The sequence below is a fragment of the Hominimerdicola alba 8 genome, from assembly GCF_000178155.2.
GTDB classification, from domain to species: domain Bacteria; phylum Bacillota; class Clostridia; order Oscillospirales; family Ruminococcaceae; genus Hominimerdicola; species Hominimerdicola alba_C.
The window spans coordinates 1-56,641 of sequence record NZ_ADKM02000069.1 but is presented as its reverse complement, the minus strand read 5'-3'; the positions used below and the strand labels follow the sequence as shown (position 1 = coordinate 56,641).

At 46.0% G+C, this 56,641-nt stretch carries 56 protein-coding genes; 25 read left to right on the top strand and 31 right to left on the bottom strand.

Translation table 11 applies throughout. The features are described from left to right. Positions 1-230 (bottom strand): HAD hydrolase family protein (locus tag CUS_RS07430; protein ID WP_002849002.1); only part of this gene is annotated, 230 nt, incomplete at its 3' end. 22 nt (positions 231-252) lie between these two features. Further along, positions 253-1,023, bottom strand: a complete 771-nt coding sequence (locus CUS_RS07425; RefSeq protein WP_002849008.1) for an APH(3') family aminoglycoside O-phosphotransferase — start codon at positions 1,021-1,023, stop codon at positions 253-255. Positions 1,024-1,344: 321 nt separating this feature from the next. Here CUS_RS07425 and CUS_RS07420 point away from each other — a divergent pair, with 321 nt between their 5' ends. Then, positions 1,345-1,674, top strand: a complete 330-nt coding sequence (locus tag CUS_RS07420; protein WP_002848997.1) for a dockerin type I repeat-containing protein — start codon at positions 1,345-1,347, stop codon at positions 1,672-1,674. Between the two features lie 138 nt (positions 1,675-1,812). On the opposite strand, the gene CUS_RS19770 is transcribed toward CUS_RS07420, so the two are convergent. From CUS_RS19770 to CUS_RS07380, 8 genes are all read right to left on the bottom strand, one after another. After that, positions 1,813-3,153 carry an ABC transporter permease gene (locus tag CUS_RS19770; RefSeq protein ID WP_002848926.1) on the bottom strand — a complete coding sequence of 447 codons (1,341 nt, stop codon included), beginning with the start codon at positions 3,151-3,153 and terminating at the stop codon, positions 1,813-1,815. Next, positions 3,150-3,866, bottom strand: coding sequence for an ABC transporter ATP-binding protein (locus CUS_RS07410; RefSeq protein ID WP_002848933.1), 717 nt, complete (start codon positions 3,864-3,866; stop codon positions 3,150-3,152). The genes CUS_RS19770 and CUS_RS07410 overlap by 4 nt, the downstream gene beginning before the upstream one ends. Further along, complete coding sequence (locus tag CUS_RS07405) at positions 3,850-5,241, bottom strand: efflux RND transporter periplasmic adaptor subunit (protein ID WP_002848989.1); 1,392 nt, start codon at positions 5,239-5,241, stop codon at positions 3,850-3,852. The genes CUS_RS07410 and CUS_RS07405 overlap by 17 nt, the downstream gene beginning before the upstream one ends. A gap of 180 nt (positions 5,242-5,421) precedes the next feature. Then, entirely contained in the window at positions 5,422-6,516 is a 1,095-nt protein-coding gene (gene ychF, locus CUS_RS07400) for a redox-regulated ATPase YchF (RefSeq protein ID WP_002848977.1), read from the bottom strand. 50 nt (positions 6,517-6,566) lie between these two features. Continuing rightward, entirely contained in the window at positions 6,567-6,785 is a 219-nt protein-coding gene (locus CUS_RS07395) for a hypothetical protein (RefSeq protein ID WP_002848913.1), read from the bottom strand. A gap of 178 nt (positions 6,786-6,963) precedes the next feature. Beyond that, positions 6,964-9,765, bottom strand: a complete 2,802-nt coding sequence (locus CUS_RS07390; protein ID WP_002848976.1) for an ABC transporter permease — start codon at positions 9,763-9,765, stop codon at positions 6,964-6,966. Between the two features lie 113 nt (positions 9,766-9,878). Further along, entirely contained in the window at positions 9,879-10,895 is a 1,017-nt protein-coding gene (gene trpS, locus CUS_RS07385) for a tryptophan--tRNA ligase (RefSeq protein WP_002848993.1), read from the bottom strand. A 39-nt stretch (positions 10,896-10,934) separates the two neighbouring features. Then, entirely contained in the window at positions 10,935-12,128 is a 1,194-nt protein-coding gene (locus tag CUS_RS07380; RefSeq protein WP_002848958.1) for a PLP-dependent aminotransferase family protein, read from the bottom strand. Between the two features lie 602 nt (positions 12,129-12,730). Here CUS_RS07380 and CUS_RS07375 point away from each other — a divergent pair. Genes CUS_RS07375 through CUS_RS07355 form a run of 5 tightly spaced genes read left to right on the top strand, consistent with a single transcriptional unit; the run spans position 12,731 to position 16,388 of the window. Next, entirely contained in the window at positions 12,731-13,150 is a 420-nt protein-coding gene (locus tag CUS_RS07375; protein WP_002848951.1) for a Fur family transcriptional regulator, read from the top strand. A 16-nt stretch (positions 13,151-13,166) separates the two neighbouring features. Beyond that, a complete protein-coding gene (locus CUS_RS07370) occupies positions 13,167-14,162 on the top strand; it encodes a metal ABC transporter substrate-binding protein (protein WP_002848980.1) in 996 nt (331 codons plus the stop codon). Positions 14,163-14,181: 19 nt separating this feature from the next. Next, positions 14,182-14,901: a metal ABC transporter ATP-binding protein gene (locus CUS_RS07365; RefSeq protein WP_002848946.1), complete on the top strand. Its 720-nt coding sequence runs from the start codon at positions 14,182-14,184 to the stop codon at positions 14,899-14,901. Then, a complete protein-coding gene (locus CUS_RS07360) occupies positions 14,894-15,796 on the top strand; it encodes a metal ABC transporter permease (protein ID WP_002848929.1) in 903 nt (300 codons plus the stop codon). The genes CUS_RS07365 and CUS_RS07360 overlap by 8 nt, the downstream gene beginning before the upstream one ends. 1 nt (position 15,797) lies before the next feature. Then, on the top strand, positions 15,798-16,388 hold the full coding sequence (locus CUS_RS07355) for a hypothetical protein (protein WP_002848982.1): 591 nt from the start codon (positions 15,798-15,800) through the stop codon (positions 16,386-16,388). 62 nt (positions 16,389-16,450) lie between these two features. On the opposite strand, the gene CUS_RS07350 is transcribed toward CUS_RS07355, so the two are convergent. The 6 genes from CUS_RS07350 to CUS_RS07325 form a co-directional block, all read right to left on the bottom strand. Beyond that, positions 16,451-17,542 carry a protein kinase domain-containing protein gene (locus CUS_RS07350; protein WP_002849010.1) on the bottom strand — a complete coding sequence of 364 codons (1,092 nt, stop codon included), beginning with the start codon at positions 17,540-17,542 and terminating at the stop codon, positions 16,451-16,453. A 36-nt stretch (positions 17,543-17,578) separates the two neighbouring features. Then, positions 17,579-17,929, bottom strand: a complete 351-nt coding sequence (locus CUS_RS07345) for a DUF1667 domain-containing protein (protein WP_002848961.1) — start codon at positions 17,927-17,929, stop codon at positions 17,579-17,581. Between the two features lie 3 nt (positions 17,930-17,932). Further along, positions 17,933-19,192 carry an NAD(P)/FAD-dependent oxidoreductase gene (locus CUS_RS07340; protein ID WP_002848949.1) on the bottom strand — a complete coding sequence of 420 codons (1,260 nt, stop codon included), beginning with the start codon at positions 19,190-19,192 and terminating at the stop codon, positions 17,933-17,935. Next, a complete protein-coding gene (locus CUS_RS07335; RefSeq protein ID WP_037276883.1) occupies positions 19,185-20,597 on the bottom strand; it encodes an NAD(P)/FAD-dependent oxidoreductase in 1,413 nt (470 codons plus the stop codon). Before CUS_RS07335 ends, CUS_RS07340 begins: the two co-directional genes overlap by 8 nt. 150 nt (positions 20,598-20,747) lie before the next feature. Beyond that, entirely contained in the window at positions 20,748-21,209 is a 462-nt protein-coding gene (locus CUS_RS07330) for a low molecular weight protein-tyrosine-phosphatase (RefSeq protein ID WP_002848984.1), read from the bottom strand. A 287-nt stretch (positions 21,210-21,496) separates the two neighbouring features. Then, positions 21,497-22,384 (bottom strand): recombinase zinc beta ribbon domain-containing protein, encoded by an 888-nt coding sequence (locus CUS_RS07325; protein ID WP_002849027.1) that lies wholly within the window; start codon positions 22,382-22,384, stop codon positions 21,497-21,499. A 54-nt stretch (positions 22,385-22,438) separates the two neighbouring features. On the opposite strand from CUS_RS07325, the gene CUS_RS20780 reads away from it, so the two are divergent. From CUS_RS20780 to CUS_RS07275, 11 genes are all read left to right on the top strand, one after another. Further along, positions 22,439-22,882, top strand: coding sequence for a transposase family protein (locus CUS_RS20780; protein ID WP_227945332.1), 444 nt, complete (start codon positions 22,439-22,441; stop codon positions 22,880-22,882). Then, positions 22,869-24,194 carry an ISL3 family transposase gene (locus CUS_RS07320; RefSeq protein ID WP_265335179.1) on the top strand — a complete coding sequence of 442 codons (1,326 nt, stop codon included), beginning with the start codon at positions 22,869-22,871 and terminating at the stop codon, positions 24,192-24,194. The genes CUS_RS20780 and CUS_RS07320 overlap by 14 nt, the downstream gene beginning before the upstream one ends. A 232-nt stretch (positions 24,195-24,426) precedes the next feature. Then, a complete protein-coding gene (locus CUS_RS07315) occupies positions 24,427-25,356 on the top strand; it encodes a LysR family transcriptional regulator (RefSeq protein WP_002849021.1) in 930 nt (309 codons plus the stop codon). Between the two features lie 163 nt (positions 25,357-25,519). Then, positions 25,520-26,122, top strand: coding sequence for a redox-sensing transcriptional repressor Rex (locus CUS_RS07310; protein WP_002848994.1), 603 nt, complete (start codon positions 25,520-25,522; stop codon positions 26,120-26,122). A 16-nt stretch (positions 26,123-26,138) separates the two neighbouring features. Further along, complete coding sequence (adhE, locus tag CUS_RS07305) at positions 26,139-28,856, top strand: bifunctional acetaldehyde-CoA/alcohol dehydrogenase (RefSeq protein ID WP_002848936.1); 2,718 nt, start codon at positions 26,139-26,141, stop codon at positions 28,854-28,856. Positions 28,857-28,871: 15 nt separating this feature from the next. Then, entirely contained in the window at positions 28,872-29,621 is a 750-nt protein-coding gene (locus CUS_RS07300; RefSeq protein ID WP_002848967.1) for a phosphotransferase family protein, read from the top strand. Positions 29,622-29,638: 17 nt separating this feature from the next. Then, on the top strand, positions 29,639-29,881 hold the full coding sequence (locus CUS_RS07295) for a (2Fe-2S) ferredoxin domain-containing protein (protein WP_002848998.1): 243 nt from the start codon (positions 29,639-29,641) through the stop codon (positions 29,879-29,881). Between the two features lie 3 nt (positions 29,882-29,884). Continuing rightward, complete coding sequence (locus tag CUS_RS07290) at positions 29,885-30,136, top strand: (2Fe-2S) ferredoxin domain-containing protein (protein ID WP_002848963.1); 252 nt, start codon at positions 29,885-29,887, stop codon at positions 30,134-30,136. A gap of 11 nt (positions 30,137-30,147) precedes the next feature. Then, entirely contained in the window at positions 30,148-31,824 is a 1,677-nt protein-coding gene (locus tag CUS_RS07285; protein WP_002849014.1) for a [Fe-Fe] hydrogenase large subunit C-terminal domain-containing protein, read from the top strand. Next, entirely contained in the window at positions 31,817-32,986 is a 1,170-nt protein-coding gene (locus CUS_RS07280) for a SpoIIE family protein phosphatase (protein ID WP_002848954.1), read from the top strand. The genes CUS_RS07285 and CUS_RS07280 overlap by 8 nt, the downstream gene beginning before the upstream one ends. Positions 32,987-33,002: 16 nt before the next feature. Then, on the top strand, positions 33,003-34,439 hold the full coding sequence (locus CUS_RS07275) for a 4Fe-4S dicluster domain-containing protein (protein ID WP_002848990.1): 1,437 nt from the start codon (positions 33,003-33,005) through the stop codon (positions 34,437-34,439). A gap of 1,118 nt (positions 34,440-35,557) precedes the next feature. Here the strand turns inward: CUS_RS07275 and CUS_RS19145 are convergent. From CUS_RS19145 to CUS_RS07250, 4 genes are all read right to left on the bottom strand, one after another. Beyond that, on the bottom strand, positions 35,558-36,793 hold the full coding sequence (locus tag CUS_RS19145; protein ID WP_002848942.1) for a nucleotidyltransferase family protein: 1,236 nt from the start codon (positions 36,791-36,793) through the stop codon (positions 35,558-35,560). Positions 36,794-36,945: 152 nt separating this feature from the next. After that, entirely contained in the window at positions 36,946-37,374 is a 429-nt protein-coding gene (locus CUS_RS07260; RefSeq protein ID WP_037276878.1) for a DEAD/DEAH box helicase family protein, read from the bottom strand. 96 nt (positions 37,375-37,470) lie between these two features. Further along, positions 37,471-37,938 (bottom strand): hypothetical protein, encoded by a 468-nt coding sequence (locus tag CUS_RS07255; protein WP_002848979.1) that lies wholly within the window; start codon positions 37,936-37,938, stop codon positions 37,471-37,473. Between the two features lie 150 nt (positions 37,939-38,088). Continuing rightward, positions 38,089-39,174 carry a tyrosine-type recombinase/integrase gene (locus CUS_RS07250; protein ID WP_002848956.1) on the bottom strand — a complete coding sequence of 362 codons (1,086 nt, stop codon included), beginning with the start codon at positions 39,172-39,174 and terminating at the stop codon, positions 38,089-38,091. A 1,233-nt stretch (positions 39,175-40,407) separates the two neighbouring features. Between CUS_RS07250 and CUS_RS07240 the strand changes: the two genes are divergently transcribed. Together CUS_RS07240 and CUS_RS07235 are read left to right on the top strand one after the other, a co-directional pair. Further along, entirely contained in the window at positions 40,408-40,815 is a 408-nt protein-coding gene (locus tag CUS_RS07240; RefSeq protein WP_002848986.1) for a plasmid mobilization protein, read from the top strand. Positions 40,816-40,949: 134 nt separating this feature from the next. Next, positions 40,950-41,162, top strand: coding sequence for a hypothetical protein (locus CUS_RS07235; protein WP_002848965.1), 213 nt, complete (start codon positions 40,950-40,952; stop codon positions 41,160-41,162). 297 nt (positions 41,163-41,459) lie between these two features. On the opposite strand, the gene CUS_RS07225 is transcribed toward CUS_RS07235, so the two are convergent. From CUS_RS07225 to CUS_RS07190, 8 genes are all read right to left on the bottom strand, one after another. Beyond that, the gene (locus CUS_RS07225; RefSeq protein WP_002848950.1) at positions 41,460-42,140 is read right to left on the bottom strand and encodes a B3/B4 domain-containing protein; all 681 of its coding nucleotides are present in this window, start codon (positions 42,138-42,140) and stop codon (positions 41,460-41,462) included. A gap of 19 nt (positions 42,141-42,159) precedes the next feature. After that, entirely contained in the window at positions 42,160-43,254 is a 1,095-nt protein-coding gene (locus tag CUS_RS07220; RefSeq protein ID WP_002848974.1) for a PLP-dependent aminotransferase family protein, read from the bottom strand. 41 nt (positions 43,255-43,295) lie between these two features. After that, entirely contained in the window at positions 43,296-43,862 is a 567-nt protein-coding gene (gene pdxT / locus CUS_RS07215; RefSeq protein ID WP_002848935.1) for a pyridoxal 5'-phosphate synthase glutaminase subunit PdxT, read from the bottom strand. Further along, positions 43,862-44,743 carry a pyridoxal 5'-phosphate synthase lyase subunit PdxS gene (gene pdxS, locus CUS_RS07210; protein WP_002848969.1) on the bottom strand — a complete coding sequence of 294 codons (882 nt, stop codon included), beginning with the start codon at positions 44,741-44,743 and terminating at the stop codon, positions 43,862-43,864. Before pdxS ends, pdxT begins: the two co-directional genes overlap by 1 nt. Positions 44,744-45,020: 277 nt before the next feature. Further along, positions 45,021-45,605: a LysE family transporter gene (locus CUS_RS07205; RefSeq protein ID WP_002848924.1), complete on the bottom strand. Its 585-nt coding sequence runs from the start codon at positions 45,603-45,605 to the stop codon at positions 45,021-45,023. An 89-nt stretch (positions 45,606-45,694) separates the two neighbouring features. Next, positions 45,695-46,597 carry a LysR family transcriptional regulator gene (locus tag CUS_RS07200; protein ID WP_002848911.1) on the bottom strand — a complete coding sequence of 301 codons (903 nt, stop codon included), beginning with the start codon at positions 46,595-46,597 and terminating at the stop codon, positions 45,695-45,697. Next, complete coding sequence (locus tag CUS_RS07195; RefSeq protein WP_002848922.1) at positions 46,594-47,154, bottom strand: flavodoxin family protein; 561 nt, start codon at positions 47,152-47,154, stop codon at positions 46,594-46,596. The genes CUS_RS07200 and CUS_RS07195 overlap by 4 nt, the downstream gene beginning before the upstream one ends. A 181-nt stretch (positions 47,155-47,335) precedes the next feature. Beyond that, positions 47,336-47,554, bottom strand: a complete 219-nt coding sequence (locus tag CUS_RS07190; protein ID WP_002848944.1) for a DUF6809 family protein — start codon at positions 47,552-47,554, stop codon at positions 47,336-47,338. A gap of 127 nt (positions 47,555-47,681) precedes the next feature. On the opposite strand from CUS_RS07190, the gene CUS_RS07185 reads away from it, so the two are divergent. Further along, complete coding sequence (locus CUS_RS07185) at positions 47,682-47,936, top strand: hypothetical protein (RefSeq protein WP_002848959.1); 255 nt, start codon at positions 47,682-47,684, stop codon at positions 47,934-47,936. A 230-nt stretch (positions 47,937-48,166) separates the two neighbouring features. On the opposite strand, the gene CUS_RS07180 is transcribed toward CUS_RS07185, so the two are convergent. From CUS_RS07180 to CUS_RS07170, 3 genes are all read right to left on the bottom strand, one after another. Next, on the bottom strand, positions 48,167-49,792 hold the full coding sequence (locus tag CUS_RS07180; protein ID WP_002848940.1) for a recombinase family protein: 1,626 nt from the start codon (positions 49,790-49,792) through the stop codon (positions 48,167-48,169). A 106-nt stretch (positions 49,793-49,898) separates the two neighbouring features. Next, positions 49,899-50,090 carry a hypothetical protein gene (locus CUS_RS07175; RefSeq protein WP_002848992.1) on the bottom strand — a complete coding sequence of 64 codons (192 nt, stop codon included), beginning with the start codon at positions 50,088-50,090 and terminating at the stop codon, positions 49,899-49,901. Positions 50,091-50,206: 116 nt separating this feature from the next. Next, positions 50,207-50,578 carry a hypothetical protein gene (locus CUS_RS07170; protein ID WP_002848995.1) on the bottom strand — a complete coding sequence of 124 codons (372 nt, stop codon included), beginning with the start codon at positions 50,576-50,578 and terminating at the stop codon, positions 50,207-50,209. A gap of 766 nt (positions 50,579-51,344) precedes the next feature. Here CUS_RS07170 and CUS_RS07165 point away from each other — a divergent pair. From CUS_RS07165 to CUS_RS07145, 5 genes are all read left to right on the top strand, one after another. Then, on the top strand, positions 51,345-52,709 hold the full coding sequence (locus CUS_RS07165) for a DUF6076 domain-containing protein (protein WP_002848978.1): 1,365 nt from the start codon (positions 51,345-51,347) through the stop codon (positions 52,707-52,709). An 83-nt stretch (positions 52,710-52,792) separates the two neighbouring features. Beyond that, positions 52,793-54,049 carry an RNA polymerase sigma factor gene (locus CUS_RS07160; RefSeq protein ID WP_002848953.1) on the top strand — a complete coding sequence of 419 codons (1,257 nt, stop codon included), beginning with the start codon at positions 52,793-52,795 and terminating at the stop codon, positions 54,047-54,049. 144 nt (positions 54,050-54,193) lie between these two features. After that, entirely contained in the window at positions 54,194-55,315 is a 1,122-nt protein-coding gene (locus tag CUS_RS07155) for a helix-turn-helix transcriptional regulator (protein WP_002848938.1), read from the top strand. Between the two features lie 135 nt (positions 55,316-55,450). Further along, positions 55,451-55,747, top strand: coding sequence for a sigma factor (locus CUS_RS20385; protein ID WP_037276871.1), 297 nt, complete (start codon positions 55,451-55,453; stop codon positions 55,745-55,747). Beyond that, positions 55,657-56,641 (top strand): sigma-70 family RNA polymerase sigma factor (locus CUS_RS07145; RefSeq protein ID WP_242831545.1); only part of this gene is annotated, 985 nt, incomplete at its 3' end. The genes CUS_RS20385 and CUS_RS07145, both read left to right, overlap by 91 nt.

The window sequence follows — 56,641 nt, the reverse complement described above, 5'->3', positions numbered from 1 at the left end:
TCCTTGCCGTCACATACCACCATAGTTCCGCATCCATAAACGAATCCGTTAAATCCCAGCGAAGTTATATCTTCGTTTACATTTACGTCAGGTCGCCCTGTGTTAACAAAAAGCAGATTACCCGCTTTTTTAGCCTTTTCAAGGGCTGTTATTGTGCTTTCCGGGACTTTAGCGCCCTTTTTTTCGGGGATAAGCGTCCCATCGATATCAAAAAACATTATCTTATTCATTTTACATTCCTTACGAAAATTTTTAGAAAAGCTCATCAAGCAGAAGATAGTATCTGAGCTTTTTCTCGTCCTTTTTTATACCCAATTCAATAAATAATCTGTCGGGATCAACGCCTTCATATCTGCCGTAAGTGCCGTCAACATTGTGTTTCAGGCTCCTGTAGCAGAGTGATATATCACGCCACTTGTCAGCAATTCCTGCATCGCCCAGATCAATATAGCCCGAAAAACTTTCGCCCGAAAGAAAAATATTTGGCAGACAGAAGTCGCCGTGACTCAGTACATACTCTTCCTGCGGACGATTTTCTATCAGCCATCTGAATAGTTCGTGTGGGCTTGAAAAGCCTTCTTTTCGCATAAACTGCGTTGTTTCAAGGATATCAAGTCTTGGTTCTATCTCTGATAGTTCAACATCAAGTGTGCGTTTTCTGGGACAGGTTGTTATGTCTGCCGACCATAAACGTTTAAGTGCATCAGCCAAAAGTGGTATGAGAAGTTCGGGGGCTGTCAGATAGATCGGGTCGCAAGCCATTCTGCCCTTGATCTTGGTCATCAGCAGATAGCTTTTGTTCGCTGAAACGCCGTGATACAGCACTTTTGGTACAGGCATACGACCGTCCAGCCATTTCAGCATTTTGACTTCCTCGCTGAAACATTCTGCCGATGGCTGTATTTTCAGCACCGCATTGTTGCTTTCCAGCACTTGACTGCCTGACATGCCTGTGCTGTTTATACAAAAATCCTGACCTTTTATCAGCAAAAGCAACTCTTTCGGGTAATTTTCTGTTTTCATTTTATCTTCTTTCTTAAATTATTTTCATTTTGTTTTTTCTCTATGATGATAGTATATCATATTATTTCGGTCTTTTCAAGGGCTTTGGCGGTTGACTTGTCTTAACAAGAAATGAAATTGTTCAGTTTGTCAATTGGTCAAAACAATTTACTTCGGTTTATGTAAATTGATACAAAGTGTAAACTAAACTGTTGACATTTGACTTGCTCTGTGTTATTATGAATATAGTAAATAAGATTTTATTTTAACAAAAATTTATGGGGGGATGCAGAATGAAGATCAACGAGAATTTCAAGAAATTATCCGCTTTTGCAGTTGTTTTTGCCGGTCTTTGCAGTTTTTTCCTTTTCTGCTTTTGCTGAACCCTTAGCGCCTGTGCTTGATGATGACGCTGTTACCGAGTGTGTGACCAGTGAAGAACCTCAGCCTGAGATACCTGATGATGCTGATAAGCAGATAAGCGCTCCTGTCTGGGCTGATGTTAATGGTGATGATAAGTTTAATGTTACTGATCTTTCTCTTGTTTGCGCACATGTAAAAGGCATCAAGTCCCTTGATGATCCCTCTGCTGCTGATGTCAGCGGTGATGGCAAAGTCAATGTCATTGATGTCGTAAAGATTGCTTTTGCTGTCAAAAGACAGATCATCTGATTTTACAAATTTTGCAAATTAGTCCCCGGAATACTGGGGGCTTTTTTATTTGCCAAAATTTCAAGCGCGATTATTGACTGTTTTATATACAACAAAAATTGCAGCCTGTGGAGATATTCCTCAGACTGCAATTGTTTTTTATTCGTATCTCAGTGCGTCTATCGGGTTCATGTTGCCTGCGCGTTTTGCGGGGTAGTAACCAAAGATAAGTCCTGTCAGCATCGAGAATGCCAGCGAAATTATTATCGCTGGTATTGACGGCTGAACCGTCAGGATTATGTACTCGGCATACTCTGCCGCAAATGTTTGCAGTGCCATAGATGCTATCTTGCTTATCAGCACGCCGTTTACTATGCCGATGATAACGCCTATCGTACCGCCTGTCAGACAGATTATTATTGCTTCGATGACGAACTGACTGCGTATATCCGTGTTCAGTGCGCCCAACGCCTTGCGCACACCGATCTCACGGGTACGTTCAAGTATGCTTACCAGCATGATGTTCATTACGCCGACACCGCCGACTATCAGCGAGATCGCAGCAATTATTGATATTGCGATGGTGACCACATTCAGCACCGTGTTTATCATTTTCAGATCATCTTCACTGTCATAAATTTCAATTCCCCACTGCTCGTTTTTCTCGTAAATAGGGTCAAAGTAGTCTTTTATATAAGCCTTAGCCTGTTCTTTGCTGCATTCATTTGTCCAGCCTATCTCAGCAGAATTAAGTATCGTTTCCTTAGCGGTCAGGCTCTTTTCTTTCAGCATGGTGTTGTAAGGCATAAATATGTATGTTTTGATGCTCAGTTTATCCTGCTCATTTCTTGCACGATTTATACCCAGCTCGTTTTTCTCAAGATCGGTGTATTCCATTACGCCGACTATGGTCAGTTTTAGGTTTCTGCCTGCATTGCTTCCTGAAAGAGTGTTGTACTTGATGGTCTTGCCGATGACATTTTCCGTTGTGCCGAAGTACTGTTCGCAGAAGAACTCAGATACCAGACAGGTGTTTTTCTGTTTCATCATGTCTTCCTTGCTGATCGCTCTGCCTTGTACTATCTGTTTTTTGAACTGGTCGAAATAGTCATCTGAAACGCCCAGCATCCCTGCTTGTACAGGGTCGCCGTTAAGGTTGACCGTTTCAACAGCGCCATACATGTCGTTGCAGCTGTATGTCAATTCATTGGGGTGCAGGTTTATAAGTTCCTGTATCTGTTCAAGTGTCATCTGCTCATTCTCAGGCAGATCTTCCCACTCGCCTTCATACTCTTCTCTGACCTCCGGGTAGATTATCAGTTTGCTTGGTCCCAGCTGGTTGAAAGTATTGGTCAGCGTGTTGGAGATCGAATTACCGATGGTTGTAATGGTGATGACCGCGCTGATACCGATTATGATACCCAGCATTGTCAGGAAAGACCTCATTTTGTTGATAGCCAGCGAGGAGAACGCCATTTTTATGCTCTCTGTAAAGTTCATTCGCTGCCCACCTCCCTTGTCTGGTCGGCAACTATCCGACCATCGCTGATGGTCAGCATGCGCTCTGTTTCACTGGCGAGTTCAGGGCTGTGGGTTATCAGCACGATGGTCTTGCCCTGCTTTTCATGCAGTTCATGGAAAAGATCCATGACCATTCTGCCTGTTTTGGTGTCCAGCGCACCTGTCGGCTCGTCTGCCAGTATGATAGACGGATCATTCGCCATTGCCCTTGCGATAGCTACACGCTGTTTTTGTCCGCCTGAAAGCCTTGATGGGTCATGGGTGTAACGGTCGCTCATGCCGACAAGATCTATCAGTTCCAACGCACGTTCGGTGCGTTTTTTCTGAGGAATGCCCGCGTACATCATCGGCATCTCCACATTTTTCAGCGCTGTTATTTTGGGTATCAGGTTGAAGTTCTGGAAAACGAACCCGATCTCCTTGTTCCTTATGCGGGAAAGCTGTTTATCGTCAAAAACCTTTGTGGACTTGCCATTGAGAAGATATTCGCCCTCAGTCTGGCGGTCGAGCAGACCTATGATGTTCATAAGCGTACTTTTGCCCGAACCCGATGCGCCGACGATCGAAACGAACTCTCCCTCGTAGATATCCAGTCCGATATCGAAAAGTATCTGTAGTTCGTTAGGTTCACCGACATAATACTTCTTGGTGATGGCGTCCATATGGATAACAGGATCACTTCTTCTCTTCATTTACCTGTATCCTCGCTCCCTCTTCTACGGGGTCAAGACCATCTTCGCTCGGCTGTTCAACGATAAGATCGCCGCTTTTCACTTCGCCGCCTGTCACTTCCACGTAAAAGTCTGCTTCTTCGCCTGTAACTACCTTCTTCTTGCTGACTTCATAGCCGCCCTTTTCATCGTCAGCTTCGGTGGCAACGAACACATATTTGCTGCCGTCTTCTTCTTCGATGATGCCTGTATAGGGGATACTAAGTTTTTCACCGATATCCTTGATGACCACATCTACAGTGGCGCTCATGCCTATCAGCAGTTTGTCATTTGGCTGGTCGAGAGTTACTTCGACCTTATAGCCGCTGGTAGGTTCTGCGGCAGTCGTATCTGTGGAAACCACGTTGACGATACGGGTTATCTTAGCAGGGAATTCTTCATCGGGCAGTACCTTTGAAGTGACTATAGCGCGCATGCCCTCGCTTATTTTGGTTATATCCGTTTCCCTGACGGTCAGTTCGATAACAGTCTGGTCGGTATTTACGATTGTCATGAGTGTGGGCGCGCTCGGCAGACTTCCCTCATTGACATTCAGCACAGTGATGATGCCGCTCTGTGGGGCATAAACTTCGCACTGGTCTATCTGTTCCTGTATCTTATCCATCTGCTTCTGTATACTATCGGTGCTGTCATACGCCTCAGCATCGATGATATCCTGTATGCCCTGTATCGTGTCATCATACTGGGCTGAGGTGTCATTGTACGCTTCCTGAGCGGCTGTCACAGCATCATCAAGAGTTGTAAGAGTTGGTTTCATCTGTTCAAGTGTGGCATTTACGGTGTCATAATCGTATAACTCGTCACCCGCATCTATTGCCGCGTTAAACTCACCGACCAGCTTATTGTACTTTTCGTAAGCATCGTCCCTTTCCTTTATAGCCTTGTCGATCGCACGCTGTGCGCGGTCAAGGGCTGTCTGCTTTTTGTTTTTGGCAGACTCAAGGTCGCGGGCGTTCTTGTCATGTCCCGACTGAGTTTTCTTGTCGCTGTTATCCAGCTGTTTCTTGAGGTCGTCGTACTCCTCCTTAAGTTCGGTGCTGTCAAAAACGCAGAGCAGGTCGCCCTCTTTGACAACATCGCCCAGACTCACCTTTACCTCACTGACCGTCGCACTCAGTTTTGTGGTAACATCGACTGTTCCGTTGCCGATGACCGAACCTGTGGTCGAGATAGTTTCCGAAAGGTCGTTCTGACCTGCGGGTACAACAGTGTACCTCATGTTTGCTTTCATGGCTTCGTTCGCGGATTTAGCCATGTTCGAGATGCCGTAAGCGCCTCCGCCAACGACAAGCAGTGCTACCAAAGGTATAATGATAGCTTTTTTCTTTACTGCCATTTTTTTGCCTCCTTTAAAATATTTGGAATTACTGTGTTAAAAATCTTTATCTACACAGTTAAAATAATTATAACATTTAATATAACACACGTCAAGTCTGATAAATAGAACAATACAAATTTCGTTATATTAAACAAAATGTCGTGCAGAATTACTCTGCACGACATGCAAATGATTGTTTTAGACATTGAATTTGAACAAAACGATATCTCCGTCCTGCATTACGTACTCCTTGCCTTCCTGACGAGCCAGTCCCTTTTCGCGGACAGCTGCCATAGAGCCGTACTGCATCAGGTCATCAAAGCTGACGACCTCAGCGCGTATAAATCCGCGTTCAAAGTCAGAATGTATCTTGCCCGCAGCCTGCGGTGCTTTGGTACCCTTTGTGATAGTCCATGCGCGCACTTCGGGTTCGCCTGCGGTAAGGAAAGATATCAGACCCAGCAGTGAATAACCCTCTTTGATGATGCGGTCAAGTCCGCTGGTTTCAAGACCCAGATCAGCGAGGAACATAGCTTTGTCCTCAGCGTCCATATCTGATATCTCAGCCTCGATCTGCGCACAGATGGGCAGCACAGCAGCCTTTTCAGCAGCCGCTATCTCGCAGACTTTCTTGTAGTTTGCGTTGTTTTCAATGTTGTTGCGGAAGTCGTCCTCGCTGAGATTTGCGGCGTAAATAACGGGTTTAAGCGACAGCAGGGGAGTTTCTTTCAGCAGTTCGGCTTCATCTTCGGTCATGTCAAAGCTGCGTGCTGAGTGACCATCTTCCAGATGTGCTTTCAGCTTCTCCAGAAATTCGACCACGCTGCCAAGGCTTTTGTCACCTTTCATTGCCTTTTTGGTGCGGTCGATGCGGCGTTCCAGCAGTTCGACATCAGAGAAGATAAGTTCAAGGTCGATGGTTTCGATATCTCGTGCGGGATCAATGGAACCGTCAACATGGATTATGTTGTCATCCTCAAAGCAGCGCACAACATGAACGATAGCGTCCACCTCACGGATATTTGCGAGGAACTTATTGCCAAGACCCTCACCCTTTGAAGCACCCTTGACCAGACCTGCAATGTCAACAAATTCCAGTGTTGCGGGGGTGAATTTTACAGGGTGATACATCTCAGCCAGCGCATCAAGGCGCTTATCAGGCACCGAAACGATGCCGACATTCGGCTCGATGGTGCAGAAAGGGTAGTTTGCTGACTCTGCGCCTGCATTTGTCAGCGCATTGAAAAGTGTAGATTTGCCAACATTTGGCAGTCCTACCATACCTAATTTCATTTATTTACTCTCCTTTGGAAATTATTATGCGAGTTCACCGCAATTATTGACTACATATTTTCATAGTCAGCATCTTCGATAGCGCAGCATTCCTTGTCCTCTGCATTGCTTATCTCGTTGCAGCTTGCGATCTGAATGCCCTTCTTGATGGGTGCGAATAAGAATCCAACGCAAACGCCCAGCAGGAAAAGCGCAAAACCTTTCCAGAAGTAGCCTACAGCCGGTGTTCCGATCTCATTGGAGTAGATGGTCTTCAGTGTGTCTTTCATGGTAAAACCTCCTGTTTTTTATTATTTAAACTTTTATCCGTAAGCAGACAGACCATTATAGATATTGAATAGCTGTCTGCTAAAATGTACAATAGTGTTCAGTCAAAAATTGCTGAACAGACATTAAACGATTTTTGCTGTGCATTTATTGCTAAGTAAAATCTTCAGAAAAATTGATCTACTCGACCGCTTTCAGTGAGCCGACCATATCGACCTTTGTAAGTACAAAGTGAAGTGCTACGTTGACGGCAAGTGCAAATATCAGCGTGATCACGCCGCCGTAAAGTAATGCGCTCGGTGCAAGTTCACGGTTGAACATAAGCAGATCGACCTCCGCAGTGACGGTCACAAAGTAGTGAAGCAGCCGTCCCAGCGGCATGCCGATGATAACTCCCAGCAGCGCCGAAATAATGTTTTCGCGCAAAATATAGTCATCTGTTTCACGGTCAAAAAACCCCAATACTTTGACAGTTGCGATCTCACGCTTTCGCTCGTTGATATTGATCTCAGCCAGATTGTAGAGCACAACAACAGCCAGCAGACCTGCGCTGAATATCAGCACAGCTACCACAGTGTTCAAGCTGTCAGCAGAATTGAGATAACCCTCACTCTGATCTTCTTTATAAGTCAGACCATAGAAATGATCAGATCGAAGAAACGTATATCTGAAAGCATCAAAGTCCGTACCCGGCTTTAAATCTACGAATGCGATGTTGTGAAGCACTTCTTTATCAAAAGAGTTTTGGTATAATTCAGGTGCAACGAAAATATAGTGGAAAGCATAGTTTCTGCAAATACCGCTCACTGAGATATCAGCACTTTGACCCTCTGAATTTTTCAGCGTGATAGAGTCGCCGACATTTATATCAAGCAGCTTTGCCAGCTTTTCGGTGATCACAGCTCCACTGTCATCAAGCGCAATTTCTGACAGGTCATCTGCTGACCTTAACTTGATGAAATTTTCCAGCTGCGCGGGCAAATCGGGAACGCAGACATTTGCGGTATAGACCTGTCCGCTGTGAAAAGCCTCAAATTCGGTGAGCATAGCCTGCATATGAACGCTTATTTCTCCGACATTTTCTAGTTCACGTTTGTTTTCATCGTAATTATATCGGTTGTTCATCACGGCGATGCCGTCATAAACGAATACATCTCTGAACTGCTTATCGACCACCGAACCGATGGAATGTTTCAGTCCGAAACCTGTGATTATCAGCGCAGTACACCCTGCAACGCCCGCCAGCGTCATGAAAAAACGCCGCTTGTAGCGAAGCATATTTCGGGTGGTGACTTTGCTCATAAAACTGAATTTTCCCCAGATCTTCGGGTTGTTTTCGATAAGAACGCGCCTGCCCTCTTTTGGTGGTCTGGGTCGCATAAGGCTTCCGGGAACTGCCTGTAGTTCGCGCAGACATGTAAATGCTGTCACACCGCAGATGCAAATCACCGAAACGCCTACCGAACCCAGCAGGAATTCAGGTCTGAGCGGTGTGTTGAGTTTTTGAATGTTGTACAATAATTTGTACCCATCGTAAATGCTGTTCGGCAGCAACAGAAGTCCGAGCGCTGAGCCAAACACTCCGCCGATGATCGCAGCAAGTCCCGAATAGACCAGATATTTACCCAGTATTGTTTTACGGGAATATCCGAGCGCTTTGTAAATTCCCATGTTTCCGCGCTGTTCTTCGATCAGGCGTGACATGTTCGTCAGGCAGACAAGCGACGCGACCAGTACGAAAAACACGGGGAAGACCCGCGAGATCAAGTCGATCTTATTGCTGTCACCTTTGAACTGAGCGTAATCGTTTGAGGCAGTAAATCGGTCAAAACGGTAGATCGCAGGCTCGCTGACCTCAGCAAGCTGTGCTTCTGCATCGCTTATCTCCTTGTAGGCAGAGTCAAGCTGCGACAGATATTTTTTGTGTGCAACGCCCGAATTATCGCCGTTATCGCTCATTAGTTCCTGCACGATCATCAGCGCTTTTTCAGCTTTGAGCATTGCAGCTTTTTCAAGATAAGCTCTCTTTCCTTGTGCGACCTCAGCTTCGTAAATTTTTCGCGTTTTCGCAGCAGTTTTCTGAATTTTCGGAAGTTCTTCCGAGAGTATGGAATAGTCCATATCAACGTACTGATTTAAAGTGTCAGCAGTTGTCTTTGCAGAAGCGATCCTCTCTTCAGCCTGTTTCTTTAGGTCGGAATATCGTTTGTTTACGCTGTTTTCAAAGGCAGAATATGCCTCTTCTCCAAACTTGTTGACTTTATTTTTGTACTCATCAGAAAACGGGTCAAGCTCGTCAACGCCATCGATATCCACGAACAGTTCTGTGTAATACGGCGTGATAAATTCTTCTTCACGAAGGAAAACGTTTGAAACTATCGTGCCGTCACCCTCTGTGGTGGGGTCGCGTTCATAGCCGATGTACATCGGTGATGTCACGATGCCGACTATCTCAAAAGTGTCATTTTCCAGCGTATCAAGGAGATCTTTCGTATCATCAGTTTCCGAAAAGGTCAATTTTTCACCCAGTTTAAATGTGCTTGGTGATGACAGCTTGACTTCTACAGCGCACTCGCCGTCCTTTTCGGGCAGACGACCTTCGATAACGTTTAACTTGTTCATCAGATTTGGACTGTCATCAGGTAAAGCTGAGTTGAATGAGATACACTTCAGCACGATATTTTTGTTGTCGTATCGGTAGAAAACTTCCTTAGAATACGCCGCATGTGCCCCTTTTATGTGATCTGCTGTCTTTACTGCCTCAACATCTGCTGATCTCACACCGATCTCTGAGGTGAACATCAAGTCCATCAATTTGTACTTTTGAAAATAATCGGCAGCTGTTTCCACCATATCGGGCTGAGTGGCTTTGACCCCCGAAAAGAAGCCGCAGCCCAGCGAAACTATCAGCAAAATGGAAAGAAATCGACCGAAATTTCCACGTATTTCTCGTATGGTATCTTTAAGAAAAGCAGTTTTCAAATCGAAACCTCCGATGATAAAAAGGCTGTAATGCGGACTTTACTGATAAAAAGTCCGCATTCAGTCCCGATATTGGTTCAGCGATATTAACGCCGAACGAAAATTTTCGTGAATTACTTGGGATCAACAAAGCCGACCTTGTGATAGACCTTAGAAACGGTGCGCTGAGTGATGATCCTTGCCTTTTCCGCGCCTGCCGTATAGCATTCTTTGAGGTATGCCTTATCGTTCATAAGACGCGCAAATTCGGTGCGTACAGGTTCGAGGTGGTCAGCGACTGCTTCACCTACAGCCATTTTGAAGTCGCCGTAGCCCTTGCCTGCGAAATCCTTTTCGATATCCTCGAAAGTTTTTCCTGTCACAACGCTGTAGATGGTCATCAGATTGTTGATGCCATCCTTGCCCTCTGCATATCTGACTTCTGTGTCGGAATCGGTCACAGCACGCTTGAATTTGCGGATGATCGTGTCCTTATCGTCCAGTATCAGTATGCAGGCATTCGGGTTTTCGTCAGATTTTGACATCTTCTTTGTGGGATCCTGGAGGCTCATGACTTTCGCTCCCATTTTCGGGATATAAGGCTCAGGCAGTTTGAAGAAGTCGCCGTAGCGCTGGTTGAAGCGCTGTGCGATGTTTCTTGCCAGTTCGAGGTGCTGTTTCTGGTCAGCGCCGATCGGGACAAGATCTGCATTGTACGCCAGAATGTCAGCCGCCATCAGCACAGGGTATGTGAACAGACCTGCATTGATGTTGTCGGCATGTTTAGCCGATTTGTCCTTAAACTGAGTCATTCGCTGGAGTTCACCGAACTGTGTTGAACAGCCCAATACCCAGCTGAGTTCGGGGTGATTGCAGTTGTGGCTCTGGAAAAACAGCACAGATTTCTTCGGATCCATTCCGCATGCGATAAGCAGTGCGTATGCCTGAAGCGAGTTCTGTCTCAGCTTTGCAGGTTCCTGTGTGACTGTTATCGAATGCAGGTCGGCTACCGCGTAAACGCAGTTGAATTCCTCCTGCAAAGGACCCCAGTTCTTGACTGCACCCAGATAGTTGCCCAGTGTAAAGGTGCCTGTGGGCTGTATCATGCTCAGTATCAGCTTTTTGTCTTTTGAAAAATTTAACTCAGCCATTTTACTACTCCTTATTTCAAACGTTATCGTTGTGATCGATCATTCGCCAAACATTTCCTTTGAAAGTTTGCCCAGCATCTCACAGCCTGCAACAAGCTGTTCGTCTGTAGGTGTCGAGAAGTTCAGTCTGAACGATGTTGTCTTGTCGCTCTCATTTATCATGAATGCGTTGCCGGGAACGACAGCTACCTTGAACTCCTTGACAGCGCGAGTGCAGAACGCGGTCATATCGCAGTCAGCGGGAAGTGTGCACCAGATGAACAGACCGCCCTCAGGCTTGGTGAATTTGATCTTTGAAGAGAAATTTTTCTCGATCTGCTCGATCATCAGACCGCACTTGTGTCTGTAGATAGCACGCAGACGCTCAAGGTGTGCGGGCATATCGCACTGGGTCATGAACTTGTAAGCAAGTACCTGTGCCCAGATGTTGGTGTGAACATCATCGACCTGCTTGCAGATGGTCATTTTATTGATTATCTCCTTAGGTGCGCTTATATAGCCGACTCTTATGCCGGGTGCCAGCACCTTTGAGAATGTTCTCGAATAAGCTACGATGCCGTCCTTGTCCATGCTCTTGATGGAGGGAACATGCTCGCCTGTGAAACGCAGGTCGCCGTAAGGGTTGTCCTCAAGGATTATCGCGCCGTATTTCTTAGCCAGTTCGTAAGCGCCCTTGCGTTTTTCAAGCGAAGTGGTAAGACCTGTTGGGTTCTGGAAATTGCAGATCAGGTAGATCAGCTTGACTTTGCCTGTTTTCAGGACTTCTTCCAGTTCATCGAGGTCGATGCCGTCATCTTTGAGGGTGATGCCTCTTAAGTCCACATTATAGGATTTGAACGCATTCAGCGAACCGATGAAGCTGGGGGCTTCACAGCAGAGGATATCGCCCGGATCGCAGAGGACCTTAGCCATCATAGCGTTTGCCTGCTGTGCGCCGCTGACGATTATCAGATCATCGCGGCCGGGCACAAATTCGCCCTTCTTTTCAAGTTCTTTTTTCAGCAGATCGCGCAGGGGAGTGTAGCCCTCAGATATGCTGTACTGGAGCGCTAAGATGGGGTCTTCGGCAAAGATCTCAGCCGAGATGCGCTTTATCTCGTCAACAGGGAAAGCCTCAGGTGCAGGGTTGCCTGCGGCAAAAGAGATGACACCGGGTTCAGAAGTGAACTTAAGGATCTCTCTGATGGCGGAAGCCTTGATATGCGATACTTTTTCAGAAAATCTGTACTCCATTTTAAAATGACCTCTTTCATTGAAATGTGTGCCTTGAAATTTTGACTGTCAGATGCACAAAAAAGTGCATAGCGGCAGAGAAATCAGCAAAGCAAATATAATACCATATTATTATAGCACATTTCAGTTCTACTTTCAAGCATTATGCTGCTAAAATCGGTAAAATTTTCAGATCAACGAGATTTGATTATAATATTGCAACAATTAAATATAAATTATAAATAAAACATATAAAATTTCAATATTTTCAATGAATAGCATATTGCAAAAATTAATATGTTGTGATATACTAACTATTAGTGGAAGAGTTGGGTAATCAACTGTAAAATTAATCGATTTTGCAGTTGATTTTACAAATATATGGATGTACCTCCCTTCAGCCAAATTTAAATTAGCCTGATCCTATTCAAATTACCACGAAACATCGGCGTCGTTACGGAGTTTTTCTCCTTGCGGCGCCGTTGTTTTGTCTGCTTGATTTTGAGAGAAACTCTCAATTGTAAATAATGTGTAAAAGTCTGCAAAAGCTGTTGACAGCGGGGACGAGGTGTGCTATAATACAAAATTGAAATTTACTCTCAGTTTTAAAAGGAGGTCAGAAAGTGGCGCAGTACAATACGATCCAAAAGGGCGAATTACTGGATTTTCTGGGCAGACACAGAACTTCTGCCTATACCGTTAAAGAGATCGCAGACCTGATGAAAGCTGACAGCGCCATACCAAAACCGCCCGGTGAAAGCACTGTTTATCGGCTTATAAAACAGCTGGTCGAGTCGGGTGAAGTAAAACGCACTGTTCGCGGCAACAGCCGTACTTTCGTTTATCAGCTGACTGATGGTGAAAGCTGTCACCATCACCTGCACATGAAGTGTGTGACCTGCGGCAAACTATATCATATGGACGATGAGGCGAGCCGTGAACTGGTCGAGCGGATATTGCAGGAGGACAGCTTTGAGATAGACAGCAGTGCTGTACTGCCGGGTAAATGCGGCGGCTGTCGCGGCGGTAAAGGGGATAACTGACTTTTCGGAGGAATATATGAAACTAAAAAGAATTGCAAGTATTTTAATGTGTGCGGCTGTGATTGGGCTTTCTGCCTGCGGTGACGGTGCGGGACTTGCTGAGAGCGTATCAAAGAAAAGCGGCAAGGTCAGCGTGGTGTGTACGACTTTTTCGTGCTATGACTGGTCGCGTGAGATAATCGGTGACAAGGCAGATGAAGTCGAACTGACCTATTTATTGGACAAAGGTGCCGACCTGCACAGCTATCAGCCCACAGCGGCAGATATCGTGAAGATATCGGGCTGTGATGTTTTTGTCTATGTTGGCGGCGAGAGCGAAACGTGGGCTGAGGACGCGCTGAAAGAGGCTTCAAATAAAAATATGAAAGTAGTCCGTCTGCTTGATACCGATGGTTTTGACGCTAAGGAAGAAGAGGTCAAAGAGGGTATGCAGGCTGAGGAAGAAGAAGAGGGCGAAGCTGAGGAAGAGCCTGAGTATGATGAGCATGTGTGGCTCTCGGTGAAGAACGCTGAGATAATGTGCGGTGAGATAGAAAAGGCAATAGGCGAGGCTGACCCCGAAAATGCGTCGGTCTACGAGCAGAATCGTCAGGCGTATACAGAAAAGCTGTCTGCGCTGGACGGACAGTTTGCTGATATGGCGGCAAATGCAAAGTCGAAAACTATTATTTTCGGTGACAGGTTCCCGTTCAGGTATTTATGTGATGATTACGGCATAGATTACTATGCGGCGTTTGTTGGCTGTTCGGCTGAAACGGAAGCCAGCTTTGAAACTATCGCTTTTCTGGCAGAAAAGGCTGACGAGATAGGTGCTGAAACGATATTCACCATAGAGAACAGCGACGGGCGCGTAGCGCAGGCGATAATAAACGGAAGAAAAGACAAGTCGGGCGAGATAGCTGTGCTGAATTCGCTCCAGTCTGTTGACAAGGCGCAGGCTGACAGCGGCGTGACTTATATCTCGCTGATGGAGGAAAACTGCGAAACGCTGAAAAACGCGCTTGATCGATGATTTGAGTCAGGAGAGTAAAATGGGAAAGCAGATCGAATGTAAAAACTGTACTCTGGGCTATGAGGGCGTTGCTGTCACTGAGGGGATAAATTTTACCGTCAGCAGCGGTGATTATCTGTGTATACTGGGCGAGAACGGTTCGGGTAAAAGTACGCTCATAAAGGCGCTTCTCGGGCTGAAACCCGTAATGAGCGGTGAGATAGAGTGGGCAGAGTCAAAGCAGGGGGAGATAGGCTATCTTCCTCAGCAGACACTTGTACAGCGGGATTTCCCTGCATCTGTACGTGAGATCGTGATGTCGGGCTGTCTGGGCAAGGGCGGGTTTCACCCTTTCTACCGTAAGGAAGACAAGGAACTTGCCGACAAGACGATGACTCAGCTTGGCATAAAAGACTTGGAAAAGCGCTGTTACAGAGAACTTTCGGGCGGTCAGCAGCAGCGTGTGCTGCTGGCAAGGGCGCTGTGCGCAGCCGGTAAGATACTACTGCTGGACGAACCTGTTACAGGTCTTGACCCGAAAGCGCAGAACGACCTTTATGAACTGATCGCAAGTCTTAACAAGGGCGGCATAACTATTATAATGGTGTCCCACGATATACATGCGGCAGTGAGATATGCCAGCCATGTTCTGCACATAGGCAGTAAAAAACAGCTGTTTTTCGGTACAAAAGAGAAGTATGTCAACAGCCGTCTGGGACAGAGTTTTATTCTTACGGAAGGGGGCGAAGAGAATGAGTGAACAGCTTGAGATCTTGCAGCACTATTTTTCCTACCCTTTTGTTAAGTATGCGATGATAGTCGGACTGCTGATAGCGCTTTGCTCATCACTGCTGGGGGTCACGCTGGTGCTCAAAAGATTTTCGTTCATCGGTGATGGTCTTTCGCACGTTGCATTCGGCGCGATGGCGGTATCTACAGTGCTTTCTGTTTCGCTGAAGCGGGCAAGTCACGGCGAGAGCCTTTTCGCGAAATTTCTCGAAGACACTAACGGAATGGTGATAATACTGCCTGTCACGCTTATCGCGGCGGTACTGCTGCTGCGAACGGGTCAGAACACCAAAATAAAGGGAGATGCAGCCATCGCGATGATATCTGTCGGCTCTCTGGCAGTCGGATATATGCTGATAAATGTGTACTCGGCATCTGCGAATGTTGCGGGCGATGTTTGCAGCACGCTGTTCGGCTCGACCTCGATACTTACCCTTACAGAGGGTGAAGTTTGGCTGTGTGCAGCGCTGGCTGTGGTTGTGCTGGCGGTCTTCGTGATATTCTATAACCGCATCTTTTCTGTGACTTTTGATGAAAGTTTTGCTAAGGCAAGCGGTGTCAAGGCGAACGGCTACAACCTGCTTATCGCCATAATCACTGCGCTCATCATCGTGCTTGCGATGAATCTGGTCGGTTCGCTGCTGATATCGGCGCTGATAATTTTCCCTGCGCTGTCAGCAATGCGCCTTTTCAAGAGTTTTCTCAGCGTTATCATCTGCTCGGCAGTTATCTCGGTGATATGCGCGGGCGTGGGTATCATAGTTAGCATACTATTCTCAACACCTGCAGGTTCGACCATCGTTTCGGCGGACATTATCGTTTTCTTTGGATTTTCCGCTGTTTCTGCGATAACAAGGAGGAACTGACATGAAAAAGCTGATACCTTTCGCGCTGTCTGCCGCACTTCTGCTGGCAGGCTGCGGTGATACATCCAAGGTCGATGAACTGATAAACAGCAGCACTGCACAGACGGTCACACTGAACAAGACAGATGAAGCTATCGCTAAACTGGCTGAGGATACCGCTGAGGACTACTGGGCGAACAAGGAAACTTCCCCTGTTCCGCAGACCACGAAGATAGATGAAGCCGAACTGAAAAACGGCGATATCGATATCGACCTGACAGGGTTGAATGCCAATATGCTCTATGCGCAGGTCTACGAGATGACCTCTGACCCTGAAAAGTACGAGGGCAAGACAGTACGCGCCAACGGCACTTTTGCCTATACCGCCGACCCGAATACAGGCGGCGAATATTTCGCAGTGTTCATTGCTGATGCGGCAGCCTGCTGCTCACAGGGACTTGAATTCCGCCGCGAGGGCGAGTTCAGCTATCCCGCAGATTATCCTGAGATAGGTGAGCCTATAGTGGTCACAGGAACTTTCAGGACTTATAAAGAGGGTGTTTTCACTTACTGTGAACTGGCTGATGCCACTATGGAAGTCGAAAACGCATAAACTTCGATAATACGCAAAAAAGGGATATGTCTTCCGCTGACAGAAGACATATCCCTTATTTATTATTTCAAAAAGAATATCGAGAACAATAAAAATCCAACACCTGCGAAGAGCAGTATGTACAGCAGTACCATGACATACAGCTTCATACCTTTGCTTTCCCTTATTTCGCGGGGCTGTTCCTCAGTCTGCGGCTGGTTTGGCTGAACTTCCTTCGGCTGAGATACGGGATGAACTGTCTGCTTTTTTGGACGAGGTGTCGGCGTGCATATGTCGCAGAAGTTGCACTCTTCATATTCTGTCGGCACATGGTCAACAGTCAGCTGACGCAGTACACGGTAGACTTCGTCCATCGACTCGTAGCGCGTTTCGGGGTGCGCCATGCAGCACTGCATGATGAACCTCTGCAATTCGGGAGGTGCACCGCGCGGCGGGTCAAATGCAGCACCGTTCATTCGTGCGCGGACTGCCTCTGCGGGGTCACCGTCTGGCTGTTGAAGCGGCAGAAGTCCGCCGTTGAAAATGCGGTACAGCACCAGTCCGTAGGAGTAGATATCTGCCTTGTACGGGTCGAAGCCCTCAGTCTGCGTTTCGGGAGCGGCATAAGTGGGGTCAGCACGTTTCGGGTCGAAGGTGCATGGTGCGTCCAGACAGAAGTGTCCCTCACTGTCCACCCAGATGTTCTCAGGGCAGATGTCACCGAAAGTGAAGCCCGCTTTGTGGGCAGTCCTAAGCCCGCGACATATGTTGTCAGCCAGTTTGCGGGCAGTCATGTATGGCAGCTGACCTTTTGCAGTAATGGCAGAAAGCGGTTCATACTCGTCAGTCTGTACCAGTATGTCAGCCGCCACAGGTGCAGAACCGATGTTTTCGTGGTTCTTCACTGTGAAATTTCTGGCGCTTACTATGAATGCTTCTCCCGCAAGACGCATCTTGTCATTTATCCGTCCGATGGCGGCAGAAGTCAGTTCAGAAAGCGGGCGCTTGCTGACACGGCTGTCAACCGTCAGCACACGTACAGCGCTCTTCCTGCCGTTCTTATCTTTCAGGCGGTACATAACGCCCGTTGGGTTCTCGCCTGCAAAACTGTCTATGTACCACTCGTTCCACAGCGGTTCATAGTTCGACATGCGGCGTTCAAGTCCGTTGTCCATCAGTCCGCCCTCCTTTCTATTGCGAAAATTAATGCCTTATTTAACAGTTTTTGTCGCAGTGACCTGTGCGCCTGTGCCAAGCAGATCTTCTACAATGATCTGTCCCACCTTTACGGGCAGATGCACTTCGGCAGACTTGATAGCCGCTGTACACTCGAATATCATGTTTTTCGGTATAGGCTGTGCGGTCTTGACGGGCACAGGTCTGCCCTCTGATGAAATAACAGTTGTGGTAACAGTCCTTGTGGGAGCGGAGATCTCGCTGTGCGCGTATATCTCACCGCGTTTGCAGGTGTTGCCGCTCACCGAGATCACTTGGTCACCCTCGACCTCGACTGTCAGTTCACAGCCCATCGGGCAGTTTATACAAGTCAGTTCTCTTGTCATGACTCACACCTCCTCTATCTCAACGCAGATATCCTCGCTGACATCAGCCAGCTTGTCCTGCCTGATGATGATATCCTGCATCTCACTGGGTACAAGAATGCGGCTCTTGCGGCGCAGAAGTTCATTTTCGCCCGCTTTTACAACGATCGAGCAGTCCTTGAAAACGCCTGTCACCCTGAACCTTATGTGTACATCGCCTGTCAGTTCGGCGGTGTGTATCTTTGACGGCACAGTGTAGCGCACGCCGTTCTGTGGTATGACCTTGACAGGTTCGGTGCTGTCGGCAGTACCGCCGCGCTTCACGAAATCTGCTGCGCTCGCACCCGCTCTTGCAGACTCTTCCGAAACAAAGTCCACCAAGTCGTGTACGTGCAGGACATTTCCGCAGGCGAAAACGCCGTCGATACTGGTTTCAAGCCCCTCGTCCACCAGCGGACCGTTAGTGCGCGGGTCGATATCGACACCGCAATTTTTGGATAGTTCGTTTTCGGGGATCAGCCCACAACTCAGCAGAAGCGTGTCACATGGGTAGAACTGTTCTGTGCCCGCGATCGGAGCGTTTTTCTCGTCTACCTGTGCGATGACAACGCCCTCCAGCTTTTCCTTGCCCTTTATGTCAGCGACAGTGTGGCTCAGAAGCAGGGGTATGCCGTAGTCGTCAAGGCACTGCACGATATTCCGCTTAAGACCGCTCGAATATGGCATAAGTTCGGCAACTGCGGCAACGTGTGCGCCCTCCAGCGTCATGCGCCTTGCCATGATAAGTCCGATGTCGCCCGAACCCAGTATCACGACTTCTTTGCCCGGAAGATAGCCCTCGCAGTTGACCAGTTTTTGTGCTGTGCCCGCAGTATAAACGCCCTGAGGTCTGTAACCGGGAATGTTCAGCGCACCTCTCGGTCTTTCACGGCAGCCCATCGCCAGAATGACCGACTTTGCGCGTATATCTTCAACTCCGCGTCCCTTGCTGAGAAGTGTCACCACGCGGTCTTTTGAGATGTTCAGCACCATCGTGTCGGTTTCGTAAGGTATGCCCATCGCTATGACCTTTTCGGCATACCTCTCGGCGTATTCCGGACCTGTCAGTTCCTCCTTGAAAGTGTGCAGACCGAAGCCGTTGTGTATGCACTGGTTGAGTATGCCGCCCAACTCGCTGTCACGTTCCAGTATAACAATATTCTCCAGACCGTTCTCCCGCGCTGATATAGCCGCCGCCATACCCGCAGGACCTCCGCCTACGATGACAAGGTCAAATTCACGCATCTTTCTGCACCTCCTCACGACCTGTTTTTCTCACGCCGCCGATGCCGCAGCCCAGCTTTTCAGCCAGCAGAAGTATGGTCTTAGGCGAACAGAAGCCCGCCTGACATCGACCCATTCCCGCTCTTGTGCGGCGCTTTACACCGTCAAGGGTCACAGCGCCCAGCGGTCTGTTGATGGCATCGCGTATCTCGCCCTCAGTGATAGTTTCACAGCGGCAGACTATATTGCCGTAAGTCGGGTCTTTTGCGATAAGCGCGTTCTGCTCTTCTCTCGACAGTTCCGCAAAATGAACCACGCCCTTACGGGTATCTATGTGGTCGGTCTTAGGTGTAAGGTCTGTCTTTTTGGACAGCATCTCTCTCAGCATCTCAGCTATGGCAGGCGCACTTGTCAGTCCCGGCGACTCGATGCCTGCCGCATTGAAGAAGCCCTCTGCGCCCTCGTTTATGATGAAATCGTTGGTGTCGCCCACAGCGCGAAGCCCCGTAAAGCCTGTTATGACTTTGCCAAACGGAAGCCCCTCTACCGAAAGTGCGCTCTTTGCGCGTATTTCGGCAAGTCCGCCCGCAGTCGTTGAGGTATTCTCCTTGTCATCTATATCCTCAGCCGTAGGACCCACCAGCAGGTTGCCGTGAACGGTGGGTGTTACCAGCACACCCTTGCCCATCTTAGTCGGAAGCTGGAATATGGTGTGGCTGACTGTTTCGCCTGCGTCTTTATCCATCAGCATGTATTCGCCCTTGCGGGGGGTGATCCTGAAACCGCCTGCATTCGCCATTTCAGCTATCTTGTCAGCATAAACGCCCGCGCAGTTGAAAATATATCTGCCCAAAATTTCACCCTTGTCGGTGGTGACTTTCCACCCCTTAGAAATTTTCTCGATGGCAGTTACCTCAGTGGAAAGGCGGAACTCAACACCGTTTGCGTAAGCGTTCTCGGCAAACGCCAGTGTCATCTCAAAAGGACAGACTATGCCCGAAGTCGGCGCATACAGCGCATATTTCACCTCTTTGGATAGTCTTGGTTCACGCGCGCGTGCCTCGTCCCCTGAAAGTATCTCCAGACCCGCAACGCCGTTCTTTTCGCCTTTTTCGCGGAGTTTTTTCAGGTCAGTCAGCCTGTCTTTCTCAAAGCACAGCACCATAGCGCCGTTGTTTTTGAATGCAAAGTCCAGTTTATTGGATAACTCTGCTATCATCGCATTTCCGCGAACGTTCAGCTTTGCTTTCAGCGTATCGGGTTCGGCATCGAATCCCGCATGGACGATGGCGCTGTTCGCCTTGCTTGTCCCCTCGCAGACATCGCTCTCTTTTTCCACAAGACAGACATCAAGCTGGTACTTTGCCAGTTCAGCCGCCGCCGCACAGCCCGTCACTCCGCCGCCGATAATAATTACATCATACATCATATCACCTGCTTATTATAGATTTGTTATATTTTTGACAATAATTCACTCGATTAACATATTAATTATATCATGATAGCACCATTCTGTCAATAGCAAAAAAGCCGCGTTTCTCACGCGGCAGGGGAGATCTGTTCGGCTATGTGCTCGTCATTTTCTGCCCTGTGTCAGCGATCTCAGCAGACCCTCACAGCCCTCACGGATATCATTGTAAGCCGTTTCAAAATCCCCCGTATACCAGGGGTCAGCCACACTTGCAGATTTGCCCGCATAAGACATCAGCAGATGCACTTTGCCTTCGGGGTCAGACCTTATTATTCGGTCGATATTTCGCAGATTGCTCGTATCCATAGCTATCAGCAGGTCGTAGAGGTCATAATCCCGCCTTGTGAGCAGTTCTGCATGCTTGTCACCCACAGATATGCCATGTTCTTTCAGAACTTTTTTGGCAGGCAGATAAACGTGGTTACCAAGTTCTTCTGCGCTGACTGCCGAAGACGCTATGACAAATTCGTCCTCAAGCCCCGCTTTTTTCACAAGATCTTTCATTACAAATTCTGCCATCGGTGAACGGCATATATTGCCGTGGCAGACGAAACATAATTTTGTCATATAAAAATCCCTCTCGAAATTGCATAAAAGCGCATAATTACGCCGTTTTCAGCATTTTATCAAAAATGCTGAAATGATAATATTTTTGCGAATATTCTTATATTTTCTTAGGTTTTTGCCTTCAAAAATGTTAAAATAATGATAAATTCAAGCCGTTTTATCACCGCAGATGCGTCTCATCTCATGCTCTGCGTCCTCGTATCTGATATGGGTATAGGTGTTCAGAGTAGTCCTCTTGCCAAATAGTAACACACTTTCGTATGGTGGGTAAACAACGTAAATTCGTCTTAAAACAGGCTTCTCTTGTCCTTGAGCGGTTCATCGAGCAGTTTGTAGTAGATGTAGATCTCACGGGGTTGCCCTTCGATATAGGCATCAAGGGTGATATACTCAATCAGTTCAAGGCACATCTCACGGCTAAGCTCCTGCACATCCGTGTACTTTTTCAGACGCTCCATAAACATGGCTACATCTTCTTCGTCCTGCCTGATCGTGGAGAACTTTTCTTCGAGGTCTGCGACTTCGGCGGACAGCTCTTTCTGCTCGGTCTCGTACTTTGCTATGAGCTTCATCGCTACATCCTCCGAAACCTTGCTGAGGACTTTGTCCTCGTAGATGTTCTGGATCAGTGTGTCAAGCTCCTGCAAGCGAAATTTGCCCTCTGTGAGCTTCTTGGTGTCAACGGAATACTGCTCCTCGTGGTGCTTTGCCTTGCGTTCAAGAAAACGCTCCTTTGCTTTCTCCTCGTCCTCTACAACAAGCTGTGCAAGGCTGCGAATATCTTCAAGCACAATAGCGTCCATATCCTGCATTTTGATGTAATGGCTCGGACAGTAACGCTTTCCAAACTTCATGTAGGAAGTGCAGTTGTAATTGTGACGAAGATATTTTCTCGGCTTCTTCTTACTGCCGTTTGTGGTGTTGTTCCACGCAAGGCGGACTTTGTTTCCGCAGTCCTGACAGTAGATCAAACCGCTGAGATTTGCTACATACCCGCTGCTATTACGCTTGCCCTGCGACACCGATTGCTCCATCTCACGCACCCTGTCCCAAAGCTCCTGAGAAACGATAGGCTCGTGCGTATTTTTCACAACGATCATATCTTCTTCGTCATTTTTGATAACCTTGTGATTTTTGTAGCTGACAGTTCGGCTCTTTCCAATGTTAGTTGACATTAAATCATTAAAGTTATATAATATAGATGACAAATACTATCGGAGGGATGCGAAATGAATGCTGTAATCAGTTCATTGGATAGAAACTACAGACTGTGTGATACACGTATTACCGATTCAGAAATCATTTTATATATAACTTCAACTCTGGAAAAATTATGCTGCCCATACTGTGAAACGATGACCGGTAGAGTGCATTCTTATCATACGCGAGAAATACAGGATCTACCTATCTCTGACCGGAAGACAATCCTTATAGTGACCACACGTAAAATGAAATGCATAAATCCTGAGTGCAGACATAGTACTTTTGCAGAACGACATCCGTTTGTAAATCCAAATGCACAAAAGACAAATCGTCTGATCGAAAGAATACTAAAAACATCTTCTGAGATGAGTTCTGTTTGTTCCAGTAGGTTATTAAAAAACGAAAACATCATCATTGGAAAGAGCTCTATTTGTACGCTGCTAAAAAAAAACACCTCTGATCGTAGATAAATCAAAGGTGTATAGAGTTTGTATTGATGACTTTGCATTAAAGAAGCGGTATTCATACGGCACTGTTATGGTTGATTGGGATACTCACAGAATCATTGATATGATTCCTTCAAGAGAGAGTACTGAAGTAAGTGTATGGCTCAGTACATATCCAAACATATTAATGATTTCACGAGATGGCGCGTCCGAATACGCTTCAGCAGGAGCCAAAGCACATCCGGATGCTGTTCAAGTAACTGATCGTTTTCATCTATTAAAAAATCTGGCCGAAGTTGTTGATAGATACATCAAAAATAAATTTCCATCTCGAGTTGGAATTGAATCTCATACAGAATACTCTAAACAGATGCAAGCGCTTTATGATACTGCAAATCGCACACAAAGAATCAGATATGCTCATTCGAAACGGAAAGAAGGGCTTACTGTACAGGAAATAGCCTATCTTCTTCACGCCGGAGTCAGAACAGTTGAAAATTATCTTTCGATTCCGGAAGATCAAATCCCAAAGGACAAGGATACTGTCCGTGAAAGGCAGTACAATGAAACAATTAAACGAAAAGAGAACGAAATAAAGCATGTCCGACAATTATTTGATGAAGGGATGACCGTCACAGAAATAGCATGTGCCACACATCATTCGTCCAAAACCATAAGGAATTATCTGAATCCAGACTTCTCGCCTCACAACGGCCATTATGACTTAAAACGGCGTGGAAAATTGACACCATATGAACAGGATATCATATCTATGCGCAGCAACGGTCAAACTTATACTGAGATATACGAGTTCATCAAATCAAAAGGATATATCGGTTCTGTTGCAGCGATACGAATGTTTATGCAAAAAGAACGGGCTCACGCTAAAAGGTTAGGTCTGCATGGCGGAAAGGACTATATTCATAGGATTACGCTTTCTCAACTCGTATATCGCAATCTGGAAGATGTAAAGCTGATCACTCAGGATCAATATGAAGCGCTTCTTAAACAGTATCCGGAACTTGCTGCTTTATATGGCATCTTAAGAGATCTCCATCGTATTGTCTTCTCTAAAAAAGCAGAAGATCTTGAACACTGGATAGAACAGGCTTCCCATTTGGATGCCGTCCCTGAATTAAAGTCATTTGTTGACGGTTTGAAACATGATATATTTGCAATAAAAAATGCAATTATGTTCGATTACAACAATGGCCTTGCCGAGGGCAGCGTGACAAAAATCAAACTCATTAAGCGAATAATGTACGGTCGAAACAGCTTTGCTCTGCTTAAAGCTAAAGTCCTGATGCATGAGCTTTTATACGCAAACAGCAACTAACATTGGAAAGAGCCGATTATACGCTTACCATCAAGAAGTTTTTTCCCTTAACGTATGCAGCTACTTTAGTTATGAGTTAGGCAGCATTTCTTGACATTCTGTTGTGCATAACAGAGAATGGAAAGTCATTTAAGAATAATCGATCGTGCGTTTGGCGTGTATGGCGTATATGATGATATTGACATCTCCACGGAATGATGATATAATAAACAAAATTGACGGGGGTGAACTTATGAATATCATACATATGAAATATGCTGTCGAGGTGGCGAGGATAGGCTCGATAAACAAAGCGGCAGAGGAACTGCTGATAGCACAGCCGAACCTCAGCCGAAGCATAAAGGAGCTTGAAGCCGATCTTGGCATAACTATATTTTCGCGAACTTCCAAGGGCATGAACCTTACTCCCGAGGGCGAAGAATTTATCGGTTACGCCCGCAAGATACTTGACCAGATAGACGATGTTGAGCGTATATACCGTCAGGGCGTGCCAAAAAAACAAAAGTTTTCTATCTCTGTACCAAGAGCCAGCTATATCTCGGAAGCCTTTGCGGAGTTTTCGCGGACTATCACAGGTGATTCGGCAGAGCTTTTCTACTACGAAACCAATGCTCACCGTGCCATAGATAATATCTTTGATTCCAATTACAGCCTTGGCATAATCAGGTATGCGTCCGTATACGATAAGTATTTCAAACGCTCGCTGGAAGAAAAAGGACTGGAGTATGAGCTCATAGCCGAGTTTTCATATATGCTGGTGGCAAGTAAGGAGAGTAGTTTAGCATCGCTTGATAAAGTTCATTTTGGTGATCTCACGAATATGATCGAGATAGCTCATGCTGACCCTTATGTGCCGTCACTGCCCCTTTCAAACGTTAAAAAGGAAGAACTTCTGGACAGCATCGGCAGAAGGGTATTCATTTTTGAGAGGGGAAGTCAGTTCGACCTGCTGTCCCTCAATCCCGAGACATATATGTGGGTTTCGCCACTGCCAGACAGGGTGCTGGATATATATGGTCTTGTACAGAAAAAGTGCATCGACAACAAGCGACAGTACAAAGATGTTCTGATATATCGGAAAGGATATAACCTCACCGAGCTTGACCGCAAATTTATCACTGCGCTTATCGAATCGAAGAGGGCTTATTTTCCGAAAGAATGATATAGTGACGTAAATACGAACTTTAACACAGTTTTCCGTAAAAAGGAGAGCTGTGTTTTTTTATTGGTAAGGGGTATATCGGTAAAGGTAATATCGATATACTTTTTTGGTAATTCCGTTCTCGTAAAAAGGGTGATATAATTAAAACATCGGAGGTGAGAAAGTGAAAGAACCGGTATTTTCAAAGGCAACCCTTGGCAGACTGCCCATATATCTGGATTACCTGAGAACAGGCGACCATGGAGAATATATCTCCGCCGCTGAGATTTCAAGGGCTCTGGGGCTGGGCGATGTTCAGGTGAGAAAAGACCTTAATTCGGTCAGCGGTACAGGCAAACCGAAGATAGGCTACAAGACCACTGAGCTTATTGCGGCACTTGAATCTGTCCTTGGCAGAAAGGCGGCTACCCCCATTGTTATAGTCGGCGCAGGAAAGCTGGGCAAAGCATTGCTGGATTTTGATGGTTTCGATGAATACGGTATCAAGATATCTGCCGCATTTGATGTGGACAAACGTCTGCTCTGCGACAGGATACTCCCCATGGATAACTTTACCAACTACTGTCGGCTTTATGATATCCACGCGGGAATAATCACGGTGCCTGCTGCCTGTGCGGAAGAAGTCTGCGACATTATGATAAAGAGCGGTATAACGGCGATATGGAATTTTGCGCCCACTGTTCTTAATGTCCCAGAAAATATAACGGTATGTCAGGAAAATCTGGCACTTTCACTGGCACATCTTACCATGAAACTTAGGAAATGATACGGAGGAAAGTTCAATGGCAAAGAAAGAGTACGAGATCGTTGACGGCGTTGAAAAGCTTGAAGCCGCCCTTGAAAGAGTAAGGGCAGCACAGAGAAAGATGGCGTCCTTCACTCAGGAACAGGTAGACAGCATATTCCTTGCTGCTGCCACTGCAGCAAACCGCGCAAGGATAGATCTTGCAGAACAGGCTGTTGCAGAGACCGGAATGGGTATCGTTGAGGATAAGGTCATCAAGAACCACTATGCCAGCGAATACATATACAACAAGTACCGTGATACCAAGACCTGCGGCGTTGTTGAAGAGGACAGATCGGCAGGAATAAAGAAGATTGCTGAGCCTATCGGTGTGATCGGTGCGGTAATACCCACCACCAATCCTACTTCCACCGCGATATTCAAATCTCTTATCGCCCTGAAGACAAGGAACGGTATCATCATCAGCCCTCACCCTCGTGCAAAGGAGAGCACCATCGCAGCTGCTAAGGTAGTTCTTGAAGCCGCAGTTGAAGCAGGTGCTCCCGAAGATATAATCGCATGGATAGATATACCCAGCCTTGAAATGACAAATATGCTGATGAAAGAGGCTGATATCATACTGGCAACAGGCGGTCCCGGAATGGTACACGCTGCATACTCCAGCGGTAAGCCTGCACTGGGTGTAGGTGCGGGCAATACCCCTGCTATAATCGATGACAGCGCAGACATCCTGCTTGCTGTAAACTCAATAATCCATTCCAAGACATTCGATAACGGCATGATCTGCGCATCCGAGCAGAGCGTTATCGTTCTTGACAGCATATATGACGCAGTTAAGACAGAGTTCGCTGCAAGGGGATGTTACTTCCTTAAACCCGATGAGATAAATAAGGTGAGAAAGACCATTATTATCAACGGGGCTCTCAATGCTAAGATAGTTGGACAGTCTGCCGCTAAGATAGCTGAGCTTGCAGGCGTGACAGTTCCCGAGGGTGCAAAGATACTCATCGGTGAAGTTGAAAGCGTTGATATCTCCGAGGAATTCGCTCACGAGAAACTTTCTCCCGTACTTGCAATGTACAGGGCTTCCGATATTCAGGACGCATTCGGCAAGGCAGAACATCTCATCGCTGACGGCGGCTACGGTCATACAGCTTCTATCTACCTCGATGCTGTACGCGAGCAGGAAAAGCTCTCCGAGTTCGGCGAGAGAATGAAGACCTGTCGTATACTGGTGAATACTCCCTCTTCTCAGGGCGGTATCGGCGACCTTTACAATTTCAGGCTGGCACCATCCCTCACACTGGGCTGCGGTTCATGGGGCGGAAACTCGGTTAGCGAGAACGTAGGAGTAAAGCATCTGCTGAATATAAAGACCGTTGCCGAAAGGAGAGAGAATATGCTTTGGTTCAGAGCTCCCGAAAAGGTGTATTTCAAAAAGGGCTGTCTGCCCGTTGCTCTTGATGAACTGGATAGGGTCATGGGCAAGAAGAAGGCATTCATCGTAACCGACAGCTTCCTGTTCAAGAACGGCTTCACCAAGCCTGTTACAGACAAGCTGGATGAACTGGGCATCACTCACGAGACATTCTCCGATGTTGCTCCCGACCCCACACTTGCCTGTGCTATGGAGGGCGTAAAGGCTATCAGAAGCTTTGAGCCTGATGTTATAATCGCAATCGGCGGCGGTTCTGCAATGGACGCTGCAAAGATCATGTGGGTTATGTACGAACACCCCGAGGCTGATTTCATGGATATGGCGATGCGTTTCGTCGATATCAGAAAGAGGATATACACCTTCCCGAAGATGGGTGAAAAGGCATATTTCATATGTGTTCCTACTTCCTCGGGTACAGGTTCCGAGGTTACACCTTTTGCAGTTATCACCGATGACAAGACAGGCCACAAGTATCCTCTTGCAGATTACGAGCTTATGCCTAATATGGCTATCGTTGATACCGATATGATGATGAGCGCACCCAAGGGTCTGACTGCCGCTTCCGGTCTTGACTGCATGGTGCATGACCTTGAAGCTCTGGTATCAGTAATGGCAACGCCCTTTACCGATGGTATCGCTCTCGAATCCCTGAAAATGACTTTTGATAATCTGCCCGAATGTGTAGAAACCGGTCAGACAGCTGTAAGGGCAAGAGAGAATATGGCTCATGCCGCAACTATGGCAGGTATGGCTTTTGCTAATGCTTTCCTGGGTATTGGTCACTCACTGGCACACAAGCTGGGTGCATATCACCACCTGCCCCACGGCATCTGCTGCGCACTGGTGATAAGCGAAGTCATCAGATTCAACGCTTCTGATGTTCCTGTTAAGATGGGTACTTTCCCTCAGTACGAATATCCTCAGGCTGCCGCTAAGTATGCAAGGATCGCAAGATACCTAGGCGTACAGGGCAACAGTGACGCTGAACTTGTAGACGGTCTTATCGATAAGATCGAAGAACTCAAGGAAGCTGTGGGCTGCAAGAAGACCATCGCTGAATACGGTATCTCCGAGGAAGACTTCCTCGCAACACTGGATAAGATGTCAAGAGATGCCTTTGACGATCAGTGTACAGGTGCTAACCCCAGATATCCTCTCATCAGCGAGCTGAAGCAGATATACATGAACGTATACTACGGCAGAACTTTCGTTGAGACCGAGAAGCCCGATGCAGGTCAGATAGACAGTGCTGACAGCAGCAAGGATTTCAAGCAGGCTTTCAACCGCGCAGTAAGCAGCGGCAAAAAAAGAGTATAAACGGAGGGACGGAATATGAATCTGGATCGTGTAATAGCTGTCAGAAATACCAAGACGGTGTATCGTGACGGTGACAAGTGCATAAAGGTATTTAATGATACATACAAGAAGTCGGAAGTGCTGAACGAAGCACTGAATCAGTCCATGGTTGAGGAAACAGGCATCAATATGCCCCGCCTTAAAGAAGTGCTGATGATCGACGGTAAATGGTCTATCGTATCGGAATATATAAACGGCAAGACTCTTGCACAGATGATGGAGGAGCAGCCCGAAAAGAAGAAAGAGTATATCGAACAGCTGGTTGATATCCATCTGGATATACACTCTAAAGTCTGTCCCATGCTGAGAAAGCTGAAAGACAAGATGAACAGCAAGATAAGTCAGACAGACCTGAATGCTACAACAAGATATGATCTGCATACCCGTCTTGAGGGTATGCCCAAGCACTACAGGCTCTGCCACGGCGATTTCAACCCCTCAAATGTTATAATCACCGAGGACGGTACTCCCTATATCATCGACTGGGCACACGCTACACAGGGCAACGCTTCCGCAGACGCAGCAAGAACATACCTTTGCTTCTGGCTTGACGGCGATATTGAGGGCGCAGATATGTATCTTGATATATTCTGCGAAAAGAGTAATACCGCAAAGCAGTATGTTCAGAAGTGGATGCCCATCGTTGCGGCTTCGCAATCGGTAAAAGGCAACGAAAAAGAGCGTGAATTCCTGCTCTCCTGGGTAGACGTTGTAGACTATATGTAATATGTGAGGTGCTTAATATGAAGGTAACTGTATGTATTGGTTCTTCCTGCCATCTGAAAGGCTCACGTCAGGTAGTCGAGCAGCTTCAGTATCTTATCGCAAAAGAGGATCTCGGAGACAAGGTCAAGCTCGGCGGAACATTCTGCATGGGCAAATGTCAGCAGGGCGTATGCGTTACTGTTGATGATGAATTCTACTCGGTATCTCCTGAAACAGTGGGAGAGTTCTTCGAGAAAGAGATAAAGCAGAAGGTAAAATAAAACATGATCATTCAGATATGTGTCGGCTCATCATGCCACCTGAAAGGTTCAGAGGATATGATAGAGTTGCTGAAACAGGCGATATCGACCCATGATCTTGAAAACGAAGTTACACTTGCCGGCAGTTTCTGTGCTGGCAGGTGTAATCGTGTGGGTGTTACTGTCACTGTTGATGACGAAGTATACACAGGCGTTACCCCGGAGGGCTTCGCCGAGTTTTTTCAGAACGCTGTATTGAGCCGTATAGGAAAGTGAGTTAATCATCTATGAGGAGTTGCTTAACATTAAAAAAATCAAACTGCAAAAACTGCTATAAATGCATAAGATACTGCCCTGTAAAGTCCATAAGATTTTCGGGCAATCAGGCGCACATCATCGAACAGGAGTGCATATTGTGCGGACAGTGCGTGGTAGTCTGTCCACAGGATGCAAAGCAGATCGTCGATGAATCGGAGAAAGTCAGGGTGCTTCTCCAGAGCGGTTCGCCTGTTGTTGTTAGTCTTGCACCGTCATTTATCGCCAATTATGACGGAGCGGGCATTGAGCAGATGCGTGACGCGCTAAAAAAGCTTGGCTTTTATGATGTTGAAGAAACAGCTGTAGGTGCGACCCATGTAAAGCGTGAATATGAGCGGATACTAAAAGAAGAAAACAGGGATGTTGTAATATCATCCTGCTGTCATTCCGTAAATCTGCTGATACAGAAGTACTTCCCCGATCTTCTGCCCATGCTTGCAGATGTTATTTCCCCCATGCAGGCACACTGTGCAGATATCAAAAGGCGTATCCACGATGCCAAGACAGTCTTCATAGGTCCGTGTGTTTCCAAAAAGGATGAAGCACAGCATTACGGCGATACAGTTGATGCTGTGCTCACCTTTGAGGAACTTTCAGTCTGGCTGAAAGAAGAGAATATCGAGATAGAGCGGGGATTTTCTGCTGATGAAAATAGCCGAGCAAGATTTTTCCCTACGGCTGGTGGCATACTTAAAACCATGGACTGCGACCTGCCAGACTACACATACATAGCAATAGACGGTATCGAAAAGTGCATATCCGTTCTGCGGGAGCTTGAAAAGGGGAGCATACACAAATGCTTCATCGAAATGTCAGCCTGTAAGGGAAGCTGTATAGGCGGTCCTGTTATGGAAAATGCCCGCTATACTCCCGTTGAAGATCAGATGCTGATTGCGAGATATGCAGGCTCGAAGGATTATGACGTTGAACAGCCCGACAAGCTGTATATGAAAAAGCAGTTCACACTGATTGACCTTGGTCATGCACAGCCCACCGAGCCGGAGATACATCAGATACTGGCGCAAATGGGCAAGTTCGATACTTCCGATGAATTGAACTGCGGTTCGTGCGGATACAACACCTGTCGCGAGAAAGCCATAGCCATATATCAGGGCAAGGCGGATATATCCATGTGCTTGCCTTTCCTGAAAGACAAGGCGGAAAGCTTCTCCGATACTATTGTAAAAAATACTCCCAATGGCATCATCGTGCTGAATGATTCGCTGGAAGTACAGCAGATAAACTCCGCGGCTATGGAGATGATGAATATTCGCTACGCTTCAGATGTGCTGGGAGATCAGGTAGTAAGGATACTCGACCCGAAGATATTTATAGACGTTCAGCGTACAGGCAAGGGCGTGTACAATGAAAGGATATTCCTGACCGAATACCAGAGGTATGCCGAGCGCACTATCGTCCTTGACCGCGAGAGCAAAATGCTCATCTGTATCATGCGTGATGTTACCGATGAGGAAAATGCCCGCAGCAAAAAGGAAGAGATAAGCCGAAATACCATCGAGGTAGCTGATAAGGTAATTGAGAAGCAGATGAGGATAGTTCAGGAGATAGCGTCGCTTCTCGGCGAAACTACTGCCGAAACGAAGATAGCGCTTTCAAAGCTCAAGGAGTCGATGCAGGATGAATAACTTGTGTGCGGATATCGGATTCAAAAGCATAAATCATACAGGTGAACAGCTGTGCGGAGACCATATCGATATCGTGGAGAACGACGATTCCACGGTCATAGTCCTTGCGGACGGTCTCGGCAGCGGCGTAAAGGCGAGCATACTCTCGACCCTTACCTCGAAGATTATCTCCACCATGCTTGCAGCAGGTCTTCCCCTTGAAGACTGCGTTTCAACTATCGCAGGCACTCTGCCCATATGTTCGGTGAGGGGCGTTGCATATTCCACTTTCACCATAATCCATATCATCAATAACGAAACTGCTGTGCTGATTCAGTATGACAATCCACTGAGCATACTTATCCGCAATGAAAAAGTATGTGACTATCCCAAAACAGAAATGAACATCGGCGGAAAGAAGATATATCGCTCCGAGATAAGATTACAAGAGAATGATCTTATCATATCCATGAGTGACGGCTGCCCCCATGCGGGTATAGGCTTGGCTTACAATTTCGGCTGGAAGCGTGAGGATATCGCGGCGTTTATGGAGATGCTTGCACCTGTGGGGTATACAGCAAAGACCCTCTCTACCATACTTGTAGATGAGTGCGACAATCTTTACGGACACGAGCCCGGTGATGATACCACTGCCTGCGTTGTGCGCATACGCCGCCGTGTGCCGATGAATATTCTCTTCGGTCCGCCATCAAACAAAGATGACTGCGACAGAATGATGAGCCTGTTTTTCTCTAAAGAGGGCAAGCACATAATCTGCGGCGGTACTACCTCGACAATTGCTTCCCAGTGGCTGAAAAAGCCGCTGGTTGCAAGCCTCAGCTTTGAGCACAGCGACGTACCGCCCATTGCGACTATCGAGGGTGTTGACCTTGTGACTGAGGGTGTCATAACCGTCAACCGCGTGCTTGAATACGCAAAAGATCATATCGGCGAAAATCTGTTATACGAGAAATGGAGCCACGGCAGGGACGGCGCATCCCTCATCAGCAGAATGCTTTTCGAGGAAGCCACGGATATAAATTTCTACGTGGGCAGGGCAATAAATCCCGCACATCAGAACCCCGAACTGCCAATAAATTTCAACATCAAGATGAACCTTGTGCAGGAACTCTCAAAGGCTCTGGGAGAGATGGGCAAGCGCATCAAGGTCAGCTATTTTTAAGGGTGTGAACAGATAAATGAAAAACAAAAGAGTATTTGATACCAAGGTACAATACCTGAAATACAAGGTCCTGCGAGAGGTCGCCAGAGAAGCGTGGGATGATACGCTGCTTGAAGATCTTCTGGATATCCCGAAGAAAATAGTATCAGGCAAGACCCCCACCATGCGCTGCTGCGTTTACAAGGAAAGAGCCATAATCGCGGAGCGCGTAAAGATAGCTATGGGTGGTGACAAGGAAAATCCCAATGTTATCGAAGTTATAGATATTGCCTGTGATGAATGTCCTGCGGCAGGATATGAAGTCACAGATTCATGCCGCGGCTGTCTTGCGCACCGCTGTGAGGACGTATGTCCCAGAGGTGCTATATCCTTCGATCACAACCATGTGGCACATATCGATAAGAGCAAATGCGTTGAGTGCGGCAGATGTTCAAAGGTCTGCCCATATTCGGCGATAACCAACCGTGTCCGCCCCTGCCAGAATGCCTGCAAGATAAAGGCTATAAGCATAAACGAGGACGGCGGTGCAGCCATCGATAATGAGAAGTGCATATCCTGTGGTGCCTGCGTATACCAGTGTCCTTTCGGAGCTATAACCGATAAATCCTTTATACTGGATGTTATCGACATGATAAAGAAAAACAGCCGCGATAAAAAATCGAAGCTGTATGCGGTGGTGGCACCATCGATTTCCAGCCAGTTCACCTACGCTAAGCTGGGACAAGTGGTTTCGGGACTGAAAACTCTGGGTTTCCACGCGGTAGTTGAAGCGGCGCTTGGTGCGGATATGGTAGCATATTCCGAGTCGAAAGAGCTTGTGGAAAAAGGCTTTCTTACCAGCTCATGCTGTCCTGCATTTGTGTCATACGTAAAGTCAGCTTTCCCCGAACTGACCGAGCATATATCCCATAATCCCTCACCAATGGCGGCGATCGCCAAGTACATAAAGGATATCGAACCATCTGCCAAGGTGGTGTTCATAGGTCCATGTACTGCAAAAAAAGCTGAAGCTCAGCTGAAAGAGGTCAAAGCTTATGTTGACTCTGTGCTGACTTTTGAAGAGCTTCAGGCGCTGTTTGACAGCCGTGATCTTGACATAACTCAGCTTGAAGAAGAAGCTCTTGACAACGCTTCATATTTCGGCAGGATATTCGCACGAAGCGGCGGACTTTCAGACGCTGTCGCCGAAGCGATAAAGGAACAGGGAATAGAGGATTTTGATCTAAAGCCATGTTCCTGTGACGGCATTGAAGAGTGCCAAACAGCGCTGATGAAGAAAAAGCGCGGAGTACTTACCGAGAATTTCATCGAGGGAATGGCTTGCAGCGGAGGTTGCATAGGTGGCGCAGGCTGTCTTACTCACGGCGAGAAGAACAAAGCCCAGGTGGATGCTTATGGCAGGGAAGCCCTCGAAAAGACCATCACCGATGCGATATCGGTACTTAAAATGTGACCTGTTGTTTTTGCATAACTGATATATACTGAGAAAAGACATCGCGTTCATACCGAACGATGATGCCTTTTTTCATTGTGGAATTTTTTGTTGGCATATCCGAATAAAGTGAAAAAACGACAGCCCCGAATAAGACCGCCGGCTTCTCATAAACCATAACGCCTGTGCTGAGAAGATAGTCTCGGTATTGCTTATAGCAGAGTGGACTTTCCGCATCGCCTAATACAAGTAACGACCTTTATGACCTGTTCTTCACGCCAAACCTTTATTTTTTTCAAGATATTCTGTACGTTCTACCATATTATGCACCTCACTTTCCCTTAATATATCATATCCAGATCTACTTGTCGATATAAAATTCCGATTTTGGAATTTATAGCTTGAAACTTGGATGAATTATCCGGAATGAGAATTTGCCGATAGAATGACGTAAGCAACACCATAAAATAATATCTAAATAAAAGCATATCCAATATGGCTGAAATATCATTGTTAATTTTATCTACCGCCGATAAAATTAGAACAGGCTGTTTCAATTAGCGCTAAGAATCAAAGTGTTTATGAAAGCAAAGCTCCCGAAATTCTAATTCCGGGAGCAGTTTTACGAATGTAAGACTTTATATAGTATCGTAACAGCAGCAGACACGTACCTGATATGTATTACCTCTTTTCCTTATATTAGCCATTGTCTGATTCCACCCTACAATCAGACCTCTGGCATCTCTAAGCCCTTACCATTATTTAAATGAAGATACCGATTCAAGAGAATTCAAACCACTTCTTATGGGGTATGTGAATGTTGACATTGTAATAAACATCACCGACATAACTAAAGTAGCTGTACACGTTAAGGGTAAAAAACTTCTTGATGAAAATGCTCAGAAATTTGCCTATGTTAATAATGACGGAAAAATCAATATTTCGGATATAACTAAATCGCAGCACACGGTAAAGGTAAAAATCTTTTGAGCTAATAACAGGAATTTTTATTTTCTGAATGTTTATATAAGATATGATAATAGCAAACAGCTGGGTATATAACACCCAACTGTTTGCTAGTTGTTGTGATTGCTGATTTGCAACGTCTAACTTAAGCGTATAATCGGCTCTTTCCAATGTTAGTTGCTGTTTGCGTATAAAAGCTCATGCATCAGGACTTTAGCTTTAAGCAGAGCAAAGCTGTTTCGACCGTACATTATTCGCTTAATGAGTTTGATTTTTGTCACGCTGCCCTCGGCAAGGCCATTGTTGTAATCGAACATAATTGCATTTTTTATTGCAAATATATCATGTTTCAAACCGTCAACAAATGACTTTAATTCAGGGACGGCATCCAAATGGGAAGCCTGTTCTATCCAGTGTTCAAGATCTTCTGCTTTTTTAGAGAAGACAATACGATGGAAATCTCTTAAGATGCCATATAAAGCAGCAAGTTCCGGATACTGTTTAAGAAGCGCTTCATATTGATCCTGAGTGATCAGCTTTACATCTTCCAGATTGCGATATACGAGTTGAGAAAGCGTAATCCTATGAATATAGTCCTTTCCGCCATGCAGACCTAACCTTTTAGCGTGAGCCCGTTCTTTTTGCATAAACATTCGTATCGCTGCAACAGAACCGATATATCCTTTTGATTTGATGAACTCGTATATCTCAGTATGAATATAGATTGACCAGTCTATTATCTGCCTTAACCCTAAGTTTTGAGATATTAAATGCTGGTTAATATGTCCTAATAGTACAAGTCCATTTTCAAAATCCGGCAACACAGGAATATTGTATCCATCGATATTACGATACTCCTTTTTATAAATTGCCAATTCAATAATATCGTCAATATTAAATCCATATGAGCTAAAATGATGATGTAATTCAAATTCGATTCCATTTTTCACATAACCAATATGTCTAACATCTTCGGGTATCTTGCCGTCTTTAGTTTTGCCATGATGGTATTCATACCCTTTCGATTCTAAAAGCATTATAGCAGTCTCAAACATATCTTTAGGTACAAGAAAATCCACATCCCCCATAGCCCTTAAATGCGGCTTCGGGTAATACTGTGCAGCAGCAGAACCTTTGAGTATAACACAAGGAATATCATTGGCATCAAGCAGCTTTATAAGTTTATCCTGCTCAAACAGAAGCCTCATGTACGTTGCCTTACCCATTTCAACACTTACATCTTTCACAGGAATAATAGGACTAATGATTCCTAAGACCGTCTGCGGTTTTGCTTCTTTTACGACCTCCGTCCAATCTGTATCAGTGGGATAATTAGGATCTGTTCCAAATAACGATGCTTTTATCGCCTCTAATAATGCAATTTGTGTCGTGCTCAATTCTGCTGCCATACTTTACCCCATTCTTTTTGGAAAAAGCACACCGAATTGTGCTCTTATTTACCTATCTTCCTTGTGAATAATCTCGCCATTGTCATTCCAAATCGAATCAGCAGGCACAACGCCCCTAACGCAAGAAGTCGGATAAACATTACTATGTCTGCCTATGACAGTACCAGGATTGCACACAGCATCGACCTTGCCGACGTTCCGAACACTTTAGCGTTCGGGTTGCTGTCAATTAATCGTTGAACACCAATGCTCCAACAGCTTGCGCCGCAACGATGCATTTCGTCCAGTATAAGGTAGTCATATTCCGAGAACGCTTCGGTCTGAGTCAGCTTTGTGTATGTGAGGAAATCGTTTTTTTCAAGAGAAATGTTATTTCCCTCCGCAAGCGACTTCATCTGCTCGAAAATGTAAGTTGAGGGAGAGCAGACCGCAAACCTCTTATCAACATTATCCTCGATAAGCTGCATGATAAGATAACTCTTCCCGGTTCCGGTTGGCTGTACCGCAGCCACTCGCTGCTCGGTCTGAAAAAGGCGCACCATGTTTGCATAAGTCTCACGATTGTGTTTATGCAGAAACATATCCTCACCTTCTCAGACTTTCGGGTCGATTGTTCTCTCGAAATATGCTATTTCACGACACCCCGAGATAGCTGAATCAACGCTATTTCGGCATTTTTATTCTGCGAACAGATTTATGATTTTCTTATCCTGTTTCTCAGCATAACTAACGGCTTTATACGCTCCGCCGCCATTATGTTCAATAGCACAGATTACAAGGTCGCTGCGATCAACCATGCTCTTGTTTCTTTCAAAAATAGCTGCTTTCGGGTGTACTTTTGAGGATTTCTCACATATCTCCACCTCGTCGTAATACTGCTCAAAACTCTCACGATTGTCTCGGTACTCCGCACGTTCATAAGGCAGAACCAGAACAAGCGACGTATTGCCGAACCCATACAGCTTTATAGCCTCACGAACAGCAGATGCGGCAGCCTGATCGAAGTCACCGTCCCGCCCCACAAGAAACTCAACATACTCCTTGCTATTGATAAGGTCACGCAGAATAGGCTTTAGCCGTTCCTCTATTGTGTATTGGTCGGAAAGCTCCCTGTGACCGAAAAATGCTACGGTATATGTATTCACGCCAACCTCCTGCTCTTGAATAATGCTTGCACTCTGATATATAATAGACAAGTAAGCCCAATTTCGCAAAATCAATCATTTCGGGATAAAAGTTGAGTTTTTGGCGCTATTATTCAATTTTCAAGCTACTTTTCTGACGAACCATTTACGTTAAGAAGCTATCGTCAAAAGGTTCATGCAATTGCGCTTATGCTCCATAGACGTATGAATGTAACGGTCAAGTGTGATCTGGACGCTGCTGTGTCCTAAAATCTCGGAAAGCGTTTTTACATCGAATCCGAGTTCGATTGCACCGCTCGCGAAGCAATGACGGAGCACATGATAGTTGTACTCGCGGACGCCGGCATTTTCAAGAATACGCTTAAAGCGATACTGCATGGTGCGCGGCTCAATGGGCTTCTCTGTCCCCGTGAGTATGAATGCACTGTTCTTGCCTTTCAGCTCTTTGAGCATGGGGATTAGGCAATCGGGAATGGGTATCTCACGGCGCGAGGATTGGCTTTTCGGCTCGGCGATAATCACTTTCGTCTTGTTGTCGCCCTCAAAGCACTGTATACGCTGTATCGTGTGCCTGACGGTCAGAACACGTTTTTCTGTGTCGATGTTCTCCCAACGCAGGGCGCAAACCTCGCCTATTCTCATGCCAGTGTAAAGCGAAAGAGCCACTCCGAGCGTGGAAGTACTGCGATTATCGTTGATATAGGTCACGAGCCTTTTCTGCTCGTCCTTGCTCATAATTGTTATTTCGGGCTTGGCTTTCTTCGGCATGATTATACCGTCAATTACGTTATTGATACGGTATTCGCGGGCTGCATAGCGAAAAATCGACTTTAGTACAACCATAATATCACTGATATAACGTGCAGAAAGCCCGTCATGCAGCTTTTTCTCCATAAATTCATAGACTGCTTTTGCTTTTATAAGCGCAGCGTTCATGCCGCCAAACGGCGGAATGATGTGTTTTTCTATCTTCATTCGGTAATTGGCGGCGGTGGATTCCTTAATCCTGTTTTTGCTTACGGAGAACCATTCGAGCGCCAGTTCCTTGACGGTCATTTCCGTTATTTCTTCGTTACAATGCTCCTCGCTCTGACAAGCCATGACCATTTTCAACTCCGCTTCTTCCTTGGTCTTTCCATAAAAGGAGCGGTATTTTTTATGACCCGATTCGCTGCCAAGCGAGATCCTGCACTCCCAGCGACCGTCCTTTCTTTTATATGTTGTCCCTCTTATCATTTTATCCTCCAAAATTCTATCTGCATAATTGACAATCGGTGCAAAATCGTGTATAATAACAGTATAGAGAATGTGGCTTATTGTCATTTCTCCAAATGATTGATTTTGCGAAACGCTTCTGTATTTTTCTGCGTTTTCCAGTTTAATATTTTTTATTTTCCGAAATCGGTACTGTGACCGATCTCGAAATTTTCAAGTTACGAATCAGTTCACTGCACCACTAAGATTGGCGAAATGAACTTATTCTAACCTTTATGAGAGAGCCTTATAATTTTCACCTCTCATAAGTTAGGGGTTGAGAAGCCGATTTTTTTAGGTCAATTAGCACGTTTTCTCCGTTTTGCACAAATTACACGGAGCTGGTGTTTTCTTGGTTAGCAAAAATAATAATATTTTTGAATGCTTAGCACAATTTCTATGAGGAATGAACTTTTATACCATTATGATACCTGAGAATCATGCACAACCATTTTTTGATAAAAACACTATAAACCCCTTCCCGCACATAAATGCCGGAAAGGGGCTATCTGAAATAGTACAGTATAAAGCAATAAAACACCATACAAAATCAAAAGAACCTGATTATATGTGCAAAGCCATACTCATGTACAGATCTATCATTCAGGCTTTGTACGATGCTTATTTATATTTCGATTATAATCTGAGCCATACCATTATAATATGACTGTATGCAAATCTTGGTATACTAGCTGTAAGATGTTTAATGAGCAGGTCAATTATTTGTAAAGCAATACCCCCGACACCTACACGATGTCGGGGGTATGCAAACCCGCAGTATTGTCTGTAAAATGGTTGGTTTTGAAAAACTTCTGTGGGACTATTGACCTATTACGCCGTTTACGCTATCCGGTCATTTTGACGAAGCGATTTTGAACGAACATAAAGAATCTGAAATTTATTATTGACGTGATCGGGAAAGTGCGCTATATTGATTATGGGGAGCGACGATATAGAGAAAGTCGCACAGCTCCAATTCTCGGAATCGAGAAAAAAGACCGAGCCGAAAGGCTCGGAAATGACATTCGCCCCACTGGGGCGAAACTCTACCAGCAAGCACGGTATTCATGGGGTACAGTTTGAAAAATGACCACCCTGAATACAACAGCTTGTTAGAGGGTTTTGCACCCCTAAGACCCCGCTTGAAAAATGAAAGAAAAAGTGATATAATTGATAATGAAAATGGGCGAATACTAAGATTTTGGAGGTTTGTCTATGAATGTAAAAAGTGATGATGAACGGAAGTCAAAAGTGTTGAAAATACGCCTGAATGACAGGGAGTTTGCTAAGCTGAAACAATACACGGAGGAAAGCGGTCTGCGCTCAATGTCGCAGTATATTTACAATTCGATTCTTGCGACACCAATCATCGAGTTGACGGACGAGGAGCTTGCACCCGACAAGGCAAGATTCAAAGAGATTGCCGACAGCATAAATTCCATAGCAATTCAGGTCAATCAGACGGGAAATATTTATCCCGAAGATATGCAGGAAATACGTCAGGGAATTGATGAAATATCCGCAAGGCTTGCAGAGTACCAATCAAAGTTGGAACGCTTTGCTGTGACACCGCAGACGTTCAGAGCGATAGTCGATAAGGCTCACGAGGACGTGAGAAAATAAGAGAAAAATGCACCGAGGAAAACGCTTATATTGCTGCGCCCTGCACAAGAATTATTACAATTATTGTGCAGGGCTGGACTCCGAAAATGGAATAGGCTATAATAATCTTACAATTCTTTTTGGAGGTGCAGTATATGTTAGCAATACCCGAATTGGCAATGCCGAGGTCAAGCAAGGTCACGACCGTATGCAACGGCAGGCGTGAGGTCTGGACGGACTACGAACAGGCAAAGGCTTATTTCCTTGAAATGATGATGTCTGCGGACGGCGAGGAACATGACCGAGCAGAATGCGTTTATATTCAGCTCACGCACGGGCTTGGCGAGTGCAGTGATGAGGACGAATAATCAGCAGTGCGAGTTGTTTCGGCAGCTCGCACTTGCTATGTCCTGTGACGAACGGAAACGCCCCTCAGAGCCGTCCGAGCCTGCGGAGCGGAAAACTAACCGCCTGAAAAGAAAAGACCTGAGAAGTGCTTGTAAGAGCAAATCTCAGGCTTTTTTCTGTTATTCAGTTTCAAAAGGGTATGCCGTCATTTTGGCGCGCGCCATAATGATTAAATGGACTTGTACGGAACGGATTATAGGAGTTCCAATAGACTACGGGCTAAGGACACTGTTTTTTATATCTATATTTTGAGCTTATTACGAAACCACATCAGGCACAACGATTCGCCCTGTGCCTCCGCAGTATTTTGTGGTAGTGTCTATTATTTTCTGTGCGGTCTCGGTCAAAAGTTCGTCGGATGTGGCGGCGTTGCCCTGAACGATATAAAAGATGTTTGTTGTATTTTCGTCAACGGCGGTCTTATTCACCTGCCTGATCTCCAGACGGCAAAGAATTTCGTTTGAATCATCGCAGTAGCAGTATTCGTGAGGTGCGACCGGGGTAGGTTCTGTTGCCCCAAGCGGAACATACCGTTCGGTGCCGTCTGTAAAACGCAGAGTTACGTTACCCTCAGTCTTGTCGATATTATGCGCTCCCAGTGCCAGCTTGCTTTCCAGCGAGATAAGGTTGTAGATGTCAACCGCCTGATTGATATATAATACCTCCTGACGCTTGACAAGAAGCTTGATAAGATTCTCGCTGGCTGGAATATTTTTTCTTCGTTTGACTCCCACATTGTCGTGCAGGATATTGAAGCCCTCAAGTACAGGGGCGGAATGTATGTCCAAGTCCTTGTATTCCTCGTACAGCTCTGCAATACGTTTTGTACGGTAAGCCTGCCATTCCTCGCCTTTTCTATGGTTGTCTATGCCCTCGACGACTGCAAAGATTATTTTTACTCCGCTGTCGAGGACTGCTTTTTCTACTTTGAAATTCATTTTTTTCACCTGTTTCAGTTCACTGATTATACTCCTGTTTTGACAAAATGCTGTTTCTTGCCCTGTTTATTGTGCGCTCGAATTCTCCGCTGTCAAGCCATTCCGCAAGGAAAAATTGTTCAAGCATCGGAACGGTACAGGAATAAAATCCTACTTTTTCGTTATACTGCTTCAATATCTTCTTTGGAAGAACCATATATCCTGCTCTTAGTGACGGTGCTATCGTTTTTGAAAATGTGTTGATATAGATAACATTCTCGTCCGCTGTCTGTGCAAAAAGCGTCTGAGGTGCTTTTCCGTTCAAAGCGAACTCCGAGTCATAGTCATCTTCAATGATGACCGCATTTCTCTGAGAAGCCCAGTTAAGATAAAAACGTCTGCGTTCAGCCGATGCGGTTATCAGGCTCGGGAAGCTGTTGAACGGCGTAACGTGCAGTATTTTGGCTTGTGTGTGTTCAAGCTCAGTGGTACGGATTCCCTCACTGTCCATTTCAAGCATATCACATACTGCTCCGTTTGCCGTATACACAGCCCTTATCTTTTCATACGAAGGAGATTCCAGAGCGATCATATTATCCCTGCCAAGCATCTGGATACAAACTCCGTACAAATATTCCGCACCTGAACCTATGATGATCTGTTCGCTGGATACGTTTATGCTGCGGCATCTTGCAAGATAACGGCATATAGCATCTCGAAGTTCAGCACAGCCGCCTGCCGGAGATCTCATGAGAATACGCTCTCCGTAATCAAGAATTACTTTTCTCAGTAACGACGAAACTGCTGAGAAAGAGATATTGTCAATATGAAGAACAGCCGAAACAACAGGTGATACAGAATCATTTTGCCCGTCAGATACGGGAAAGAAACTGTCGGCACAATACTTTACATAACAGCCGCTTCTGGGCTTCATACGGCAGTACCCCTCATCGCATAAAAGCTGGTATGCGTGTTCAACTGTTATAATGCTGACAAGACACTCCTTTGCAAGCACACGTTTTGACGGGAGCTTCGCACCGTACACAAATGCTCCTGAGATGATACGACTTCGCAATTCCTGATAAATCTGCATATAGGCACAGAGCGTGCTGCTGTGATCTATCTCAATGTACATTCTCTGCACCCCTTTGTATATTTTTCTTTATTATACTACTTTTACCGGCGGTTTTCAACCATTTTGATGAAATATTCGTATACAGACGTATCATTGGTAAGTTCAGGGTGGAAGGCTGTCGCAAGCTGATTATCCTGCTGTACAGCAACTATTTTTCCTTTGATTCTGGAAAGCACGTTCACACCCTCTCCAACACGTTCTGCATAGGGCGCACGGATAAACGGCATTTCAATTTCTTTTCCTGTAAACTCATCAACACAGCGAAAACTGCCGAGCTGTCTGCCGTAAGCGTTTCGTTTTACGGTAATATCAAGGGTTCCGAAGCAGGGCTCTTCGTCCTCTATTTCTTTGGCAAGCAGTATCATTCCGGCGCAGGTCCCGAATACAGGCAAGCCGTTCTGTATCATTTCTTTCAGCGGTCCATACAGAGAGAGATCACCTAACAGCTTTCGCATAGCTGTACTTTCACCGCCGGGGAGGATAAGTCCGTCAAAATGTCCGCTTATGTCTTTTAGCTGACGGATCTCAAATGCTTCAACATTTATCTGTTTCAGCTTGGATATATGCTCTGCAAATGCTCCCTGAAGGGCAAGAACACCTATACGCATTATTTGCCCCTTTCTTCCATGATGAGCTTTATTTCCTGTTCATTGATACCGACCATTGCTTCGCCAAGTCCTGATGAAAGTTCTGCTATCAGCTTTGCATCGGTATAGTTTGTCACAGCCTGAACGATTGCCGAAGCACGTTTTACGGGATCGCCTGATTTGAATATGCCCGAACCTACAAACACACCCTCTGCACCGAGCTGCATCATAAGTGCTGCGTCAGCAGGTGTAGCCACTCCGCCTGCCGCAAAATTAACAACAGGAAGTCTGCCGCTGTCATGGACTTGTTTCAGCAGATCATACGGCACTTGCAGCTTCTTTGCTTCCTCATACAGTTCATCTTCACTGAGAGATACTGCATGGCGTATCTGAGAATTCATCATTCTCATATGTCTGACAGCCTGCACGATATCTCCCGTGCCGGGTTCGCCCTTTGTGCGTATCATGGACGCGCCCTCGGCAATACGGCGCAGCGCTTCTCCGAGATCTCTCGCACCGCAGACAAACGGTACCTTGAACTGCCGCTTATCAACATGATAAACATCATCGGCAGGAGAAAGGACTTCACTCTCGTCAATGTAGTCGATCTCTATGGCTTCAAGGATCTGCGCTTCTGCAAAATGACCGATACGGCATTTTGCCATAACAGGAATCGTTACAGCCTCCTGAATTGAACGTATCATAGCAGGATCGCTCATTCTTGATACGCCGCCTGCGGCTCTTATGTCCGCCGGTATCCGTTCAAGTGCCATGACAGCACACGCACCTGCTTCCTGAGCTATGACTGCCTGTTCGGGAGTTGTAACGTCCATGATAACGCCGCCCTTGAGCATTTGTGCAAGCTCCTTGTTGAGTTGGTGTCTTTCCTTGATATCATTCATAATGATAACCTCTTTTCATGTTTTTTATCATTATATCAGATATTTTCGGAACTGCATATATCCAGTTTTGTTTTATTTTATAGGATCAGATCATTCTTGAAAGCACGGTCTTAGTACCACATCATCTGAAATAACATATTAAATCTATCATATTACTAAGTTTATTATACACATTTTTCATAGAGAAGTCAATAGCCTTGAAAAGATCATACCAAAGATCAAGCGTTAATACAGCATTTTCAGCGCCTTCTGCACGATCTCACAATCAAACCCTTCGTCATTTCAATATGCCGATGATACACTCCACAAGCGTAAGTGCCAGCAGAATATTGATGATACGATAATGCTTCAGATAGAATTTCTGTATCAGCGCACCCATTCCGATCCATGTGAGCGTTGCGAAACTGCCGAGTGTGGCAATAAACAGTTCAGCGATCACAAGTGCAGTCAGCGAGGTGTAGTAGTCTGTGATGTAGCCCGTCAAGGCGGTCATACCGAACAGATAGATCTTCACATTGACGAATTGCAGGAGAAAGCCTTTCATGTAAGATGCAGATCTGCTGTCATCGTCCTTTTCAGGCTTGCTGAGCGCAATATGTATCGCAAGCCACAGGATATAGGCAGCACCGATGTACTTCATCACACCGAGGACAGACGGCAGAAATGCAGCGATGCCGAATACAAACACAGCACAGATAAGCTGTACCACATAATATCCAGTAAAGATGCCGAAAAACAGCGGCCTGCCTTTCTTCCAGCCGTAGTTCGTCACCGTGTTCAGTGCAAGGATATTGCCCGGTCCGGGGGTAAACGCATTGATCACACAATATAAAACAAAATTACCTATCACATAAGCCGGCATATCTTATGCCTCCTTCCGTAGTTTTATTATACCACGGAACGCCTTGCGATAGGTAATACTTTTATACTTCGTTATTTCATAGGTTAAGCCTATGCTTCCTGATACTGCCCGATCAGCTCGATAAAACGCGCACCAAGCTCTGAAAGTGTGCGGTCTTTGTTGATAATATAGCCGATGTGCATTGTCTCTTTTTCTTTCAGCGGAACGGAAATGATCCTGTCACCGTGGAGATATTTCGCATAGATACCGCTGGAAATGGTGTACGCCTGCAATCCGATCATCAGATTGACCACCGCCGCACGGTCACTCACACGGATACTCTTATCGACTGTTTCATTGCTGAAAAGTTCCTCTGCGAAGTTTGAGGACTCATACGCTCCCTGAACAAAACTCAGTCTCGGATAGGGCTTCAATTCTGCAAGCGTAAGGGCTTTTTTCGCTGCAAGCGGGTGATCTCTGTCAAGGAAGATATGGGGAGAAGCCGTAAACAGCTCATAGAAAGTGAGATTGTAGTCCTCAAACAGCTTTTGCAGGACGCTTTCATTGGATCCGCAGAGATACAGCAGACCTAAGTCGCTGAACCTGTTTCGCACATCTTCAATGATCTGATGCGTCTGCGTTTCGTTCATGATGAACTCATAGCGTTCCTGCCCGTATTGCATGATGAGGTCAGCAAAGGCGTTCGCTGCAAAGGTATAATGCTGTGTGGATACGCAGAAACGCTGTTTTTCAGGTTGACCGTTGACAAAGCGTGACTCCAGCAGTTCCATTTGCTGAACAACCTGCCTTGCATAGCCGACAAACTCCATTCCCTCCGGTGTCAGTGCGACACCTGCCCGACAGCGGTTGAAGATCGTGAGTTTAGCTTCATTTTCGACTTCCTTGATCGCACCCGAAAGGCTGGGCTGGGAGATAAAGAGTTGTCTTGCGGCTTCGGTGATCGAGCCGATCTCTGCTGCCGTGATGATATATTTTAACTGCTGTACTGTCATGGTTCTTCACGCTTTCCGATAGATGCACCGAGCATATAGGCATCTTCACATTCGGAGATATCCTGCATATCCATATCATCGGTATGAAGCAGAGCCGCCTTGCCGAGATTCTTCCACGCAAGCCGTTTCATCATATAATCGAAAAGCTCATACAGCGGTTCAGGGTGACTTCCTCCTGCTGCGACCAACAAAGCACCGCCTCTGCCCCTGCCGATCAGTTCACTACGGTCATACTCTGCCAACGCCCACAACCTGTCGATCACATTTTTGAGCAGACCGCTGTACGACCAGAAGAACAGCGGAGTCGCAAACACGGTCAAATCTGCCTTGCGGAACTCTACATAGACGGTATCCATATCATCACGCTGTACGCAGGGGTGTTCCTTATCCTTGCTGCCGTTCAGACAGCCGATACAGCTATGGATATTCAGCTTACACAAGTCAATGACTGTGACAGTGTGACCGACCGATTCTGCTCCCTTGCAGAATGATCTTATCATTGCAGCCGTAAACGCATTTGGTCTGGCAGAGCCGTTCAGGACGAGAATATGGGACATAGCGATACCTCCTGTCGAGTTGTATTTTAATTATACATCTGTAAAAAGAGTGTGTCAAGTCAAAACCCATCAAAAAATCCTTACAGACAAAACTGAATAGGCATCTGAAAAGAAAAAGCAAGGCTATGCCTTCCATACACGGTCACGGAGGACATAGCCATTTCCTTATGCTGTGATTATATCAGTCCTGAATCTCCTGCATCATAGTCGCACCGTCCTTGAAACCGACTTTGTAGGCAGCTCTCATCTCAGCGGAGGCAGTCTCGCTCACGCAGTCCAGTATCTTGTGGAATATATCGATCTGCTCCTCGCTCAGCGAATCCTCAAACGGTATGCAGAGCTTGCCCCACTCGTCAGAGTGAATTTCACCCTGTCTGTAACCCAACATCGCATCGATCATTTGTATCTGTCCTTTCGGTTTTATTGTTGTAAAACCAACCGTCCAAACATAACCCAAATAATCGTTGTTAAGGTGTTGCCTATGGCACGCTTGTGGCAATACCCATTTTACGCTCGTCCCGCCATACATGAAATCGGAGTACCGTGACAACGAAAAGGAATACCTTGACTATTATGATGAAGTTGAGGTGTGTGCCGGATCGTCCGAAGCACACCCAAAGTTCGCTATCCAAGTACGCAACCGCAGTATGATAGACCGAGCAGACCTTGTGGTATGCTGTATACAGCATAAAAGCGGAGGAGCTTATGCCACGATACGCTATGCAGAGAAACAGGGCAAGAAGATAGTGAACCTTGCAGACGAAAAGGGAATAGGCTTCTGAAAAGGAAAATAAGGCGATACCTATGCGTTGTCAGGTATCGCCCTTATTCGTTATTATAATGATTGTTCTTGTCGGTAGGTACTGCTACTGGTTTCGTGTTACTATTTGGAACGGGGATAGTCGTTCCTACGACGCTGTGCCCCATGTCAGCCGAAACTGATACCACATCTACACCCTCATAAATGAGAAGACTGGCGTGCAGATGTCTCAACCATATGAAAACACACCGATCAAATGATCTCGCATTTATCGACCATTACGTCGATCACCTGACCTCTGTTATACCTGTGAATGCGGTATTTCATTCTGAACCCGAACGGTACGCAGTTCAGATAAAAATCCGTCCTGCCTTCCTCGTGAACTACCACCTTTTTCAGCAGCTCACCGTAAACTTCAGTGCTTTCACTGTCAGACGACGCTGTTTTCTTAACATCGGTGATGTAGCTCTTGATCCTGTCAAGCTGCTGCTTGTGGGCGGTGTTGATGTCCTGGCTTTTTGCGATCTGCTCGGTCAGCTTTATGATCTCGTCATCATAATACTCGGTCTGCTTTTTCAAGTCATCTTTGGTGATGAGCCCGTCGATCATCAGGTCTATCGCTTTTCTCTTTTTCAGATTGAAGCTCTCGATCTGCTCCTTCATCGGCTGAACATCGACTCTGACATCATTCTGCTGCATCAGCTTTATGTCGGCAAGCAGCTGCTCAACGATATTGCTTTCCGAATCCTTGATCTGCTCAATGATGTACTTCATGCAGAACTCCAGCGTTTTTTCATTGATGCCTTTGTTTGCACAGCCTACCTCTGCACCGTTTTTATCAATGCGATGAATGGAGCCGTATTTTGCTCTGTTCACACAATGCAGCGTTCTTCGTTCTTCGGTTGCTTTACCCGAAACATTATACGAATACCCGCAGCAGCCACAGGTCACCTTGCTGCTGAACCAATAATGCCTGGAATATTTCCTGCCTTCACGGGACAACAGACCTCTTTCGTAAATCTGCTTCTGAGCCAGATCCCAGACCTCTCTTGAAATGATACCCTCATGATGATCCTTGATCGTAATCAGCGGAGTATCGGGATTGTCACCGTTATTCTGCAAAACTCTCTTGGTCAAAAAATCGGTGGAATAGTGTTTCCACTGCGTCAGATCACCCACATACTTGTCATTTTTGAGTATCCTGCAAACTCCGTCCTCACGCCACATTTTTCCTCTGACTGTGAGCAGCCCTGCGGCATTAAGCTCGTTTGCGATAGTGTGACAGCCTTTACCCTCATAGACGTAGCTGTGGAAAATTCGCTTGACGATCTCGGCTTCCTCGGGTACTATTTCCAGCTTGCCGTCAACAGTCCTGAAACCGAGCATGGTGCAATATCCATACACCCAGCCGTCCTCCATTTTCCTGCGGATACCCCATTTAACACGCTCGGATATCTTGCGTGATTCCTCCTGAGCGATAGATGCCATGATCGTCAACCGCAGCTCTCCGTCCTTGTCGTTGGTGTCGATCCCGTCATTCATAAAAATGACATTCACACCTATCTGCGACAGCTTTCGGGTGTAGTTCAGAGTGTCAACGGTATTTCTCGCAAAGCGGCTGACTTCTTTAGTCAGGATAGTGTCGATCTTTCCTTCCTCACAATCCTTTATCATTCGGTTGAAATTGTCACGCTTTTTTGTCGTTGTTCCTGTGATGCCCTCGTCGGAATATACCTCGATAAGCTCCCAGCCATCGTGGGCGGAAATATACTCGGTGAAATATTTTATCTGTGCCGCCAGCGAATGGAGCTGGTCGGTCAAATCCGTGCTTACTCTTGCGTAAGCGGCAACTTTTCTGTTTTTATTATCTCTATACATTGTACCTCCTCTCCCGATTATTTCGGGAATAATTCCCCTGCACAATTTCAGTTTAGCACAGTAAAGGGCGGAAGTCAAGACCTCCGCCCGACTGTTCAAAAATCGTTTAAGCTGTCTGTGAAATATCGGTTCTGTCCTGCATGGCTATCAGCATTTCAAGCTGCTGATCGGTGATAAGCCCCTGCTTGTGAAACTCCTTGTAGTAGCCTATTTTCATCGCCTTTACGAAGGCAATTTTGTCCTCTTCGGACAGTTCGATATTTTCACTTTTGTTCTGTTTCTCTTTGTTGTCTTTCAAATATTTTCTCCTTTCGATTATCGAAAGGAGGTATGACGCTGCCTTAAGCGGTTGGCGAATCCGCTCTGGCAGCCTGCTGCTTGGCGTTGCAGCAGCATACACGACGATGATGTTTTTTATGAAGTAGTTTTACCCGTGGCAGGCGAATCCTCGGGAGAATTTTTTCCTATGTTTACTGACTTTTCACGCTTGGCTTGCTCACGTTTGAGCTGCTCGATAAAGCCCTTGTTGCGGTTATCATTCATTATTCTGTCGAATTTCACGATAACCTCCTCGGGGGATAATGATTCCCCGAACACCGATATGACATGGTCATAAACAGCGTTTCTTTTCTTCTGTTCGAGCTGTGCGAGTTCGGCTTTTATCTCAGCATCAAGAGCATTGTAGGCATCAATGGTCGGCTGTATCTCTGCACGGTTTTTCTCGATTTTTTCCTTGTACTTTTCACGCTTAGCAATCTTCATTTCAAGTGTTACCTTTTTCGGCATAGCATCTTCCTTTCTTTTTTACCTCGTTTGTCACAACGCCGCCACGGAATCTTTTCCCATGGCAGCAGGAAATAAAACATGGCAATCACCCCTTTGTTTATTCTTAGATTTTGTTATTATTAGACCATTAGCTTTGGTACAATTACGACAGATTTCTTCCCTTGCAGTTTATGCAATTCTCTGAATAATCCCATACATTTCATTTTTAATAATTCAGATAGCAATATTCCAATTTGTTTCATATTTTTGCATAGCAATATTTTCATCGTTAAGGGCAACGGGTTCCCTTAACAGCCAATTTCAGACGAAAGGCTGATAATTGGAAGAAAGTGGGAGGAGTATGCACCACTTTCTATACTTGCTATTCTTAGCTTAAAATTTACCGATTATCAATCCATTTGATTAGCCCGTATGGGCTGATATTTTTACATCGGAATCCTCTCCTTGTTGGGATAAGTACAAAATCGCGAAAATGTACCTGTTGGAACCGGTTCTGAACGAGGGTAAAAAGGAACATAATCGTTATTCTGTTCCGAAGACATATCCACGATAGGGATAATGATCAAATAATGTACCCGATGTACTACGTCTGCATACTGACTTTCTCCTTTCTTGCGATGTTCCGAAACATTCTTCGTTTGAGCTCAATTTTATTATACCACCCCCTTGACAAAATTGCAATGGTTTTGTACAATAATTATTAGAACTACAATTATTGTAGATTAAGTTTTGAAATTATTATTGTCCAAAATCGGGAGGAACAAAAATGAAAAGAGAGTCATACGAATATACACCGCTGGAGGTCTATCACGCAATTCGTGCGAACCGCCCTGACATAGCCTATGACGGTTTCCTTAACAAGGTCTATTTCGACGAGGACGAGCACATAGCACATATCCACGTCAGCACCCGGTACGAAATGGAGGACTACACGCCGCCCGCCGAGGGTGAGGAACGTGAACCTATCAAGCCCGTTGACGAACTTGACATCATAAATGCGAATGGCGACTATGTTTACCGTGACGCCTTCACTCTGAGAACTCGGAATCATACTGCGCCGACACGGAAACTGAATCCGTTCACCGGGCTTGACATTTCGTTTCCCGTCGGAGAGGGCATTCTCGACTTTTGCTACACAGATTTCACTAAGGAACAGGACGATATTATGCTTTTCGGAGCATTATTCAGTCACAGAAAGAAGAAGCAGGAGGTAGTTCGGAACAGCGAAGAAGTTTACAAGGTCGAGCTTGAACACATGGAAGATACGCTCACAACGCTTGGTGATTATCTTTACCAGTCGGTGTACAGCAGCATTTTCCCGCCGTATATTTACGAATACACTAAAGAGACCATTCCTGCATTTATTCGATATATCACCGAGGTACGGAAAGAGATGATGCGTCGCATTGAATTTGTTTTCGATGACGAGTTCTATCCCGATGAGCTGTCAAAGTTCTTACCTTGTGAACGATATTCGCTCTATGCCGATGTGTACGATACGCCGCTTTCTTTCAACCGCGACGAACGATTTACTATGCTTGGTAACTATAGCGCCCGGCAGTTAAAGCGAGGAAACATTGACCCTGCGGAGATCGTTCAGCGGCTCACAAGTCATGTGCCGACAGACGAAAAAAGCCCGCTTGAGCAAGCGTTGGGGCTTGAAGCGGGCAGGGTTCAGATATTCTATCATGTTCCGAGGTTCATGGCGGCGGAGTACAGTGTCAGCACCATTCACGATATGCTGGAGCTGGAGTTCACAAAAATGCTGGAGTACGACATTCGGCTGCACAAGTGCAAGATCTGCGGACGGTATTTTATCATTAAGGGAAATTATGTGTCCGACTTTTGCAATCGTGTTCGTGAAGGCAATACTCGCACCTGTCAACAGATCGGGGCGCAGAGGAAGTATGATGAGAGGCTGAAAACTGACGAAGCTGTTGCGCTGTTCCGCAAGTATTACAAGAGATACTATGCGAGGACGAAGGTCAATCAAATCAAGCCCGACAAGTTCAGGGAGTGGAATTACAAGGCTTGTGAGATGCGGGATAGATGTCAGGACGGGGAGATCACGCCGCAGGAGTTCGAGAACTGGCTATATGGGAGTTTTAAGAATCGGAAGAAGAAGGAATAATTTTACGTAATCTGAACCTTTCGCCCAAATTCTCCGACTATATAAATGAAAGCGCTTTCAAATAAAAATCAGGAGGTGAGGATATGAGCGAATTTGAAATGCTCGTAAGTGAGCATCGTGGCGCTGTCGAACGGTATGTGCGGTATAATATTCCGTCTAAGGCTGACAGCGATGACGTTTTGCAGGAGGTCTGGCTGGCGGCATACAGACAGTTTGACAGGCTAAAAAACAAGAGCAGCTTCAAGGATTGGGTCATAGGGATAGCACGCCACAAGGTCAAGGACTATTTCCGCAGCAGGCAGGAAACTATCGACATTGACGATCTGCCCGAGAGCGAACTTGTTCAGAGCCGTTATGGACTTGTGGAGTATTCGCCTGTTCATGAGACTATCGACAGGTTGAGCGATAACGATAAACAGATACTCATACTTTACTATTTCGAGAATATGCCGCAGAATGAGATCGCGGATAGGCTCGGCATACCGCTTGGTACAGTCAAAAGCCGCCTGAACACCGCAAGGCGCAATTTCAAAAACGCATACCCATATCCGCCGAAAGGAGCAGATATTATGTTTAAATTACCGAAGATAATACCCGAATACAAGATCATTCCCAGTGACAAGGAGCCGTTTACGGTCAGGTGGGAGGAGCTTATGGGCTGGTTTATTGTTCCGAAGGTAGGTGAAAAGCTGACCTTTGCGATATACGACCAGCCGTCCCGAAAGGGTGATTATTTCTATGAAATGGAGGTCATCGGAAAAGCAGAGATACACGGCATAGAGGGCATCGAGATAATCTCTAAGGAGGGCAATTTTGATAAGACACAGCCCTGCACCGAGCGCAGATTTGTGGCGCAGCTTACCGACACACATTGCCGTTATCTTGCCGAGAGCCACGTTGTAAACGGCGTGAGGAAACTCTACACATTCCTTGACGGAGAGGATTTTCTGCCGAACTGGGGCTACGGCGAGGACAACTGCGGCAATGAGATCAACCTCTCGCCCAAGGGGATAATCGTCAAGAACGGCAGCGATATTACTGTAAATGTCGATAAAGCTCCGCTTGACATAGTAGGCAGATACACCATTGAGATAAATGGCAAAAGCTATGATACTGTATGTGTTATCGATGTCGGGACGTACAATGATGGTATTCTCAGTGAGCAGTTCATTGACAAAAACGGCAGAACGATACTGTGGCGCAGGTTCAACCGCAATGACTGGGCGCTTGACCGCTATGGCAAGCTGTGGACAGAGACTCTTCCAGACAATGAGAGACTGATGGTCAACGGCGAGGTTTATGTGCATTGGTATGATTGTGTGAGTGAGTATATATTCTGAGGTTTGCGGCATACCTGCCTTGTGCGGGTATGCCGATTCTCACTTTAGTTGAATTTTAATCATCAAATAAGTGATTGACCTCAGCCGAAAATCTGTTATAATAATTATAACGACGTCGGAATAAAACACACGGAGGTAACACTTATGAACATAAGTTTCAGTGAAGTATTTAAGAAGTTCCGCCGTGAGCGTGAGCTTACACAGGAGCAGGCTGCCGAGGCATTCTCGGTATCGACGCAGGCTGTAAGCCGCTGGGAAAACGGTCAGACAAGCCCCGATATTACGCTTTTGCCGATAATCGCGGAGTATTTCGGGGTGAGCATTGAAACTCTGCTGGGTGTGGACAGCGAGAAACGCAAAGCGCTCCACGAGCAGTATATGAACGACTTTGAAACGGCAATAAAAAGCGGCAGAGTGAACGACTGCATAGAGATCGCCCGTGCCGGACTAAAGGAGTTTCCCCACAGCTATGAGCTGATGAACGCCTTAATGGAAGCACTATTTAAGTCGGGTGAAAAAAGTGCGGGAAATCCCGATTGGGAAGAAAACAGGGAAAAACACAAGCAGGAGATAGGCAGTCTTGGTGAGAAGATACTTGCAGGCTGCACCGATGACGATCTGCGCCTCAGAGTAAAGATAAGGCTTGCCAATCTTTACTGTAATGACTTTAACGATCTTGAAAAGGGGCGGAAAATACTTGAGACTTTGCCGCCCATAGAAAGCTGCTATGAGGAAAATATCCAGTCAGCGCTGAGGGGCGACGAGCTGCTTGACCATTACGGAAGACGTATTTGCAGCTCGGTGGGCTGTCTGCAATATTACATTCAGGCGATGATGATAGAAGGCACGGGTATTGATCCTGTTTATACCGCTGAGGAACGCATAAGGCTTATGAAGGTGATAGAGGATATTCAGGCTCTTGTGTTTGACGAGGGGGACAATGGATTATTCAATTTAACAGTTTCAGAGAGATATTTTGAAACTGTGATACCCGACCTTATCTCGCTTGACAGACTTGATGAAGCCCTTGCCTATAGTGAAAAGGCTTGCGACTATCTCGAAAATTACTATGAGCTGCCCGAATGGTACACCTACACTACACCGCTTGTACGAGGTTCGGTGGGACAGACAATATGGCATACGGCAGATTCTCGCTCTCGAGCGCAGATAATTCTTGATGATATGCTGAGCAAGGAGTGCTATTCGGCTCTTAACGGTAATGAGAGATTTGCGAAAGTCAAAGAGAGGATAAATAGTTTAGATTGATTATCGCGGCGTACCTGCTAAGTGTGGGTATGCCGTTTCCTTGCATGAAAATATAAATTATGGTATAATAAAACCCACCAAACCTTCCGCCCATTTCTGCGACTAATAAGTGAAGCTTCAAAAAGAGGTGCGCCCATGAATAAGATAAACAAGAATGAATTAACAGAATATGCCGAGCTGCTTCTGCAGGCGGCTGTGCGCAAGTGTGATGATTTCGCAGATGCTCAGGACTTGGTGCAGGAGACCCTACTTGTTGCGCTGACAGCTATCGAAAACGGCAGGGAGATAGCCGAAGGTATTATGATATGCTGCGGCAGAAATACCGCAAACCGACAGTCTGCATCGATGTTGTTGGGGAGATATCCGATGAAAGCGGCTTTGATGACAGCTCGGAAGATGTGGAGAATATCCGCCGTTGTCTTGCTAATCTAACAAAGATATACCGTGAAGTCATGGTTCAGCACTATATGAACGGCAAAAGCGTTGCCGAGATTGCAGAAAGACTTGGTATTCCTGAGAACACCGTCAAGAACCGCTTGTTCACCGGCAGAAAGCATATTCGGAAGGAGTTTACTATGGAGAATTACACTAAGCAGAGCTATGAACCTGATGATCTTTGGATAGCCAGTACGGGTCAGACAGGTATTGATGATGAGCCGTGGAAGCTGGTCGGTCAAGATCGTATCGCTATGAATCTGCTGATACTCGCCTACGAGCAGCCCGTCACACTGACCGAGCTTTCAAAGGCGATAGGCATTTCGACTACATATATTGAGCCGATAGTAGAACGGCTTGTGGATGGTGAACTGATGAAAAAGGTATCAGATAAGGTTTATACTGATTTCATCATTCACACCGAGGATGAAAGACTTGCTTCGCTTGATCTGCAATTAAGTCTTGCAAAAGAGCTATGCTCCGAGATATGGGAGATTGTTGACGAGGGGCTTGATGAGCTGCGCCGGCGTGCATATTACAACACTCAAACCGAAGAACAGGCTATCAAATTGGAGAGCTTTTTCGTGTTCAGGACACTTCTTCACGCTGTCAATGGAGTGCGTGATGAAGTCAGCGGAGGAAGAGAACCCTTTGAGAGCTATCCCGACAGACCAAACGGCGGCAAGTGGTATGCTATGGGTTCACTGTATCCTCACGGATATGATTACGATCATTGCCCATACAGCCGCTATCAGTTTAGCGGTGAAAGTGTCAACAATATGAAAAATGTGATCGGAGCAAAAGCTCTGTCCCTGTGTCTGTATGACACAGATGCTTCTGTTCTCGGCACTACCTATAAAGAATATTTTTATATTGACTCGTTCTCGAAGC

Excerpts from the sequence above, each read along its gene's own strand:
- CUS_RS07335 (WP_037276883.1), bottom strand. The coding sequence starts at position 20,597 with ATGTATGATGTAATTATTATCGGCGGCGGAGTGACGGGCTGTGCGGCG.
- CUS_RS07295 (WP_002848998.1), top strand. The coding sequence starts at position 29,639 with ATGAAGGTAACTGTATGTATTGGTTCTTCCTGCCATCTGAAAGGCTCA.
- CUS_RS19145 (WP_002848942.1), bottom strand. The coding sequence starts at position 36,793 with ATGGCAGCAGAATTGAGCACGACACAAATTGCATTATTAGAGGCGATA.
- CUS_RS07410 (WP_002848933.1), bottom strand. The coding sequence starts at position 3,866 with ATGAAGAGAAGAAGTGATCCTGTTATCCATATGGACGCCATCACCAAG.
- CUS_RS07170 (WP_002848995.1), bottom strand. The coding sequence starts at position 50,578 with ATGCCGAAAAAGGTAACACTTGAAATGAAGATTGCTAAGCGTGAAAAG.
- CUS_RS07235 (WP_002848965.1), top strand. The coding sequence starts at position 40,950 with ATGTTAGCAATACCCGAATTGGCAATGCCGAGGTCAAGCAAGGTCACG.
- CUS_RS07350 (WP_002849010.1), bottom strand. The coding sequence starts at position 17,542 with ATGGACAACGGACTTGAACGCCGCATGTCGAACTATGAACCGCTGTGG.
- CUS_RS07180 (WP_002848940.1), bottom strand. The coding sequence starts at position 49,792 with ATGTATAGAGATAATAAAAACAGAAAAGTTGCCGCTTACGCAAGAGTA.
- pdxT (WP_002848935.1), bottom strand. The coding sequence starts at position 43,862 with ATGCGTATAGGTGTTCTTGCCCTTCAGGGAGCATTTGCAGAGCATATA.
- CUS_RS07285 (WP_002849014.1), top strand. The coding sequence starts at position 30,148 with ATGAGGAGTTGCTTAACATTAAAAAAATCAAACTGCAAAAACTGCTAT.
- CUS_RS07275 (WP_002848990.1), top strand. The coding sequence starts at position 33,003 with ATGAAAAACAAAAGAGTATTTGATACCAAGGTACAATACCTGAAATAC.
- adhE (WP_002848936.1), top strand. The coding sequence starts at position 26,139 with ATGGCAAAGAAAGAGTACGAGATCGTTGACGGCGTTGAAAAGCTTGAA.
- CUS_RS07200 (WP_002848911.1), bottom strand. The coding sequence starts at position 46,597 with ATGACAGTACAGCAGTTAAAATATATCATCACGGCAGCAGAGATCGGC.
- CUS_RS07340 (WP_002848949.1), bottom strand. The coding sequence starts at position 19,192 with ATGCGTGAATTTGACCTTGTCATCGTAGGCGGAGGTCCTGCGGGTATG.
- CUS_RS07360 (WP_002848929.1), top strand. The coding sequence starts at position 14,894 with ATGAGTGAACAGCTTGAGATCTTGCAGCACTATTTTTCCTACCCTTTT.
- CUS_RS07405 (WP_002848989.1), bottom strand. The coding sequence starts at position 5,241 with ATGGCAGTAAAGAAAAAAGCTATCATTATACCTTTGGTAGCACTGCTT.
- CUS_RS07315 (WP_002849021.1), top strand. The coding sequence starts at position 24,427 with ATGAATATCATACATATGAAATATGCTGTCGAGGTGGCGAGGATAGGC.
- CUS_RS20780 (WP_227945332.1), top strand. The coding sequence starts at position 22,439 with ATGAATGCTGTAATCAGTTCATTGGATAGAAACTACAGACTGTGTGAT.
- CUS_RS07205 (WP_002848924.1), bottom strand. The coding sequence starts at position 45,605 with ATGCCGGCTTATGTGATAGGTAATTTTGTTTTATATTGTGTGATCAAT.
- CUS_RS07355 (WP_002848982.1), top strand. The coding sequence starts at position 15,798 with ATGAAAAAGCTGATACCTTTCGCGCTGTCTGCCGCACTTCTGCTGGCA.
- pdxS (WP_002848969.1), bottom strand. The coding sequence starts at position 44,743 with ATGAATGATATCAAGGAAAGACACCAACTCAACAAGGAGCTTGCACAA.
- CUS_RS07160 (WP_002848953.1), top strand. The coding sequence starts at position 52,793 with ATGAGCGAATTTGAAATGCTCGTAAGTGAGCATCGTGGCGCTGTCGAA.
- trpS (WP_002848993.1), bottom strand. The coding sequence starts at position 10,895 with ATGGCTGAGTTAAATTTTTCAAAAGACAAAAAGCTGATACTGAGCATG.
- CUS_RS07345 (WP_002848961.1), bottom strand. The coding sequence starts at position 17,929 with ATGACAAGAGAACTGACTTGTATAAACTGCCCGATGGGCTGTGAACTG.
- CUS_RS07165 (WP_002848978.1), top strand. The coding sequence starts at position 51,345 with ATGAAAAGAGAGTCATACGAATATACACCGCTGGAGGTCTATCACGCA.
- CUS_RS07225 (WP_002848950.1), bottom strand. The coding sequence starts at position 42,140 with ATGAATTTCAAAGTAGAAAAAGCAGTCCTCGACAGCGGAGTAAAAATA.
- CUS_RS19770 (WP_002848926.1), bottom strand. The coding sequence starts at position 3,153 with ATGAACTTTACAGAGAGCATAAAAATGGCGTTCTCCTCGCTGGCTATC.
- CUS_RS07395 (WP_002848913.1), bottom strand. The coding sequence starts at position 6,785 with ATGAAAGACACACTGAAGACCATCTACTCCAATGAGATCGGAACACCG.
- CUS_RS07425 (WP_002849008.1), bottom strand. The coding sequence starts at position 1,023 with ATGAAAACAGAAAATTACCCGAAAGAGTTGCTTTTGCTGATAAAAGGT.
- CUS_RS07325 (WP_002849027.1), bottom strand. The coding sequence starts at position 22,384 with ATGTCAACTAACATTGGAAAGAGCCGAACTGTCAGCTACAAAAATCAC.
- CUS_RS07330 (WP_002848984.1), bottom strand. The coding sequence starts at position 21,209 with ATGACAAAATTATGTTTCGTCTGCCACGGCAATATATGCCGTTCACCG.
- CUS_RS07190 (WP_002848944.1), bottom strand. The coding sequence starts at position 47,554 with ATGATCGATGCGATGTTGGGTTACAGACAGGGTGAAATTCACTCTGAC.
- CUS_RS07195 (WP_002848922.1), bottom strand. The coding sequence starts at position 47,154 with ATGTCCCATATTCTCGTCCTGAACGGCTCTGCCAGACCAAATGCGTTT.
- CUS_RS20385 (WP_037276871.1), top strand. The coding sequence starts at position 55,451 with ATGAATAAGATAAACAAGAATGAATTAACAGAATATGCCGAGCTGCTT.
- CUS_RS07380 (WP_002848958.1), bottom strand. The coding sequence starts at position 12,128 with ATGGAGTACAGATTTTCTGAAAAAGTATCGCATATCAAGGCTTCCGCC.
- CUS_RS07240 (WP_002848986.1), top strand. The coding sequence starts at position 40,408 with ATGAATGTAAAAAGTGATGATGAACGGAAGTCAAAAGTGTTGAAAATA.
- ychF (WP_002848977.1), bottom strand. The coding sequence starts at position 6,516 with ATGAAATTAGGTATGGTAGGACTGCCAAATGTTGGCAAATCTACACTT.
- CUS_RS07365 (WP_002848946.1), top strand. The coding sequence starts at position 14,182 with ATGGGAAAGCAGATCGAATGTAAAAACTGTACTCTGGGCTATGAGGGC.
- CUS_RS07155 (WP_002848938.1), top strand. The coding sequence starts at position 54,194 with ATGAACATAAGTTTCAGTGAAGTATTTAAGAAGTTCCGCCGTGAGCGT.
- CUS_RS07370 (WP_002848980.1), top strand. The coding sequence starts at position 13,167 with ATGAAACTAAAAAGAATTGCAAGTATTTTAATGTGTGCGGCTGTGATT.
- CUS_RS07250 (WP_002848956.1), bottom strand. The coding sequence starts at position 39,174 with ATGATAAGAGGGACAACATATAAAAGAAAGGACGGTCGCTGGGAGTGC.
- CUS_RS07185 (WP_002848959.1), top strand. The coding sequence starts at position 47,682 with ATGAAATCGGAGTACCGTGACAACGAAAAGGAATACCTTGACTATTAT.
- CUS_RS07280 (WP_002848954.1), top strand. The coding sequence starts at position 31,817 with ATGAATAACTTGTGTGCGGATATCGGATTCAAAAGCATAAATCATACA.
- CUS_RS07300 (WP_002848967.1), top strand. The coding sequence starts at position 28,872 with ATGAATCTGGATCGTGTAATAGCTGTCAGAAATACCAAGACGGTGTAT.
- CUS_RS07260 (WP_037276878.1), bottom strand. The coding sequence starts at position 37,374 with ATGTTTCTGCATAAACACAATCGTGAGACTTATGCAAACATGGTGCGC.
- CUS_RS07220 (WP_002848974.1), bottom strand. The coding sequence starts at position 43,254 with ATGTACATTGAGATAGATCACAGCAGCACGCTCTGTGCCTATATGCAG.
- CUS_RS07290 (WP_002848963.1), top strand. The coding sequence starts at position 29,885 with ATGATCATTCAGATATGTGTCGGCTCATCATGCCACCTGAAAGGTTCA.